Origin of the sequence: Mesorhizobium sp. CA12, from assembly GCF_020165255.1 — a bacterium.
Taxonomy (GTDB): domain Bacteria; phylum Pseudomonadota; class Alphaproteobacteria; order Rhizobiales; family Rhizobiaceae; genus Mesorhizobium.
The window spans coordinates 1-56130 of record NZ_JAIUHT010000007.1 but is presented as its reverse complement, the minus strand read 5'-3'; the positions used below and the strand labels follow the sequence as shown (position 1 = coordinate 56130).

General features: G+C 63.4%; 57 protein-coding genes (1 of these 57 only partly in view). 32 read left to right on the top strand and 25 right to left on the bottom strand.

The genetic code is table 11. The features are described from left to right. On the top strand, positions 1-260 hold the 3' portion of the coding sequence (murJ, locus tag LB520_RS13655; protein WP_224637844.1) for a murein biosynthesis integral membrane protein MurJ. 1348 nt of this gene lie to the left of the window's left edge; the window shows 260 of its 1608 coding nt (coding positions 1349-1608); its start codon lies beyond the left edge, outside the window; its stop codon occupies positions 258-260. Here murJ and LB520_RS13650 read toward each other — a convergent pair. After that, positions 235-639: a type II toxin-antitoxin system VapC family toxin gene (locus LB520_RS13650; protein ID WP_095766110.1), complete on the bottom strand. Its 405-nt coding sequence runs from the start codon at positions 637-639 to the stop codon at positions 235-237. The two genes, murJ and LB520_RS13650, sit on opposite strands and share 26 nt — an antisense overlap. Further along, positions 639-884, bottom strand: coding sequence for a type II toxin-antitoxin system VapB family antitoxin (locus tag LB520_RS13645; RefSeq protein ID WP_095766111.1), 246 nt, complete (start codon positions 882-884; stop codon positions 639-641). Before LB520_RS13645 ends, LB520_RS13650 begins: the two co-directional genes overlap by 1 nt. A 233-nt stretch (positions 885-1117) precedes the next feature. Between LB520_RS13645 and trpS the strand changes: the two genes are divergently transcribed. The 3 genes from trpS to LB520_RS13630 all read left to right on the top strand — a co-directional run bounded on the left by trpS (position 1118) and on the right by LB520_RS13630 (position 3546). After that, a complete protein-coding gene (gene trpS / locus LB520_RS13640; RefSeq protein ID WP_224637843.1) occupies positions 1118-2185 on the top strand; it encodes a tryptophan--tRNA ligase in 1068 nt (355 codons plus the stop codon). Between the two features lie 98 nt (positions 2186-2283). Further along, positions 2284-2775 carry a universal stress protein gene (locus LB520_RS13635; RefSeq protein WP_095766113.1) on the top strand — a complete coding sequence of 164 codons (492 nt, stop codon included), beginning with the start codon at positions 2284-2286 and terminating at the stop codon, positions 2773-2775. 201 nt (positions 2776-2976) lie between these two features. After that, positions 2977-3546 carry a NifU family protein gene (locus tag LB520_RS13630; protein WP_095766114.1) on the top strand — a complete coding sequence of 190 codons (570 nt, stop codon included), beginning with the start codon at positions 2977-2979 and terminating at the stop codon, positions 3544-3546. Positions 3547-3704: 158 nt separating this feature from the next. Here LB520_RS13630 and LB520_RS13625 read toward each other — a convergent pair whose 3' ends face one another. Further along, positions 3705-4322 (bottom strand): L,D-transpeptidase, encoded by a 618-nt coding sequence (locus LB520_RS13625; RefSeq protein WP_140802045.1) that lies wholly within the window; start codon positions 4320-4322, stop codon positions 3705-3707. A 227-nt stretch (positions 4323-4549) separates the two neighbouring features. On the opposite strand from LB520_RS13625, the gene cueR reads away from it, so the two are divergent. Continuing rightward, positions 4550-4939 (top strand): Cu(I)-responsive transcriptional regulator, encoded by a 390-nt coding sequence (cueR, locus tag LB520_RS13620; RefSeq protein ID WP_224637842.1) that lies wholly within the window; start codon positions 4550-4552, stop codon positions 4937-4939. Positions 4940-4953: 14 nt separating this feature from the next. Here cueR and LB520_RS13615 read toward each other — a convergent pair whose 3' ends face one another. Beyond that, complete coding sequence (locus LB520_RS13615; RefSeq protein ID WP_224637841.1) at positions 4954-5424, bottom strand: nucleoside deaminase; 471 nt, start codon at positions 5422-5424, stop codon at positions 4954-4956. Between the two features lie 125 nt (positions 5425-5549). On the opposite strand from LB520_RS13615, the gene LB520_RS13610 reads away from it, so the two are divergent. Together LB520_RS13610 and LB520_RS13605 are read left to right on the top strand one after the other, a co-directional pair. Continuing rightward, positions 5550-5795 (top strand): hypothetical protein, encoded by a 246-nt coding sequence (locus tag LB520_RS13610; RefSeq protein WP_224527017.1) that lies wholly within the window; start codon positions 5550-5552, stop codon positions 5793-5795. Positions 5796-6659: 864 nt separating this feature from the next. Then, on the top strand, positions 6660-7601 hold the full coding sequence (locus LB520_RS13605) for an IS1595 family transposase (RefSeq protein ID WP_224637840.1): 942 nt from the start codon (positions 6660-6662) through the stop codon (positions 7599-7601). A gap of 224 nt (positions 7602-7825) precedes the next feature. Here the strand turns inward: LB520_RS13605 and LB520_RS13600 are convergent, their stop codons facing one another. Continuing rightward, entirely contained in the window at positions 7826-8533 is a 708-nt protein-coding gene (locus tag LB520_RS13600) for a DUF3800 domain-containing protein (RefSeq protein ID WP_224637839.1), read from the bottom strand. Here LB520_RS13600 and LB520_RS13595 point away from each other — a divergent pair. Next, positions 8532-8705, top strand: a complete 174-nt coding sequence (locus tag LB520_RS13595; RefSeq protein WP_224637838.1) for a hypothetical protein — start codon at positions 8532-8534, stop codon at positions 8703-8705. The two genes, LB520_RS13600 and LB520_RS13595, sit on opposite strands and share 2 nt — an antisense overlap. Here LB520_RS13595 and LB520_RS13590 read toward each other — a convergent pair. Beyond that, positions 8702-9493, bottom strand: a complete 792-nt coding sequence (locus LB520_RS13590; RefSeq protein WP_224637837.1) for a hypothetical protein — start codon at positions 9491-9493, stop codon at positions 8702-8704. The genes LB520_RS13595 and LB520_RS13590 overlap by 4 nt on opposite strands. A 112-nt stretch (positions 9494-9605) precedes the next feature. On the opposite strand from LB520_RS13590, the gene LB520_RS13585 reads away from it, so the two are divergent. From LB520_RS13585 to LB520_RS13575, 3 genes are all read left to right on the top strand, one after another. Then, complete coding sequence (locus LB520_RS13585) at positions 9606-10106, top strand: MmcB family DNA repair protein (RefSeq protein WP_224545114.1); 501 nt, start codon at positions 9606-9608, stop codon at positions 10104-10106. A 180-nt stretch (positions 10107-10286) separates the two neighbouring features. Further along, complete coding sequence (locus tag LB520_RS13580) at positions 10287-11033, top strand: SDR family NAD(P)-dependent oxidoreductase (RefSeq protein WP_224637836.1); 747 nt, start codon at positions 10287-10289, stop codon at positions 11031-11033. A gap of 41 nt (positions 11034-11074) precedes the next feature. Further along, positions 11075-12118, top strand: coding sequence for an RNA polymerase subunit sigma-70 (locus LB520_RS13575; RefSeq protein ID WP_224637835.1), 1044 nt, complete (start codon positions 11075-11077; stop codon positions 12116-12118). Here LB520_RS13575 and nhaA read toward each other — a convergent pair. The 5 genes from nhaA to LB520_RS13550 all read right to left on the bottom strand — a co-directional run bounded on the left by nhaA (position 12115) and on the right by LB520_RS13550 (position 19513). Next, positions 12115-13305, bottom strand: coding sequence for a Na+/H+ antiporter NhaA (gene nhaA, locus LB520_RS13570; RefSeq protein ID WP_224637834.1), 1191 nt, complete (start codon positions 13303-13305; stop codon positions 12115-12117). The genes LB520_RS13575 and nhaA overlap by 4 nt on opposite strands. Positions 13306-13632: 327 nt before the next feature. Beyond that, entirely contained in the window at positions 13633-14196 is a 564-nt protein-coding gene (locus LB520_RS13565; RefSeq protein WP_224637833.1) for an ActR/PrrA/RegA family redox response regulator transcription factor, read from the bottom strand. A gap of 230 nt (positions 14197-14426) precedes the next feature. Beyond that, complete coding sequence (locus LB520_RS13560; RefSeq protein ID WP_224637832.1) at positions 14427-15752, bottom strand: ActS/PrrB/RegB family redox-sensitive histidine kinase; 1326 nt, start codon at positions 15750-15752, stop codon at positions 14427-14429. A gap of 352 nt (positions 15753-16104) precedes the next feature. After that, complete coding sequence (gene hrpB / locus LB520_RS13555) at positions 16105-18567, bottom strand: ATP-dependent helicase HrpB (RefSeq protein WP_224637831.1); 2463 nt, start codon at positions 18565-18567, stop codon at positions 16105-16107. A gap of 55 nt (positions 18568-18622) precedes the next feature. Next, a complete protein-coding gene (locus tag LB520_RS13550) occupies positions 18623-19513 on the bottom strand; it encodes a DMT family transporter (RefSeq protein ID WP_224637830.1) in 891 nt (296 codons plus the stop codon). 23 nt (positions 19514-19536) lie between these two features. On the opposite strand from LB520_RS13550, the gene LB520_RS13545 reads away from it, so the two are divergent. From LB520_RS13545 to LB520_RS13470, 16 genes are all read left to right on the top strand, one after another. Then, positions 19537-20202 carry a PIG-L deacetylase family protein gene (locus LB520_RS13545; protein WP_224637829.1) on the top strand — a complete coding sequence of 222 codons (666 nt, stop codon included), beginning with the start codon at positions 19537-19539 and terminating at the stop codon, positions 20200-20202. 269 nt (positions 20203-20471) lie between these two features. After that, positions 20472-21803 (top strand): ABC transporter substrate-binding protein, encoded by a 1332-nt coding sequence (locus tag LB520_RS13540; RefSeq protein ID WP_224603848.1) that lies wholly within the window; start codon positions 20472-20474, stop codon positions 21801-21803. A 107-nt stretch (positions 21804-21910) separates the two neighbouring features. Next, positions 21911-22858, top strand: a complete 948-nt coding sequence (locus tag LB520_RS13535; protein WP_140846721.1) for a carbohydrate ABC transporter permease — start codon at positions 21911-21913, stop codon at positions 22856-22858. Continuing rightward, positions 22855-23805: a carbohydrate ABC transporter permease gene (locus LB520_RS13530; RefSeq protein ID WP_041001244.1), complete on the top strand. Its 951-nt coding sequence runs from the start codon at positions 22855-22857 to the stop codon at positions 23803-23805. The genes LB520_RS13535 and LB520_RS13530 overlap by 4 nt, the downstream gene beginning before the upstream one ends. A gap of 214 nt (positions 23806-24019) precedes the next feature. Beyond that, entirely contained in the window at positions 24020-24223 is a 204-nt protein-coding gene (locus LB520_RS13525; RefSeq protein ID WP_224637828.1) for a hypothetical protein, read from the top strand. Positions 24224-24225: 2 nt separating this feature from the next. After that, complete coding sequence (locus LB520_RS13520) at positions 24226-25332, top strand: ABC transporter ATP-binding protein (RefSeq protein ID WP_224603855.1); 1107 nt, start codon at positions 24226-24228, stop codon at positions 25330-25332. Continuing rightward, the gene (locus LB520_RS13515; RefSeq protein ID WP_224637827.1) at positions 25325-26338 is read left to right on the top strand and encodes an ABC transporter ATP-binding protein; all 1014 of its coding nucleotides are present in this window, start codon (positions 25325-25327) and stop codon (positions 26336-26338) included. The genes LB520_RS13520 and LB520_RS13515 overlap by 8 nt, the downstream gene beginning before the upstream one ends. A 60-nt stretch (positions 26339-26398) precedes the next feature. After that, complete coding sequence (locus tag LB520_RS13510; RefSeq protein ID WP_224637826.1) at positions 26399-28039, top strand: dihydroxyacetone kinase subunit DhaK; 1641 nt, start codon at positions 26399-26401, stop codon at positions 28037-28039. Positions 28040-28049: 10 nt separating this feature from the next. Beyond that, on the top strand, positions 28050-28649 hold the full coding sequence (gene dhaL / locus LB520_RS13505; protein WP_224637825.1) for a dihydroxyacetone kinase subunit DhaL: 600 nt from the start codon (positions 28050-28052) through the stop codon (positions 28647-28649). After that, on the top strand, positions 28649-29038 hold the full coding sequence (gene dhaM / locus LB520_RS13500) for a dihydroxyacetone kinase phosphoryl donor subunit DhaM (RefSeq protein WP_140650393.1): 390 nt from the start codon (positions 28649-28651) through the stop codon (positions 29036-29038). The genes dhaL and dhaM overlap by 1 nt, the downstream gene beginning before the upstream one ends. Before the next feature lie 19 nt (positions 29039-29057). Further along, positions 29058-29360, top strand: a complete 303-nt coding sequence (locus LB520_RS13495; protein WP_095766133.1) for an HPr family phosphocarrier protein — start codon at positions 29058-29060, stop codon at positions 29358-29360. 41 nt (positions 29361-29401) lie between these two features. Beyond that, positions 29402-30976: a phosphoenolpyruvate--protein phosphotransferase gene (ptsP, locus tag LB520_RS13490; protein WP_224637824.1), complete on the top strand. Its 1575-nt coding sequence runs from the start codon at positions 29402-29404 to the stop codon at positions 30974-30976. 7 nt (positions 30977-30983) lie between these two features. Then, positions 30984-31415, top strand: a complete 432-nt coding sequence (locus LB520_RS13485; RefSeq protein ID WP_224527053.1) for a hypothetical protein — start codon at positions 30984-30986, stop codon at positions 31413-31415. Positions 31416-31492: 77 nt separating this feature from the next. Next, a complete protein-coding gene (gene dhaK / locus LB520_RS13480; RefSeq protein ID WP_224637823.1) occupies positions 31493-32524 on the top strand; it encodes a dihydroxyacetone kinase subunit DhaK in 1032 nt (343 codons plus the stop codon). 220 nt (positions 32525-32744) lie between these two features. Further along, entirely contained in the window at positions 32745-33770 is a 1026-nt protein-coding gene (locus LB520_RS13475) for a nucleotidyltransferase family protein (RefSeq protein WP_224637822.1), read from the top strand. 7 nt (positions 33771-33777) lie between these two features. Continuing rightward, the gene (locus tag LB520_RS13470) at positions 33778-34761 is read left to right on the top strand and encodes a formyltransferase family protein (RefSeq protein WP_224637821.1); all 984 of its coding nucleotides are present in this window, start codon (positions 33778-33780) and stop codon (positions 34759-34761) included. Positions 34762-34768: 7 nt separating this feature from the next. Here the strand turns inward: LB520_RS13470 and LB520_RS13465 are convergent, their stop codons facing one another. Genes LB520_RS13465 through LB520_RS13455 form a run of 3 tightly spaced genes read right to left on the bottom strand, consistent with a single transcriptional unit; the run spans position 34769 to position 36464 of the window. Then, positions 34769-35749 (bottom strand): serine kinase, encoded by a 981-nt coding sequence (locus tag LB520_RS13465; RefSeq protein WP_224637820.1) that lies wholly within the window; start codon positions 35747-35749, stop codon positions 34769-34771. Further along, complete coding sequence (locus LB520_RS13460) at positions 35746-36177, bottom strand: lasso peptide biosynthesis B2 protein (RefSeq protein ID WP_095766140.1); 432 nt, start codon at positions 36175-36177, stop codon at positions 35746-35748. Before LB520_RS13460 ends, LB520_RS13465 begins: the two co-directional genes overlap by 4 nt. Next, entirely contained in the window at positions 36177-36464 is a 288-nt protein-coding gene (locus tag LB520_RS13455; protein WP_095766141.1) for a PqqD family protein, read from the bottom strand. Before LB520_RS13455 ends, LB520_RS13460 begins: the two co-directional genes overlap by 1 nt. Positions 36465-36694: 230 nt before the next feature. Here LB520_RS13455 and LB520_RS13450 point away from each other — a divergent pair, with 230 nt between their 5' ends. The 4 genes from LB520_RS13450 (at position 36695) to LB520_RS13435 (ending at position 41144) form a co-directional block, all read left to right on the top strand. Continuing rightward, positions 36695-37372 carry an outer membrane protein gene (locus tag LB520_RS13450; RefSeq protein WP_224637819.1) on the top strand — a complete coding sequence of 226 codons (678 nt, stop codon included), beginning with the start codon at positions 36695-36697 and terminating at the stop codon, positions 37370-37372. A gap of 513 nt (positions 37373-37885) precedes the next feature. After that, positions 37886-39793: a propionyl-CoA synthetase gene (locus LB520_RS13445; RefSeq protein WP_224628924.1), complete on the top strand. Its 1908-nt coding sequence runs from the start codon at positions 37886-37888 to the stop codon at positions 39791-39793. Positions 39794-39914: 121 nt separating this feature from the next. After that, positions 39915-40280: a hypothetical protein gene (locus LB520_RS13440; RefSeq protein WP_224628925.1), complete on the top strand. Its 366-nt coding sequence runs from the start codon at positions 39915-39917 to the stop codon at positions 40278-40280. A 150-nt stretch (positions 40281-40430) separates the two neighbouring features. Further along, the gene (locus LB520_RS13435; RefSeq protein WP_224628927.1) at positions 40431-41144 is read left to right on the top strand and encodes a metallophosphoesterase; all 714 of its coding nucleotides are present in this window, start codon (positions 40431-40433) and stop codon (positions 41142-41144) included. Positions 41145-41206: 62 nt separating this feature from the next. On the opposite strand, the gene LB520_RS13430 is transcribed toward LB520_RS13435, so the two are convergent. The 6 genes from LB520_RS13430 to LB520_RS13405 all read right to left on the bottom strand — a co-directional run bounded on the left by LB520_RS13430 (position 41207) and on the right by LB520_RS13405 (position 48783). Continuing rightward, entirely contained in the window at positions 41207-43588 is a 2382-nt protein-coding gene (locus tag LB520_RS13430) for a polysaccharide biosynthesis tyrosine autokinase (RefSeq protein ID WP_224637818.1), read from the bottom strand. Positions 43589-43755: 167 nt separating this feature from the next. Beyond that, positions 43756-44652, bottom strand: coding sequence for a UTP--glucose-1-phosphate uridylyltransferase GalU (gene galU, locus LB520_RS13425; RefSeq protein ID WP_095766145.1), 897 nt, complete (start codon positions 44650-44652; stop codon positions 43756-43758). A 28-nt stretch (positions 44653-44680) separates the two neighbouring features. Next, the gene (locus LB520_RS13420) at positions 44681-45667 is read right to left on the bottom strand and encodes a glycosyltransferase family 2 protein (protein WP_224637817.1); all 987 of its coding nucleotides are present in this window, start codon (positions 45665-45667) and stop codon (positions 44681-44683) included. Next, a complete protein-coding gene (locus LB520_RS13415) occupies positions 45657-46595 on the bottom strand; it encodes a glycosyltransferase (protein WP_224637816.1) in 939 nt (312 codons plus the stop codon). Before LB520_RS13415 ends, LB520_RS13420 begins: the two co-directional genes overlap by 11 nt. After that, positions 46595-47584: a glycosyltransferase family 2 protein gene (locus LB520_RS13410; RefSeq protein WP_224637815.1), complete on the bottom strand. Its 990-nt coding sequence runs from the start codon at positions 47582-47584 to the stop codon at positions 46595-46597. The genes LB520_RS13415 and LB520_RS13410 overlap by 1 nt, the downstream gene beginning before the upstream one ends. Before the next feature lie 26 nt (positions 47585-47610). Continuing rightward, positions 47611-48783, bottom strand: coding sequence for a glycosyl transferase family 1 (locus LB520_RS13405; RefSeq protein ID WP_224637814.1), 1173 nt, complete (start codon positions 48781-48783; stop codon positions 47611-47613). A 277-nt stretch (positions 48784-49060) separates the two neighbouring features. Here LB520_RS13405 and LB520_RS13400 point away from each other — a divergent pair, with 277 nt between their 5' ends. Then, entirely contained in the window at positions 49061-50431 is a 1371-nt protein-coding gene (locus LB520_RS13400) for a polysaccharide pyruvyl transferase family protein (RefSeq protein ID WP_224637813.1), read from the top strand. On the opposite strand, the gene LB520_RS13395 is transcribed toward LB520_RS13400, so the two are convergent. From LB520_RS13395 to LB520_RS13375, 5 genes are all read right to left on the bottom strand, one after another. Continuing rightward, complete coding sequence (locus LB520_RS13395; RefSeq protein WP_224637812.1) at positions 50333-51799, bottom strand: lipopolysaccharide biosynthesis protein; 1467 nt, start codon at positions 51797-51799, stop codon at positions 50333-50335. The genes LB520_RS13400 and LB520_RS13395 overlap by 99 nt on opposite strands. Further along, positions 51796-52914, bottom strand: a complete 1119-nt coding sequence (locus LB520_RS13390) for a glycosyltransferase (RefSeq protein ID WP_318012093.1) — start codon at positions 52912-52914, stop codon at positions 51796-51798. Before LB520_RS13390 ends, LB520_RS13395 begins: the two co-directional genes overlap by 4 nt. Positions 52915-53128: 214 nt before the next feature. Further along, complete coding sequence (locus LB520_RS13385; protein ID WP_224637811.1) at positions 53129-54208, bottom strand: glycosyltransferase; 1080 nt, start codon at positions 54206-54208, stop codon at positions 53129-53131. A gap of 49 nt (positions 54209-54257) precedes the next feature. Continuing rightward, the gene (locus LB520_RS13380) at positions 54258-55478 is read right to left on the bottom strand and encodes a glycosyltransferase family 2 protein (RefSeq protein ID WP_224637810.1); all 1221 of its coding nucleotides are present in this window, start codon (positions 55476-55478) and stop codon (positions 54258-54260) included. An 88-nt stretch (positions 55479-55566) separates the two neighbouring features. Next, positions 55567-56130 (bottom strand): UDP binding domain-containing protein (locus LB520_RS13375; RefSeq protein ID WP_318012092.1); only part of this gene is annotated, 564 nt, incomplete at its 5' end.

Here is a 56130-nt window from a genome sequence, read left to right as displayed (position 1 = left end):
CCCGGCTGGTGCTTTCCGCGGTAATCATGGCCGTGGCGCTTTACTTCGCGGAGCGCCACTTTGCGACACAGATTGGGCCTGGCTCGCCGCTCGTGGTAAAGGCGACGACGGTGCTTGGGCTGGTCGCCGGGGGCGCCGCGCTCTATTTCATCGCCGCCTTCGGCACCGGCGGCGCCGATTTCGGGATGCTCCGGCGGAACGTGAAGCGTCGTTCACCCAAGGCGCTACCGCCCGTCAGGGAACAGTCTCCAGATCCGTGAGTCGGAATTCGTTGGCCGTAGAAAGTATCGGAACGGCGTAGTATCGGGCGCAAGCGTAGTGGAAGCAGTCCGCCATATTTAGGCGGATAGCATTGTTGCGAAACCGCGCAGCGGCCTCGACGGATAGGGATGTTGCCTCGGATGCAGGCGGAAGCTCGTGCAAGGCAATTGCCCGCTCTTCCAGAAAGCGGTCTACAATCTCCGCGCTTCTGGCGACCGGAATCGCCAGCTTTTCTGGTCGCGCGAGCGCCATCGCTGCCTCCCAAACGGCTATCGCCGACGTGAACGGTGCCGATGCCTTCATGACGGCCTGCGCGCATCGCTCGGCTTCCGTCTCGTTGCTCAGGATCGCGACGATGGCTGCGGCGTCGACAAACATCAGTCGTCGCCGGAAAGTTCATCATAGACGGACTGCGGCAGCGGTTTGCGCGCTTGTTCGCTAAGCTTGATTCCAAACTCGGCTCGCAGTCGTGCCGCCGTTTCCAGCGGCGTCTCGCGATTGCGGCGCCGCTCCAAGGCTTCGCGCATGGCGATCACGATTGCCTCGGTAATGCCGACCCCTTCAGCTTTGGCGAAAGCGCGCGTCAACCTGTCGGCTTCCTTATTGTTGATGTTGATGGTCATGGCTACATTCCTTCATGTAGTTAGAAATATGTAGCCTATGCACGGCAATGTCAACGTACCGATGCCCCATGCCAGCTCGTCCGCGCCTCTTGATCCCGCAACGGGCTTCGTCCATAAGCGCGCCGTCGCAAGACTTTCGCCGCGCGCGGTTTCCAGCCGCATGATTGGCTCCAAAAAGTCTGCAACTTTTTGGAATCATGCTTAGACGGCCCTCCACAAGCCATGAGGAATTCATGTCCGCCTTCAAGCCACTCGTCTTTTCGGGCGTCCAGCCGACCGGCAACCTGCATCTCGGCAACTATCTCGGCGCCATCAAGAAATTCGTCGCCCTCCAGGATCAGTCCGACTGCATCTATTGCGTCGTCGACCTGCACTCGCTGACGGCGCAGCTCGTGTATCAGGACCTGGGCGACCAGACGCGCTCGATCACCGCGGCGTTCCTGGCCTCCGGCATCGACCCCAAGAAGCACATCGTCTTCAACCAGTCGCGGGTCATGCAGCACGCCGAGCTCGCCTGGATCCTCAACTGTGTGGCACGCATCGGGTGGATGTACCGGATGACGCAGTTCAAGGACAAAGCCGGCAAGGACCGCGAGAACGCCTCGCTCGGCCTGCTTGCCTATCCGAGCCTGATGGCCGCCGACATCCTGCTCTACCGCGCAACCCATGTGCCCGTGGGCGAGGACCAGAAGCAGCATCTGGAGCTGACCCGCGACATCGCCCAGAAATTCAACAACGACTTCTCCGAGAAGATCGCAGCCCTTGGCGTCGGCGTCCAAATGCAGGTCGGCGAAGAGACGGTGAACGGCTATTTCCCGATTACTGAACCGGTGATCGGCGGCCCGGCGGCGCGCATCATGAGCCTGCGCGACGGCTCGAAGAAGATGTCGAAGTCGGACCCGTCGGATCTGTCGCGCATCAACCTGACCGACGATGCCGACACGATCTCGAAGAAGATCCGCAAGGCCAAGACCGATCCGGAGGCCTTGCCGAGCGAGATCGACGGATTGGAAAGCCGGCCCGAGGCGGAAAACCTCGTCGGCATCTATGCCGGCCTCGCCGAGATCTCGAAGGAAGACGTGCTGAAGGAATATGGCGGCCAGCAGTTTTCCGTGTTCAAGCCGGCGCTTGCCGATCTGGCCGTGGAGAAGCTGGCGCCGATCGCTTCCGAGATGCGCCGGATCGAGGGCGACCGCGCCTATGTCGACGCCGTGCTCAAGGATGGCGGCGACCGGGCCCGCGCAATCGCCGAGGGCACGATGAAGACGGTGCGCGACATTATCGGCCTTCTGCAGGACTGATCCAGCGACCTCCTCGGACCATTGCCGCGCCGACCGGCGGCTTGCCGCCGGTTCGCGGCAGTGGCAGATTGCGACCGAACCATACCGAGCAGATAGACATGGTCTCCAAACGCCTCAGCCGCGAAGCCGGCCATCGCCGCAAGTTCCTGGCGATCATCGACGACACGCCCGAATGCGAGCGCGCCGTCGCCTATGCCTCGAAGCGGGCGCAAAGCACCAGCGGCGTGCTGGTGCTGCTCTACGTCATCGAGCCGGACGACTTCCAGCACTGGCTGGGCGTGGAAAAGATCATGCGCGAGGAAGCCACAGCGACAGCCCGCGCCGCGCTCGACGGCTACGCCAACAAGGTGCGCCAGCATGCGGGGATCGAGCCGGAGCTGGTGGTGCGCGAAGGCAAGCCGACGGAAGAAATCCACAAGCTGATCGAGGAAGACCAGGACATCGCCATCCTTGTGCTGGCCGCCGGCGCCGGCAAGGAAGGCCCAGGGCCGCTGGTCAGCGCGGTCGCCGGGCGCGGCGCGGCTTTTCCCATTCCGGTCACGGTGGTGCCGCAGAACCTGTCCGACGAGGAGATCGACAGCCTGGCTTGAGGTGCTTCGATATTCAGGTGAGGCCGGCCTGCAAATGGCCGCCTGACCTGAATCTCGATCCACCTCGACATTCGTGATAGAAGCCGAAAAACATTCCGCCAGCCAGCCGTTCCAGCGACGCGTTTCGCTTGAATGTCCAGCCGATAGAGCCTATTTAGAATTATTCCAAACTATCGGCCCGGGAAGGGCCTGGAGATACCCATGTTCATCCAGACCGAATCGACGCCGAACCCGGCGACGCTGAAATTCCTGCCGGGCAAGGAAGTGCTGCGCGAAGGCACAGCCGATTTCCGCAACGCCGAAGCCGCGGCGGAGGCCTCGCCGCTGGCCGGCCGCCTGTTCGAGATCCCGGGCGTCACCGGCGTCTTCTTCGGCTATGATTTCATCACCGTGACGAAGGACGGTCCGGACTGGCAGCACCTGAAGCCGGCGATCCTCGGCGCCATCATGGAGCATTTCATGTCCGGTGCGCCGGTCATGGCCGCGACCGCTCCGGCGAGCGAAGCCGGCGAGACCGGCGAATTCTACGACAAGGCCGACGAAGAGCTGGTGCTGACCATCAAGGAACTGCTCGACACGCGCGTGCGCCCGGCCGTCGCCCAGGACGGCGGCGACATCACCTTCCGCGGCTTCGAGAACGGCACCGTGTTCCTGCACATGAAGGGCGCCTGCGCCGGCTGCCCGTCATCGACGGCAACGCTGAAGCACGGCATCCAGAACCTGCTTCGCCACTTTGTTCCGGAAGTGCAGCAGGTCGAGCAGGTCGCCTGAGAACCCACTGGCCGGCCGCATTGTGCGGCGAAGCGAATTCCGATCCAAGATCGCAAAAACAAAAAACCGGGCCCCAACAGCCCGGTTTTCTGTTTTTGGACGTCTTGTTGTTGCCTAGACGGTCCGCTTGCGAAAGCTTTTGGCCTCGGCCTTCGTGATCACATCACGATGACCTTGGCGCCGACCGACGTGCGGTCGTAAAGATCGATAATGTCCTGGTTCATCAACCGGATGCAGCCCGACGACATTGCCTTGCCGATCGAGAACCATTCCGGGCTGCCATGCAGGCGGTAGCCCATGTCGCCGCCCTTGTTGAAGAGATACATGGCGCGCGCGCCGAGCGGGTTCTTCAGGCCCGGCTCCATGCCGCCGGCGAATTTGGCGAGCTCGGGCTGGCGCTTGATCATCTGCGAGGGCGGTGTCCAGGTCGGCCATTCGCGCTTCAGCGCGATATGGGCCGTGCCGTGCCATTCAAAACCCTCGCGGCCGACGCCGATGCCGTAGCGCATCGCCATGCCGTCGCCCTCGATGAAATAGAGGAACTTGTTCTGCGTATCGACGATGATGGTGCCCGGCTTCTCCGACGAGTCGTACCGCACTTCCTGGCGGTGGTACCTGGCGGGGACCTTCTCGATCGGGATGCGCGGCAGCTGATAGCCGGCATCGGTCATCGCGCCATAGTTGTTGGTGAACATTTGCCCACCGATGGTGCTGCACCCGCTGATCGCGGTCGACAGCGCAAGAGCGGCGAGGATTGCAAATGACTTCAAGCGCATGAAAAGGTCCGACGCCCCGCCTCGATACCCGCGGCACGAGTCGGCCGCTTTGTTGCCACCATTCATGCTGGCATTTCTTTTGCTTGCCAAGCGCGCACTGCCTATATGCAAGGCCTTACGCGCCGGTAAGTGCCCGACTGCGGCATTTTCGCAACAGGCCTTACAGGATTATGAAGCAAAATCAATGGGGCGACTTGGGAAGCCGCCTGCGATGCGAGGAGAGCGCCATGAATGTCGGTGATGCCGCGGAGCGTTCCGGCCTGCCGGCCAAGACCATTCGCTACTATGAGGAAATCGGACTGATCCGCCCGGCGCGAGCCGGGAACGGCTATCGCGATTACTCCGGCGACGATATCCACCGGCTCGCCTTCCTGCGCCGTGCGCGCAATCTCGGCTTCTCAATCGACGATTGCAGGCAGCTGATGGCGCTCTATCAGGACCGCGGCCGCGCCAGCCATGACGTGCGCGAGATCGCCGCCGCCCATGTCAGGGCGATCGAGGAGAAGGTACGCGAATTGCAGTCGATGCGCTTGACGCTGCAGACACTGATCCACGCCTGCCATGGCGACGACCGGCCGGACTGCCCAATCCTCGACGACATGGCGGGCGCGGCCTGAGGTCCCGAGGCCTGTCAGCGCTTCCAGAAATCGCGGTGCGGAGCGAGCATCTCGTCCGCGATTTCGGGAAAGGGGCCGAACACCTCGATCTTTTTCTGACCGGAGGCGAAGACGGTGCGCGAGGCGAGATTCATGGTCGGGTTCTCCGCGTGATCGCCGGTGAGCGCCAGGAGGCTGGTTTCCTCGACCCCATAGACCAGGCGCCCGATATTCGCCCAATACATCGTGCCGGCGCACATCGCGCAGGGTTCGAAGGTCGAGACCAGCGTGCATTGCCAGAGGAACTCCGGCTCATAGGCCGCCGCGGCGCGGCGGGCGAGCTCGGTCTCGGCATGGCGCACCGTATCGAGATTGCCCTGCCGCATCAAAATGCGATCGTCCGGCCCGACCAGCACGCAGCCGAACGGATGATGCCCATGCGCCGCCGCCTCGCGCGCGACGGCATCGGCGGACCGGAGGTGGGCGAGCATCTGGTCGCGGGTCATGGGAAAATTCCTTTCATGGCGAGATTGCTGCCATGAGGCATGACCAGCAAGGCTAATCTTCTCTGAACCACGGCTCAAGCATCTACTTGGCTTTGCGCTCCACCCATTCCTGGTTTGGTGCTATTTTGACGATCACCTACAATGAGATTGCCGGCATGGCCATCCACGAGGACATCGAACGGGTCGAGCAGCATATCCGCGAGATCGAACAGCGGATCGAGCGCCAGCGCGCCGTCATCACCCAGGCCGAAGAAAACGGCCTGCCGACCGACGGCCCGAGCAACTTCCTGTGGTTCCTGAAAGAGACCTTGAGCCTGAGCCGCGACCACCTGGCCAGGCTTCTGGCGGATGAATTTCGAGCGGGGGACTAGCAGTAGCGGGTCTCGCCGTAGACATCTGCTGTCTTTGCGGCGGTCCGCGTCCATTATGTCTGGTCCTGGCAGATCGCAATCGTCGTAGCGCTCACCATAGTTATGAGTGTTGTCTATCCCGCTATCAGAACCCTGATACGCAAGCGTTCTGCTTGACACGGCCCGCCGAAAAAAGGCAGGGGCCGAGCTAGCGAGAAATAAGGTAACATAACCTAAGCGATTCCTGATGCGGGGGGCTGCCATACCCGCTTTTCACAGACCAAAACGCGAGCGGGCCGCAGCAACGGCGGGCCATCCGCTGGTTTGGGGCTGGGCCACGATAGTGCCGCGCTTGTGATTGGTCTTATCTTATCATCTGGGCCCATGGTGGCCTCGGGTCAGTCGTGGCCTGCGGATCGTCTAGAGCCATGCCACAAGACCCCATCCGAATTGACCAGTTTTGGGATAAGAACCCGCTGGTGATGCCATGGATGGAGAAATACCTTCCGATAGATCGTATGTGGCAAGATGCGGTCGCCACCGTAATGGGTATTACTGCTATTACTTGTATAGGCTTGGCGATGCTTTTCCTATTTCTTCCAAATAACGTATTCACTGGGATAATATGCGTATTGCCCGGCGGCTATCTTTGAGGAAGTTTCAATGAGAGAATGTCACGCGCGCAGACGAAATTCTTCCACGCCAAGAGAGACGAGGGAAGAATTGGCAACGCCAATAATGCAACTGGCTCAAACGGCCCTGCGGACAGGTAGCCACCAACCGCAGAGCGTGGGTTTGTCAACCAGATGATCGCCGGCCTGACGGCGATTATATATTTGACAGACCCAAACGGATATGCGATAACGAATCCAAGGAGTTATCGATATGTCTGTTCTGTCCCGACCCTACTTCCATGACGAAGCCGCCGCCTTCGAACATGTCGAGGGCATGCTGTGGCCGCAGGGTCCGGTTTGCTTCCATTGCGGTTCGATGGAAAAGCACTACGCCTTGAAGGGCGGTCGCACGAAGCCCTCGAAGAAGAACCCGCACGGCCTAGAAATCCACGGCCTCTACAAGTGCTCGGATTGCCGCAAGAAGTTCACCGTTCGTATGGGCACGATCTTCGAGGAGTCCAAGCTCCCGCTGCATATCTGGCTTCAGGCGCTGCACGCCATGTGCGCCAGCAAGAAGGGCGTTTCGGCTCATCAACTGCACCGCGCTCTGGAAATCACCTACAAGTCCGCGTGGTTCCTTTGCCATCGCATTCGTGAAGCCATGCGCTCGGACGACATCACGCCCATGGGCGGCTCTGGCAAGACTGTTGAGGTAGACGAAACCTACATTGGCCGTCTCGCCGGTACACCCGTGAAGAAGGGCGGCAGCGCCCACAAGAACACAGTCGTTACGCTTGTCGAGCGCGGCGGCAAGGCCCGCTCCTTCCATGTCGATACCGCCCGCATGGGCAATGTCATGCCTATCGTTCGCGCCAACATCGCCAAGGAAAGCGCGTTGATGACCGACGAAAGCGGCATCTATCGCCGCGCTAGCCAGGATTTCGCCTCGCATGAATTCGTCACGCATTCCAAGGACGAATACGTTCGCGGCAACATCCACACCAACATGATTGAAGGCTATTTCTCGATCTTCAAGCGCGGCATGAAGGGTGTCTATCAGCATTGCGCCGAACATCATCTGCATCGCTATCTGGCGGAATTCGATTTCCGCTACAGCAACCGCGTTGCCATGGGCATTGACGACAACGTCCGTTCGCTCATTGCCTTGAAGGGCGCCAAGGGCAAGCGGCTCACGTATCGACAGCCTGCTTGACGCTAAGAAAAATCACTACCGGAAACCTGTCCAGTTATCGCTCCCGTTGTGGATATCCAAACGAAAGCGGCGCAAAAGGTGAATCTTTATAAAGGGTTAACGTGTTTCACTGTAACACATTGAATCTTATCGGGAATTCGCCTATATTTGTGGCGCTGAGCTAGGGGGAGTGAAACGGCTCCTACCGGCGCGGCCAATTGATAAAGCCCCGTTCGCGCGGGGCTTTATCTTATGATGCCGAGTGCATCCCTGCCGTTCGCAGCTTTCACCAAAATCCGATCCAGAATCTTGAATGATTGATCCAGTCCATACGCGGTTTTGGATGGAATAGGGTTCTCATGCCTGAGCAATGCGTAGGCGCAACTATCGGCGGCCTGAATCATCAGCGACCGCGCCGAATCCCGGTAGACGATGTCTTCCAATATTCGGTCGAGCGTGATGTTTTTGGAAAACCCTCCGGTCTCCCACACGCCCCGCCTGCTTGGGATGTAGTTGAACTTGCGTAGGCGGCGCAGCATCGAGTCGAAGCTCTTACCCTGATCGCAGAAGATTAGGGCTTGGCTTCCGGCCTTTGTCATATTGACGTTGATGCGATTGAGCATCCATTCAAACGCACGGTTTTCATCGGTCGGAGGCACCGCAGCGTTTATCAATTGTGCCCCCGGTATGAGAGCTATGCCGGCTAGGAAGAAGTTGAACAGATTCGCGCGGTGTGGCTTTGATATAAACGTCGGGGCTATCCGCCCCTTCCCGCCGTTCCAGTCTGTCGCGTGTAGCTCTTTTCTGGTATAAATGCCTGCGCTCGCTTTCATCATTGAGCGAACACCCAAGAGGTGATCAAGCGACTCTCGCCAGCGATCTGCCGGGATTAGCAGCGCGGAAAAACAGGCAAACCTATTATCTTTTGAATCGTCAATGTAGACAAAGTGCATGAGCGATAAAACAAAACCGCACACTTCCAAGAGTCAAGTAGAGAAGTTCCGCGAACTGGCGCGCGAAATCGAAACCGTCGATTCCGAAGAGCCGTTGAACGCGGCGATTAGGAAGATCGCCAAACCGCAGCCGCCGAAGGACGACAAGGCGAAGAAGGAAGCGGGCTCCTAGTCGGTTCGCTTCAATTGCTTTTGCAACTCGCCGATCTGCTGCTTTATCTCCTCCTTCAGGATCAGATCGTTGTCGTCCATCCTGCGGCGGCCGATCTTAAGATAGAGCAAGTACTCAGTATCTCGTTGTCCTCGGCCAGAGCCAGTGCCGGTAATCGCCACTCCTGCTGACCGAAGCGCGTCTCCCAAAATCTGCAATGGCTTGTCATCACTATCGCCCCCCGTAACGATTGGCGCCCGGGAATGTAGGGTGACGCCCTCGCCAATGTCGTCGGAAATCTCCACCGTCTTGATCTTCCAGCCACCCTTTGTCAGTGCCGTATGAAAATCAGAGCGGTAGCTGCTCGCTTCTTCGCAGCGGTGAGGCTGCACGAGGATCACTTCTTGAGGCGGATGAGCAGACAACAAATCAGCAATCTTCGTCTGCTGCTCTTGCGATAGGTGGCGCGGCATCACGTATCGGTCCATCGCCTTCCTCATGCCGGTCATTTCGTTGCGCAGTGGCCGAACCAGCAAAAGCGTAGCGGCAATTAGGCCAACCATAAACACGCTACCTTGGAGCGCAATCTGCCTAGTAAGATCAGCATTGGCGACCGCCAGCACGGCCTGCCATGGCGTTGCAAGCATTCCAACGTAAGGCCACGCAGAGCGGATCGCGGAAAGCCCCAACAGGCCAATCGACCCAAGGATCATAACGCGCGCCAGCCATCGTGGCAGGTTCCAGCCGCTCACGGGTTGCGCAATCGGAATGAAGGCCAATACCAGGCCGAGAAGAACCGTAAGATCCATAGCGCCGGATTCATATCAGAACCGGTCTTATGCGCCAGTGGGTCTGTGAAATATATAATCGCCGGCCTGACAGGGGTTCAAACCGTGAACAAAATCTGGCATGGTGCCTCCCATGCCACTCGTTTCCCCGATTCCCCTTAACCCGTTGATCGACGGCCGCCAGTCGGAGCGCGCCATGCTGGTGCGGCGCGGCGTGCAGCGGCTGCTCACCGAAATGGGCGCGCATGTGCTGCCGGAGCTGTCTTTGGCCACAGGGCGCCGCGCCGATCTCGTCGCGCTGACCAGGCAGGGCGACATCTGGATCATCGAGATCAAATCCTCGATCGAGGATTTCAGGGTCGACCGCAAATGGCCGGACTACCGGCTGCATTCCGACCGCTTCTTCTTCGCCACCCATCCCGGCGTTCCGGCTGACATCTTTCCCGAGGAATGCGGCTTCATCCTCTCCGACGGCTATGGCGCGGAGATCCTGCGCGATGCGCCCGAGCACCGCATGGCGGCAGCGACACGCAAGGCGCTGATGCTGCGGATTGCCCGCGCGGGCGCCGCGCGGCTCTTGGCGGCCGAGCTTGCCGGCGTCGCCGTGCCGGCGCTGGATGGCGAGAGCGAGTAGTCGTCGCGGTGTGTGGATGCTGGTGCGTAACCGCTGGCGTCCGACCGCAGGCCTGGCTCAGGCCAGCCCTGCGCCAGGCCAGCGAGAATTTTCTTCCCGCACCGATGATTTCCGCTGAACCCGATTGTCTTCACCTATAGGCGCGTCCGGATGGCCGGCGGCCTGGAAAAAGGTGATCAAATGAAACCGTTGCAAAATCAGAATGTCGTCGTCGTCGGAGGCAGCCGGGGTGTCGGCCGCTCGATCGTGGAAGCAGCGCTTGGCGCGGGAGCGACCGTGCTTGCCGTCGCCCGCGGCGCCGCCGACCTGAAGCAGCTTGCCTGGGAACGCCCGGGCTTGAGGACGCTTAGCACGGACGCAACGGCGGAAGGCGCGCCGCAAGCAGTTTTCGATGCGCTGGCACCCGACGTGCTGGTGGTCTGCGCGGGCGCGCTCGCCCCTTCGGCGCCGATCCAGGAGCAAAGCTGGGAGGCCTTCTCGGCAAACTGGGAGATGGACGTCAAGGCATCGTTCCTGTTTTGCCGGGAAGCGCTCAAGGGTCGGCTCAAGCCCGGAGCCCGTGTGCTGCTGATCGCCAGCGGAGCCGCCATCAGCGGCGGCCCGCCGAATTCCGGCGGCTATGCCGGCGCCAAGCGCATGCAGATATTCTTGGCCGGCCATTGCCAGAAGGAATCGGACCGGCTCGGCCTCGGGCTTCGTTTCATGGCGCTTTCGCCGGCCCGCATCATGCCGGGCACCGGGGTCGGCGATCGCGGCATTGAAGGCATCGCGGCCTATATGGGCATCCGTCCGGCCGACTTTCTGGCCAGCATGAGCGACATGCAGACGCCGGCCGATGTCGGACAGGCGGTGATCCAGCTCGCGACGGGCAAGCTGCAGGGCAGCTCCTTCACCGTAAGCGGCAGCGGCCTTGCGGCGGCGCCATGAGACGCGCAGGATGGCGGCCGAATTCAGCTCCCCGGGCTCCCATGACTGACGCTTCCGGCCCTATCGAGCCTTTGGGCCGGCCAGGCCAGCCGGCCCTCGACCGGCGGGCCTTCGAGCGCCTGACCGTCGCCCATCGCCGCGCGCTGAAGCTTCATTGCTATCGGATGATGGGCTCGCTCAACGAGGCGGACGATCTCGTCCAGGAGACGTTCCTAAAGGCGTGGCGCGCGCGGTCGCAATTCGACGGACGCGGCTCGGCGCGCGGCTGGCTCTACGCGATCGCCACCAACAGCTGCCTCAATGCGATCAAGACACGCTCGCTGGCGCGGCGCATTCTTGAGCAACCCGAGCGGCCGGCCTCTGAGGGCAGAGCGACCGGCGGCCCGGCCACGGAGCTCGCCTGGCTGGAGCCGTATCCGGACGCCGAGCTGCCCGACATCGCCGACGACAGGCCCGGCCCGGAAGCGCGCTATGAGGCCCGCGAGGCGGTGCGGCTCGCTTTCGTGGCGGCAATCCAGCTGTTGCCGCCGAGGCAGCGCGCGGCCTTGCTGCTTTGCGATGTGCTCGGATGGTCCGCCATCGAGACCGCGCAATTGTTGGGCGGGTCGACCGACTCGATCAACAGCGCCTTGCAGCGGGCCCGCACGACGCTGGGCGAACGCTACCCGCAGGGGCGCCCGCCGCAGCGGTCGCGGCCCAACGCGAACGAAGGCGTGCTGCTGGAACGCTACATGCAGGCTTGGCAGGCCGACAATCTCGACGGACTCGTCGAGCTGCTGCGCGAGGACGCCATCTACCACATGCCGCCATGGCGGGAATGGTATCATGGACGCCCGGCGATCGGCGCTTTCCTGGGCAGCGTCTGGTGCAATTTTGCCGGCTATCGCGCGGTGGCCATCGGCGCCAACGACCAGCCGGCCGTGGGCGTCTATGCGCTCGGCCGCCAGGATTCCGTGTGGCAGCCGCATTCGCTGCATGTCCTCGAAGCCGCCGGCGACAAGATCGCCTCGCTGACGATCTATGTCCCGCCGCTCGGCCCCGCTTTGTTTTCAGCCTTCGGCCTGCCGCCGGAACCTCGGGGCTAGTTCAGATCTTCTTCCGCTCCGCCGCCCGCCGGCGCCATGAGCAGGATGGCGGCGCCCAAGAGGGCGGCAATCAGCGAGCCGGCGAGGATGCCGACCTTCACCGCGTCCTGCAGCGCCGGGTCGCCGGCGAAGGCAAGCAGGCCGATAAACAGGCTCATGGTGAAGCCGATGCCGCAAAGCAGCGAAATGCCCAGCATGTGCAGCCAGCCGGCATTGGCCGGCAGGTCGGCGAGGCCAAACCGGATCGCGAGCGCCGAGGAGCCGAAGACGCCGATCAGCTTGCCGAGCACCAAGCCGGCGGCGACGCCAAGCGTCAGCGGCTCAACCAGTGCTGCAAGGCTCAGGCCGCCGAGCGAGACGCCGGCATTGGCGAAGCCGAAGATCGGGATGACGAGGAAGGGCACCAGCCTGTGCAAGCCGTGTTCCAGCCGGTGCAGCGGCGAATGCTCGAGATCGCGGCTGATGCCGGGAGACCGCTCCAACGGGATGGTGAGCGCCAGCGCCACGCCGGCGAGCGTCGCATGCACGCCCGACTTGAGCACCAGCACCCACAGCAATGCGCCAAGCAAGAGATACGGCCACAGCTTCATGGCATGCATGCGGTTGAGCACGACGAGCAGCGCGATGATGACAAAGGCGGCGGCCAGATAAGCGAGCGACAGGCCGCTGGTGTAGAACAGCGCGATGATGATGACGGCGCCGAGATCGTCGATGATGGCCAAAGCGGTGAGGAAGACCTTCAGCGAGGCGGGCACGCGGCTGCCGAGCAGCGAGAGCACGCCGAGCGCGAAGGCGATGTCGGTGGCGGTGGGGATTGCCCAGCCGGAGAGCGCTGCCGCATTGTCGCGGTTGATCAAGACATAGACCAGCGCCGGCACCGCCATGCCGCCGGCGGCGGCGATGCCGGGCAGCACGCGGCGCGGCCAGGTCGAAAGCTGTCCGTCCAGCATCTCACGCTTGATCTCGAGCCCAACCAGCAGGAAGAACACCGCCATCAGCCCGTCATTGATCCAGTGCGAGACGCTGAGCGGCCCGAGATAGGCGTGCAGGACGGCGAAATAAGTTTCGGCCAAAGGCGAGTTGGCGACGATCAGCGCAAGGGCTGCGGCCATCATCAGCATGATACCGCCGACGGCCTCGCCGTCGAGGAATTCACGCAGGATCGATTTCGGCCGTTCGTCTCGCATGGTCCCTCCGCCCGTCACCCCGACCTGACGGCCGGAACCTATAACGTATGATGCGCAGCCCAGCTGGCGAAGCAAGCGTTCGAGTTCACATTGACAGATCGCCTGCTTCGGCAGTTGGCCGAAACGCCCGTCGCTTCGTCATCCACGGGCGAAGCAAGGAGCGAAGCGACGCGGCGCAGACCCGAGGATCCATTCCGTTACATCGGAGCGGTGCCAACGGTGCAGAACTCCGCTCCGCTGTGTTCTGCGGCCGGGGTCACGGAATGGATCCTAGGGTCTTCGCGACGGAGCTTCGCTCCTGCTTCGCCCTAGGATGACGACACTCATTTAACGCGGCGCGCGCTTTGCCAGTATCCGCTGCAAGGTCCGGCGATGCATGTTCAACCGGCGCGCCGTCTCGGAGACGTTGCGGTCGCACATTTCGTAGACGCGCTGGATGTGCTCCCAGCGCACGCGGTCGGCCGACATCGGGTTTTCCGGGGGCGCGGCGCGCTCGCCGGAGATGCGGGTAAGCGCGGCGAAGACGTCGTCGGCGTCGGCCGGCTTGGACAGGTAGTCGATGGCGCCGAGCTTCACCGCCGTCACCGCCGTGGCGATGTTGCCGTAGCCGGTCAGGATGATGGCGCGGGCGTCGTTGCGCTTTTCGCGGATGACTGCCACGACATCGAGGCCGTTGCCGTCGCCGAGGCGCATGTCGACCACGGCATAGGCCGGCGGATGAGCGCGGGCCTTGGCGATCGCCTCTTCCACGCTCTCCGCCGTCTCGACCACAAAACCCCGGGTCTCCATGGCCCGGGCAAGCCGGGTGAGGAACGGCTTGTCGTCCTCGACGATGAGCAAGGAGGTGTCCTCCCCCTCGACCATTGCGCCCGTCGTTTCGTCTCCGTTCATCTTATCGGCATCCTACCGATCCAAAGCGCGCCGCGCCGAGACCCATTCTGGCGAAAGCCCTTCAAATCCTTGTTTCCGGGCATGTCGACTTCCTGAAATCGCCGCACAGTTTTGGGCGACATGCCTCACTTTTACGCAGATACAGTCCTGCAAGAGCAATGTCCAATTTTTAGAGCCGGCAACAGAGCTGCCATGCGGTAAATGCAAGGTTTAGGCTATCCAGCCAAGGTTCAGGCATTGTCGAACATTGTGGCCGAGGCCTGGTCCTGGTTGAGGAAGACGCCGCGCGGCCAGGCGATCTGCACCACTGCGCCCTCGCCCAGCCCGCTCGAATTGCGGAAATCGATGGTGGCGCCCGACCGTTCCAGCAAGGTCTTGGCGATAAACAGCCCCAGCCCCAGGCCGCCGCCGGCCTCGGTGCCCTGGCGCGTCGACACATAGGGCTCGCCGATGCGGTCGATGATCTCGGCCGGAAATCCCGGCCCGTCATCGGTGATCGAGAAGATGACCTTCTCATTATCCCAGCTCCAGGAGACAGTGACCGACTTGCGGGCGAAATCGACGGCATTCTCGACCAGATTGCCGAGCCCATAGATGACGCCGGGGCTGCGCTGGCCGACCGGCTCGGGGCCGATGCGCTCGCCGGGCCGCAGCCGGATCGAGATGCCGAAGTCGCGATGCGGCGCCGTCACCTCCTCGACCAGCGAGGTGAGCGGCATGCGCGACAGGTGCGCTTCGCCTTCCGAGGAAAGGCTGGTCAGCCGCTTCAGGATCTCGCGGCAGCGCTCGCTCTGCGAGCGCAGGAGCTTCACGTCCTCGCCGTATTTCGGGTCCTTGCCGAGCGCCTTTTCCATCTCCTTGGCGACCACGGTGATGGTGGCCAAAGGCGTGCCTAGCTCGTGCGCGGCCGCAGCCGCCAGCCCGTCCAGCGCCGACAGATGCTGCTCGCGCTGCAGCACGAGCTCGGTGGCGGCCAGCGCGTTGGCGAGCAGGCGCGCTTCCGCCGCTACGCGGAAGGCATAGATGGCGGTGAACGCGATCGAGGCGAAGACGGCCATCCACATGCCGGCGACATAGATGAACGGCATCGGCAGAGGCGCTTGCTCGTACCAGGGCAGCGGCAGGTGGAAGAACACCAGCAGCGTGGCGGCTATCATGATCAGCGCGCCCAGCACCGCGGTCATGCGCAGCGGCAGCGAAGCGGCCGAGATGACGACCGGCACGGAAAGCAGCACGCAAAATGGATTGGTGAGGCCGCCGGTCATGTAGAGCAGGCCGGTGAGCTGGACGCCGTCGAAGGTGAGGATCGCGAAGGCCGAAAGCGGGGTCAGCCGATGCGCCGCCGGATAGCGGAAGGTGAGCCACAGGTTCATCCAGGCCGAGCAGGCAATCAGCGCAAAGCACATCGACACCGGTAGCGGGAATTTCAGGCCATAGGCGACGACAAGCACCGTCAGGCTCTGGCCGACGATGGCCAGCCAGCGCAGACGGATCAGCGTGTTGAGCCGCAACCGCTGGCTTTGCTGGGTATCGGGCGCGCGCAGGATGTTGGTCATCGACTTACGATTATAGCCGCTGGAGGGTAAGCGCTAGTAGCCCTATAAGAGCGACTTGATCGGTTGGCAGCCGGTATTTCATCCTTTCTCGGCCCATTGGCTGAGGCTTCGCGACTTGATCATCCACGGCGGAGTGACGCGAAGCGCAGCGCAGACCCGAGGATCCGTTCCGTTACCTCGATCGTAGAGCGCAGCGGAGCGAAATTCTGAACCGTGGCAACGCGTCGACATCGCGGAATGGATCCTCGGGTCTGCGCGCGTCGCTTCGCTCCGTGCTTCGCCCGTGGATGACGACGTGATGGATGTTTGCGCCAAGCGCAAAGGTATGCGGTTCACTGCCGTGAGCCTGCCACTACGTCCCACGCGGCTTGGCGCGGCTGGTGGCGGCGGCCAGCAGCGGGTTTTCCGGCCAGACATGCTTTGGATAGCGGCCGCGCATGTCGGCGCGCACATCCGTCCAGGAGCCGCGCCAGAAGCCGGGGAGATCGCGCGTCGTCTGGATCGGCCGGTGCGCCGGCGACAGCAATTCGAGGGTCAACGGAACGGTTCCGTTTGCGATCGCCGGATGACGGTCGAGGCCGAACAGTTCCTGCACGCGGATCGAAAGCACCGGCCACTCGCCATCATAGCGGATCGGCACGTGGCTGCCGGACGGCGCGTCGAAATGGGTCGGCGCCAGCGCGTCGACCTTGCGCTGCAGGTCGTGCGGGACCAGCGCCATCAGCGCCGACGACAGCGCCGCCGGCTTGATGGCGGCGAAAGAGGCATCGCCGGAGAGAAACGGCAGGAGCCAATCATCGAGGCCCTCGACAAGCGCTTCATCGGAAACGTCGGGCCAGGGCGCTCCCAGGCCGCGATTGAGCCAGCCGAGCCGCTGGCGCAGCGCCTCCGGTTCCTTGCCCCAGTCGAGCAGAGCCAGGCCGTGCTCGCGCAAGGCGTCGATAATGGCGCGGTCGGCATCGGCGCCGGACGGCGCCGGCAGCATGCGCTCGGAAAGCGTGATGGCGCCGAGACGCGCGGTCTCGCGCATGCGCACGGCGCGGCGAACGCGGTCGAAACTCGTCTCACCCTTTGTCTCGATGCGGTCGGCCAGGGCGGCGCGGATATCGGCTTCGCCGACCGGCGCGGCGGCGGTGATGCGGGCGTTCTGCGCCTTGCCCTGCAGGTCGGCGACCACAAGCCAAGTTTCATTGGCGAGCGGATCGGCGGCATCGACCATGGCGCCCGAACCATTGGCGAGCACGAAGCGGCCGCGCTCGCCGCGCGCCCTTGCCACGCGATCCGGCCACGCGTGGATCAGAAGGGCGCCTCCAGAGGCCGCCTCGCCGCTCTGCTCGCCACCGGCCTGCCTGGCCAAACGCTCGGCGAGCTCCCTGGCGGCATTGGCGCGAGGGGATTTCTCACCACGAAACCGGAGCAGACGCCGCTCCAGGTCGGCGCTGTCGCCGCCCAGCCCACGCTCGGTCAAAAGCACGGCAAGCGTCGCCGCTTCGAGCGCGTGGCCGCTCTTCGCCGCTTCGGCCACCATATGCGCCAGCCGCACCGGCAGCGCCAGCTTGCGCATGGCGGCGCCCGCCTCGGTCAATCTGCCGGCATCGTCGATGGCGTGAAGGGCCTTGAGCAGCACCCTCGCCTCGCTGAGCGCCGGGGCCGGCGGCGGATCGAGGAAGGACAGGCTCGACGGATCGGCGACACCGAAGGCGGCGCAGTCCAGCAGCAGTCCAGACAGGTCGGCCTCGAGGATTTCGGGCGGCGTGAAGGCGGGAAGCGACGCGGTCTGCTCGGCCCGCCACAGGCGCACCGCCACGCCGGCTTGAGTGCGGCCGGCGCGGCCGGCGCGCTGGTCGGCCGAGGCCTTGCTGACGCGCACGGTTTCCAGGCGGGTCAGACCGCTTGCCGGCTCATAGCGCGGCAGCCGCGACAGGCCGGAATCGATGACGACGCGCACGCCGTCGATCGTGATCGAGGTCTCGGCGATCGAGGTCGCCAGCACCACCTTGCGGCGGCCGGCCGGCGCCGGCCTGATCGCCGCGTCCTGCGCCCTGTTGTCGAGCTGGCCATAGAGCGGAACGATGTCGGTGTCGGCGGCGACGTTGCCCGCGAGCCGCTCGGCGGTGCGCTCGATCTCGCGCTGTCCGGGCAGGAAGGCAAGCACGCTGCCCGGCTCGCCGGCCAAAGCCGCGCGCACGGCCCTGGCCATGGCGTCCTCAATCGCCGTGCCCGCCGGCCGCTCGTCGTAGCGGATCTCGACCGGATAGGCGCGGCCCTCGCTTTCGATCACCGGCGCCTCCGACAAAAGCTTCGCCACGCGCGCACCGTCGAGCGTCGCCGACATGACCAGCAGACGCAGGTCCGGCCGCAGCGCGCCCTGCACGTCGAGCGCCAGCGCCAGACCGAAATCACCGTCGAGCGAACGCTCGTGGAATTCGTCGAAGATCACCGCCGAGACGCCGGGCAGTTCCGGGTCGTCGAGGATCATGCGCGAGAGCACGCCTTCGGTGACGACCAGGATCCTTGTCCGCGCCGAGGTGCGGTTCTCCATGCGCATGGCGTAGCCCACCGTGCCGCCGGGCTCCTCGCCCAGCAATTCGGCCATGCGGCGGGCCGCGGCGCGGGCGGCGAGCCGCCGCGGCTCGAGCAGCACGATCCGGCCCTCACCGAGCCAAGGCGCGTCGAGCAGCGCCAGCGGCACCAGCGTCGTCTTGCCGGCGCCGGGCGGCGCCACCAGCACGGCGCTGCTGCGCCGCGCGAGCGCTTCGCCGAGCGCCGGCAGCACGGCTGTGACCGGAAGCTCCGGCAAGCGTTTCGTCGTCATTTTGCCCGCATATCAGCGGTCGCGGTCGCCGTGCAACGTGTCGGGCCCATGCGGGTCAAAGCCGGGCACGCGTAAACGGGTTCCAGCGCACTGTGCCAAGCCGCACTTCCTCGCGTACCATGGTGAGGAGGCCTGAGGCGCCGACGACTGCAAGGCCGACCAGCGTCATCGCGTCGGGATATTCCCTGAAGAACATCGCCCCGAGGATGACCGCCCAGACGATCTGCGAATAATGCGTCGGTGCGATGCGGTTTGCGGGCGCATATTTGGCCGCCAGGAGATGCAGCAATTGGCCGCCGGCGGTGAACAGGCCGCCCAGGACCAGGCAGCCCAATTGCCACAGATTGGGGAGCGTAAATGACGTCGCGACCGCGCCGACCCCGTTGAAGAGCAGCCCATAGCCGATCAGCGAGCCCAACATGGTCGTGCGCTTTTCCTGCTGGGCAAGCGAGCGCATCAGGATGACGATGGTCGCCGCGACGAAGGCATTGGCGAAGGCGGCGAGATGGCCAAGATGCAATTCGCGGAAGCCCGGCCGCACCACCAGCATGACACCGGCGAAGCCCGCGACCACGGCAAGCCACCGCCAGGGGCCGACCTCCTCCTTCAGGATGACGGTCGAAAGCACGGTGACGAGCAACGGGGCCAGGAAGAGCAGCGCGTAAACCTCCGCCAGCGGAATGGTGGTGAAGGCATAGACGCTGAGCACGCCCGACGCGATGCCGGCCCAAGCGCGCGCCTGTACGGCCCAGGGCCGCCCGGTGCGCCAGAAATCGCGCCAGCGCTCCTCCTTCGGCCGGGTGAAGAAGAGGAAACAGCCGGCAAACAAGGTCATGAAGAAGCCGATCTCGAAGACGGTGAACTGCCCGCCCAGACCCTTGATGACGGCGTCGCTGAACGAATAGTTTGCGTAAGCGAGAAGTGCGAGCAGGATTCCGTTCGGCACGATTCCATTTCCGGGAGAGAGACGTGAAGATACTGGCGCTGGGGGCACATCCCGACGATATCGAGATATTCATGTTCGGTACGCTGGCCGCCTATGCCGCGCAAGGCGCAGAACTGACTTTCGCCATAGCCACGGACGGCGCCAGGGGCGGCACGGGCGACCCCAAGGCGCTTGCCCGCTTGCGGCGCAAGGAAGCGACCACGGCGGCAGGCCTGCTCGGCGTCGAGCCGCGCTTCCTCGACTTTCCCGACGGGCAGCTCGTCGCCGATGCCGCGTTCATTGCGGCGCTGAAGGCACTGATCGGCGAGGTGAAGCCCGACCTCGCTATCACCCATGCGCCCTCCGATTATCACGGCGACCACCGCGCCTTGTCCGACGGCGTGCGGCTCGCCGCATCCTTCGCGGTGCCGGTGCTGCATGCCGATACGCTCGGCGGCACAGGCTTTTCGCCGACGCATTATGTCGAGATTTCGCATCATTGGGACATCAAGGCGAAAGCGATCCTCGCGCACCAGTCGCAGGGTCCGGACCACTATGTGCACAGGGCGCGCCTCCAGAACGAGTTTCGCGCCGGACAGTGCAACGGCGCACCCGGCGCGCTGGCCGAGGCTTTCCGCTTCGAGCCGACCTTCCCCTTCGCCGACATACGTGCGCTCCTGCCGCCGGCTCCGCCGATCCGGCCGGTGTGACGACAGGTCCGGTCCCCGCCAACGCGGCCAGCTGACGTCAGCAGGACCCAGATCCGGCGATCATTTCCCAATGATTTCAATGACGCATTTCGCCATGCTGCGGCGCAGCAACGAATTCGCTTGCGTTGTTTAGTAAAAAGCGCATCACTAAACAAATTACTAAACATCGGGCGGCGCATTCGCCCGCCGTGTTTGGGCCCTCGGAGGAGCGAGGGTTGAGGGCTCTTGAAACCGTCATCCGGACGCGTTTCGCAAATGGGAGGTAAGGCATGAAATCGACCTTGAAACTGGCGTTGGGACTGGCCTCGGCGATCTTCGCGTCGACAGCCGTCTCGAACGTCGCGCATGCGGAAGACCTGACGCTGTGCTGGGCGGCCTGGGATCCGGCCAACGCGCTCGTGGAACTGTCCAAGGACTTCACCAAGGAAACCGGCATCGGCATGAAATTCGAGTTCGTGCCATGGACCAATTACGCCGACCGCTTCCTCAACGAGCTCAACTCGCACGGCAAGCTCTGCGACCTGATCATCGGTGACAGCCAGTGGATCGGCGGCGCCGCCGAGAACGGCCACTACGTCAAGCTGAACGACTTCTTCGACAAGGAGAAGATCAGCATGGACGACTTCGTGCCGGCGACCGTGGTCGGCTATTCGGAATGGCCGAAGAACACGCCGAACTACTGGGCGCTGCCGGCCATGGGCGACGTCGTCGGCTGGACCTATCGCAAGGATTGGTTCTCGCGGCCCGAGCTGCAGAAGGAATTCAAGGAGAAGTATGGCTGGGACCTCGCCCCGCCGACCACCTTCGACCAGTTGAAGCAGATCGCCGAATTCTTCCAGAAGCGGCAGATCGACGGCAAGACCGTCTATGGCGCCTCGATCTACACCGAGCGCGGCTCCGAAGGCATCACCATGGGCGCCATGGACGTGCTCTACAGCTACGGCTTCCAATATGAGAACCCGAAGAAGCCCTACGAGATGGAGGGCTTCGTCAACTCCGAGAAATCGGTGAAGGGGCTGGAATTCTACAAGGCGCTCTATGACTGCTGCACGCCGCCCGGCGCTTCCAACAGCTACATGGGCGAGGGTGTGGACGCCTTCAAATCCGGACAGGTGGCGATGCATATGAACTTCGCCTTCACCTGGCCCGGTCTGCAGAAGGACGAGAATGTCGGCGGCGACAAGATCGGTTACTTCGTCAATCCGAAGGGTCCCGACGGCGACCAGTTCGCGCAGCTCGGCGGCCAGGGCATTTCGGTGGTCTCCTATTCCGACAAGCAGGAATCGGCGCTGAAATACATCAAGTGGTTCGCCAACAAGGACGTGCAGGGCAAATGGTGGTCGCTCGGCGGCTATTCCTGCTTGAACTCGGTGGTCAAGGACCCGAAATTCCCGTCCAGCCAGCCTTACGCGCAGGCCTTCCTCGACTCCATGGCGATCGTGAAGGACTTCTGGGCGGAACCTAGCTACGCGCCGCTGCTGCAGGCCTCGCAGAAGCGCTTCCACGACTATGTCGTGGCCGGCCAGGGCTCGGCCAAGGACGCGCTGGACGGCCTGGTCAAGGACTGGACGCAGGTCTTCCAGGACGACGGCAAGATGTAAGGCTCCTCCCGAGCCCAACCGCAGCGTCCCGTGCCGCCCTTGGCACGGGACGCAGTTCAGATAAATTCCACAGTCGAGACTTACCCGTGACCGAAGCAGGACTTACCATGCTCGATCGGACTGCGGACAACGTTGCCCGGGCCACACCGGAGCCGTTGGCCAAGAAGATCCGGGGCATCAGCGACAAGGGCCTCGCCTGGCTGTTCATCTCGCCGACGATCCTTTTGCTGTTGGCCATCAACATCTTCCCGCTGTTCTGGGCGATCTATCTCTCCTTCACCAATTTCCGCGCCAACCGGCCGAACGAGGTGGTGAAGAATCTGGGGCTCGCCAATTACCGGCGCATCCTCGGCGATCAGGACATCTGGATCGCCATGCAGACGACGGCGCATTTCGTGTTCTGGACGATCCTCTTGCAGACCGTCATCGGCTTCACGTTGGCCTGGCTGATCGACCGAAAATTCCGCGGCCACGCCTTCTGGACCACCATCATCCTGGTGCCGATGATGCTGTCGCCGGCGGTGGTCGGCAATTTCTGGCGCTTCCTCTACGAGCCGCAGATCGGGCTGTTTTCCTATGTCGTCTCATTCGTCACCGGCATTCCGCCGACGAATGTGCAGATGCTGTCCAATGTCGAGCTGGCGCCGTGGGCGATCATCATAGTCGACACCTGGATGTGGACGCCTTACGTGATGCTGATCTGCCTCGCCGGCCTGCGCTCCATCCCCGAATACATCTATGAGGCGGCCGAGGTCGACCGCGCCTCGAACTGGCGGCAGTTCTGGTCGATCACGCTGCCGATGGCGCTGCCCTTCATCATGCTGGCGGTGCTGTTCCGCGGCATCGAGAACTTCAAGATGTTCGACATGGTCAACCTGCTCACCGGCGGCGGACCCGGCTCGACCACGGAAGTCGCCTCGATCACGCTGAAGCGGCAGGCTTTCGAGAGCTGGCGCACCGGCTATTCCTCGGCCTTCGCCATCATTCTGTTCGTCGCGGTGTTCGGGCTGGCCAACATCTACGTCAAGGCGCTCAACAAGGTGAAGCAGAGATGAGCCTGACCACCGCCCATTCCGTCGTCGCGCCCTCGTCCAACGCGAAGCTGATCGCCGGCACGATCATCATAGCCTATGCGCTGATCTCGATCGTGCCGCTGCTGTGGATCTTCGCCACCAGCTTCAAGACGCCGCCGGATTCGATCGCCTATCCGCCCAAGATCGTCTTCCAGCCGAGCATCGAGGGCTATTGCAATCTGTTCACCACCCGGACCCGGCAAACGCCGGAATATATCAATTCGCTCGGACCGGCGACCGGCTTCTGCGACGAGACGGTGCGCAAGCGCAACATGGTGATCGCCGGGCCGTCGAACTTCCTGCCGCGCTTCGTCAACTCGCTGATCATCGCCTTCGGCTCGACCTTCTGCGCGGTGTTCCTAGGCACGCTCTCGGCCTATGGTTTCTCGCGCTTCAAGGTGCCTCTGGCCGACGACCTTCTGTTCTTCATCCTGTCGACGCGCTTCATGCCGCCGATCGCGGTGGCGATCCCGATCTATCTGATGTACCGCGAGCTCGGCCTCTCCGACACCGCGCTCGGCATGATCCTGCTCTACACCGCGGTCAATGTCTCGCTGGCTGTGTGGCTCTTGAAGGGCTTCATCGACGAGATCCCGCGCGAATATGAAGAGGCCGCGATGATCGACGGCTACACTAGGCTGCAGGCCTTCTGGCGCACCGTGCTGCCGCAGGCGACGACCGGCATTGCCGCGACCGCCATCTTCTGCCTGATCTTTGCCTGGAACGAATATGCGTTCGCAGCGCTGCTCACTTCCGGCACGGCGCAGACCGCGCCGCCCTTCATCCCGACCATCATCGGCGAGGGCGGCCAGGACTGGCCGGCGGTTGCCGCCGGCACGACCATCTTCCTGGTGCCGATCCTCGTCTTCACCATCCTGCTCCGCAAGCAACTCTTGCGCGGCATCACCTTCGGCGCGGTGCGCAAATGACTAGTGTGGGAATAAGTCGACCCCCACTCCGTCGAGCTTCGCTCGACACCTCTCCCCCGATCGACGGGGTAGAGGAAGGGCGCGAACTTCATTCAGCCAGGCTCCCTTCCTCTCCCTCCGGAGGGGGGAGAGGTGGCGCTGCGAAGCAGCGACGGAGTGGGGGAACCACCTGGCAACCATCTCTCCCCTTGAACGAGAAGGAAGGGAGGAACGCATGAACCGCTCTGTTGCCTCCAAGCACTCCTCTTGGGCGCGATGGGCAAGGCGCGGCCTGATGGAAAACATCGCGACCACGATCATCGCGATCGGCTTCCTGATGCTGTTCCAGCCTTTCGCGCTGTCGCTCTACACCTATTCCTTCATCACCATGCTCACTGGCACGGTGATGTTCATCATCGTCTCGAAATTCCCGGAATAAAGATGGCCGAGATCCGCGTTCAGAACCTGAGGAAGGCCTTCGGCGCATTCGTCGCCGTGCAGGATTCCAATTTCGTTGTCGAGGACGGCGAGTTCTTCGTCATGCTCGGGCCATCCGGCTGCGGCAAGACGACGACGCTTCGCATGATCGCCGGCCTTGAATTGCCGACCGGCGGCAAGATCCTGCTCGGCGGCGAGGACGTCACCATGCGCCGGGCGCGCGAGCGCGACATCGCCTTCGTCTTCCAGCTCTTCGCGCTCTACCCGCACATGAATGTGCGCAAAAATATCGGCTTCCCGCTGCTGGCGCAGGGCATGCCCTCGGCCGAAATCCGAAGCCGCGTCGAGGAGACAGCAAAGCTACTGCGCATCGACCATCTGCTCGACAAGTCCGTTTCCGGCCTTGCCGGCGGCGACCGGCAGCGCGTCGCGCTCGGCCGCGCCATCGTGCGGCGGCCGAAATGTTTTCTCATGGACGAGCCACTCGGCACCCTCGATACCGAGTTCCGCGACCTGATGGTGCATGAGCTGCGCGAGCTGCACAACCGCATCCATGCCACGACGGTCTATGTCACGCACGACCAGATGGAAGCGATGTCGATGGCCGACAAGATAGCGGTGATGAACCATGGCGTCATCGAGCAGTTCGGCACGCCGCGCGAGATTTACGACCGGCCGGCGACCATGTTCGTCGCCGATTTCATCGGCTCGCCGCCGATGAATTTCCTGAAATTCGGCGGCGGGCTCGCCAGGGGCGCGAAGGAGATCGTCGTGCAGGGCGCCAGGGTGGCGGTGCCGGAGGTGCGCGAGGATATAGCGCCTGCCGACATGGCGCTCGGCATCCGGCCTGAGCACATCCGCTTCGACGACGGCTCGAAGCTGCGCGGCGCGATCTACGGCACCGAATATCTCGGCACCACGCAGATCGTCGCTGTCGAGACGGCCGACGGCATCATCAAGGCGCGCGTGCCGGCGGGCATCCATCTCAGCCCCGGCGAACAGGTCGGGCTGACGCTGAGCAGCGCGCGGCTGTCGCTATTCGAGAAAGGCTCCGGACGAGCGGTCCGGACCGCCATGCATGATCAGGCAGCGGAGGCGCGCCATGGCTGACGTTCACATCCAGGGCGTGACCAAGAGTTTTGGCGACACCGTCGCGATCAACGATCTCGACCTCGTGATCAAGGACGGCGAATTCGTCGTGCTGCTCGGGCCGACCGGCGCCGGCAAGACGACGACGCTGAGGCTGATCGCCGGGCTGGAACGGCCGGACAGCGGCACGATCCACATCGGCGGACATGACGCGACGGCGCTGTCGCCAGCCGAACGCGACACCGCCTTCGTCTTCCAGCAATATTCGCTCTATCCGCATCTTTCGGTGTTCGACAATCTCGCCTTCCCGCTGCGCTCGCCGGCGCGGCGGTTTCCGGAAGAGGCTGTGCGGCGACGCGTCGAGGACGTGGCGCGCATGGTGCGCATCGACCACAAGCTCGACAACCGCTCGACGAAACTGTCCGGCGGCGAGATGCAGCGAGTCGCCATCGGCCGTGCCCTGGTGCGCAAGCCCGCGATCTACCTGATGGACGAGCCGCTGTCCTCGCTCGACGCCAAGCTGCGCGCCGATCTCAGGCTCGAGCTGAAGCGCATCCAGTCCGAGCTCGGCGCCACCATGCTCTATGTCACGCATGACCAGATCGAGGCGATGACCATGGCCGACCGCATCGGCATCCTCGCCGACGGCATGCTGGTGCAGATCGGCACGCCGCGCGCGATCTATTCTGAGCCGGCAAATCTTCATGTCGCGGCGCGCCTCGGACAGCCGGCTATCAACCTTCTGCCGGCCGGACTGCTGCCTGACGGCGGCGCCCCGACCGGAACGACGACGATCGGCGCGCGCACCGAGCATCTCGCGATCGAGAAGGCGATGAACGGCCGTGCCGACGGGGTCGTCGACTGGGTCGAGCATTTGGGCGACCAGAACCACCTGCATGTGACGGTTGGGCCGAAGAAGCTGGTGACGCTCACCGATCCGGACACGCCTTTAGCCAAAGGGGATAAGGTGACGATCCGCTACCTGGCGCCGCTCTATTTTGGCTCGGACGGGCAAAGATTGATGTAGCCGGCCACGCGCTTATCGCACACCGATTGACGACCGCAGATTACGGACGGGACGAAATCCATGAAGCACTTTTTCAACCGCAAGGACACAATCGTCACCGAGGCGCTGGACGGCTTCCTCGCCACAGCGGGATCGGGCGCGCTGGCCCGCCTCGACGGCTATCCCGAGATCAAGGTCGTGCTGCGCGCCGAGTGGGACAAGACGAAGGTGGCGGTGGTTTCGGGCGGCGGCGCGGGGCATGAACCCTCGCATGCCGGCTTCGTCGGCGCCGGCATGCTGACGGCGGCCGTCTCCGGCGAGATCTTCGCTTCGCCGAGCGTCGAGGCGGTGCTGGCGGCGATCCGCGCGACGACGGGACCGGCCGGCTGCCTGCTGATCGTCAAGAACTACACCGGCGACCGGCTCAATTTCGGACTGGCCGCGGAAAAGGCGCGCGCCGAGGGCCTTGCGATCGAGATGGTGATCGTCGCCGACGACATCGCGCTTCCGGACATCGCGCAGCCGCGCGGCGTTGCCGGCACGCTGTTCGTGCACAAGATCGCCGGTCATCTGTCCGAAGCCGGTCACGACCTGGCGTCGGTTGCTGCGGCGGCGCGGGCGGCGGCCAAGGACATCTTTTCGCTCGGCATCTCGCTTTCCTCCTGCTCAATCCCCGGACAGGCGCATGAGGAGCGCTTCGGCGCGAATGACGGCGAGCTCGGCCTCGGCATCCATGGCGAGCCGGGCGTCGAGCGCATCGCGCTGCAGAGCGCCAGCGCGTTCGTCGCTGTCATGGCCGAGCGCCTCGCCGCGCAGCTCGAACCCGGCAGCCGCTATGCCTTGCTGATCAACAATCTCGGCTCGGTGCCGCCGCTCGAAATGTCTTTGATCGCCAACGCCGTCTTGTCCTCGCCGCTGGCGAAGGCCGTGGCGCTGACGATCGGCCCCGGGCATCTGATGACGGCGCTCAACATGAACGGCTTCTCGCTGTCGTTGCTCAAGCTGGACGCGGAACGCGAGGCGGCACTGCTGGCGCCCGTCGGCCCGCATGCCTGGCTGCCGGCAAAACCGGTTCGTCAGCCGGTCGTTATCGCGATGGCCAAGCCCGCCACCGGCGCAGCCACGAAGCCCGCCAGCCGCGATGCGGCCGCCGAGCGGCTGATCAAAGCCGTCTGCCAAAAGCTGATCGCGCTCGAAGAGCCGCTCAACGCGCTCGACGCCAAGGCGGGCGACGGCGACACCGGCTCGACCGTGGCGATGGGCGCGCGCAGCATTCTCGAGCGCATTGACACGCTGCCGCTCGCCGACAAGGCCGCGACATTTGCCGCAATCGGCGATGCGCTGGGTGCGTCGATGGGCGGCTCCAGCGGCGTGCTGTTGTCGATCTTCTTCACCGCCGCCGCACAGACTTTGCGTTTCGGCGCAACTTTACCCAAGGCGCTGCTCGCCGGGCTAGACCGCATGACTTTCTACGGCGGCGCCAGGATCGGCGACCGCACCATGGTCGATGCGCTGGAGCCGGCACTGCGGGCGCTTGATGCAAGCGGGCTGGAAGCGGCGGCAGAAGCGGCGCGGCAAGGCGCCGAGGCAACCGAGGCGATGCAGAAGGCGAAAGCCGGCCGCTCCGCCTATATCGGCAGGCAGCTTGACACAGCGGATCCCGGCGCCTTCGCGGTCGCCGAGGTTTTCGCCGCCGTGGCGGCGCTGTTCGCCCCGGCATGAAGGACAGGAAATGGCCGCAGCCGATTTCTCCCGATTGATCGCGGCGGCCGCCGACACGATCGCGGCACATGCCGAGGAATTGACCGCGCTCGACCAGGCGATCGGCGACGGCGATCACGGGCTGAACATGAAGCGCGGCTTCGAGGCGGTGCGCACCGAGGCCGACGCCTTCGCGGCGAAACCGCTGCCCGAGGCGCTGAAGGCTGTCGGCACCAAGCTGGTAATGACCGTGGGCGGCGCCTCCGGGCCCTTGTTCGGCACGCTGTTCATGGCGCTCGGCAAGGAATTGCCGGCAGCACCCGATCGAAGCGGCTTGGCCGCGGCACTCGGCAAGGCGATCGAGGCGGTTGCCGCGCGGGGTAAATCTCAAGTTGGCCAAAAAACCATGCTCGATGTGCTGCAGCCGGTGTATGAGGCACTGACTCAAGGCAAGACGGCAAGCGAAATCGCCGACGCCGCCGACAAGGCCGCAGAGGCCACGGTGCCGATGAAGGCCTTGCGCGGGCGCGCCTCCTTCCTGGGAGAACGCTCGATCGGGCATATGGACGCCGGAGCGCGCTCGACCGCGCTTCTGGTGCGCGCAGTCGCCGAAACTGTCGAGGACATTTGATGAGCAATGTCGGTATCGTCATCGTGTCGCATTCGCCTTTGGTCGCCGAGGGCACGGCCGATATGGTGCGCCAGATGGTGGGCGACGAAGTGCCGCTTGCATGGTGCGGCGGAAACGGCCATGGCGGCCTCGGCACCAGCGTCGAGGCGATCATGGACGCGATCGACAAGGCCTGGTCGGAAGCGGGTGTCGCCATACTGGTCGATCTCGGCGGCGCCGAGACCAACTCGGAGATGGCGGTCGAGATGATCGGAGAGCCGCGCTCCCACAGAATAGTCGTCTGCAACGCGCCGATCGTCGAGGGCGCGGTGATGGCGGCAACCGAATCCTCCGGCGGCGCCTCGCTCAAGGAAGTGGTGGCGACGGCGCATGAATTGTCGCCGTCGTGAACGAACGGGAACCGACTGAATGTCCGCATCCGCCGAAGCAACGGTCCTGATAACCCACGCGGTGGGACTGCATGCGCGCCCTTCGGTGAAGTTCACCAAGCTTGCCAAGTCGTTCGCGGCCGAGGTGGAAGTGGCGGTGGCGGCAAACGGTCCGTGGTTCGACGCCAAGAGCATCGTCAAGGTGATGGCGGCCAAGGCGCCGAAAGGGACCATGCTGCATATCCGCGCCAAGGGCGATGGCGCGACCCAGGCGGTGAAAGCACTGGTCGATCTGGTGCAGCGTGACTTCGACGAGGACGCGGATCATGCCCGGTCCGCTTGAGACCGATCTGAATGTCGCCAGGCCCGCAAGGAATGCGAGCCATGCGGGTTGAGGGTATCCCCGCCTCACCCGGCTACGCCGAAGGCCCGCTGTTCGACCTCGACCAGCCTCCGGTCAGCTACAGGGCCAAGGGGAGCGCCGAGGAAGAACAAGCCGCATTGGTGAGCGCAATCGGCAAGGCCGTCGGCCGGCTGGCGGCGCTGGTCGAAACCGCCGATGGCGACGCCGCCGGCATCCTTGAATTCCACATCGCCATGCTGGAGGACGACGCGCTGAGCGGTCCGGCCTTGTCGGCGATCGGCTCAGGACAGCCGGCGGACGCCGCCTGGCGCGCGGCGCTGGACAGCGAGATCGCCGGCTATGAAACGTCGGATCAGGACTATTTCCGCGCCCGCGCCGCGGATTTGCGTGACATCCGCGACCAGGTGCTGCGGGCGTTGAGCGAGGACAGCGAGGCCGCGACACCGCCGGGCGCGATCCTTTATGGCGACGACATCGCGCCGACGCGCTTCCTCGAAACCGACTGGAGCAAGGGCGGCGGCATCGCGCTCAAGCGCGGCAGCACCGCCAGCCATGTCGCTATGCTGGCGCGCTCGCGCGGCGTGCCGATGGTTGTCGGCATCGGCGACGAGGCTGAAACGCGTACCGGTGTCGCGCTGCTCGATGCCGAACGCGGCGCGATCATTTTCTCGCCGTCGCCGGCCGAAATCGAAGCCTTCCGGCAATCCGCCTCCTCCTTCTCTGACCGGCTGGGCGCGGCGAAGACATTCCTGACTGAGCCGGCGGTGACCAAGGCCGGCACCGCCGTGCGCGTACAGGTGAACATCGCCTATCCTTCGGATGTCGACGGCATCGATATCGCCACCTGTGACGGTGTCGGCCTGATGCGGACCGAATTCCTGTTCGGCAAAACGCTGCCGGACGAGGAGACGCAATACCGTGCCTACCGCATGGTGCTGGAATGGGCCGGCGACAAGCCGGTGACCATTCGCACCGTCGATGCCGGCGGCGACAAGCCGGTGCCGGGTTTCACCATCGAGGAAACCAACCCGTTTCTCGGTCTGCGCGGCATAAGACTTTCGCTGGCGCGGCGCGATATCTTCCGCGTGCAGATCCGGGCATTGCTGCGCGCTGCCATCCACGGCAATCTGAAGGTGATGTTCCCGATGATCGCCACGCCTGAGGAGTACAGCCAAGCCGCAGCGCTGTTCGCGGAAGAGCGGACCGCGCTTGCCGCGCGGGGCGTGGCGCACCAGCTTCCGCCGCTCGGCATCATGGTCGAGGTGCCGTCCGTCGCGCTGGCGCCGGAGGATTTCGCCGATGTCGCCTTCTTCTCGATCGGCTCCAACGACCTGACGCAATATGTGATGGCGGCGGCGCGGGACAATGCGGCGGTCGCGCATCTCAGCTCCATTCGCAACCCGGCGGTGCTGCGGCTGATTGCTGCGGTCACCGCCTTCGGACGTGAGAAAGGTATTCCGGTCAGCCTATGCGGCGACGCGGGCGGCGATCCGGCAGCCATTCCGGCCCTGCTGGAGGCGGGTTTGCGCGACCTGTCGGTCGCCCCTGCGCAACTCGCCATGGCCAAGGCGGCCATCGCGGAAGTTCGGGTGTAGATGCTGCATGGCCAGGACCGAGAAGATATCGGAAACAGGCTCGGAAGAGGCGATCCGTGCCTATAAGACGATCCTGTCGCAGGTGATCGACCAGCGCCCGTCGGGGATGCGCCAGCGTCTTGCCGATGCGCTCGGCAAGCACCGCAGCTTCGTCACGCAGATATCAAGCCCGGCCTATTCGATCCCGATCCCATCAAAGCATCTGCCTTCCATCTTTTCCGTCTGCCACTTCAGCCAGGCCGAGCGCGACCAGTTCATGGCTGCCTATCACCAGGCGCATCCCGGCAAGGCGCCCGCGGCCTCAGGGCCGCGCAAGACACGCCATGTCTCGCTCATCGTGCCGGATTTCGGCGACGACAGGCAGAACGCCGCGCTCGACCGGGCGATCAACGAATTCATCCAGAAAATAACCAGCATCGCCGGCAAGGGCAGCGGCTGAGCAAGAGCAATTCCAGGAAAAGTGTCCAGCGGTTTTCCGTTCGGAATTGCGTAAACTAAGACGTCGGGAGGACTGCCATGAAGAAATTCATCAATTCGGTGGACACGGTCCTGACCGAGAGCCTCGATGGCTTCGCCGCCGCCCATGCCGATATTCTTGTGCTTGGCGACGAGCACAAATTCATCCGCCGCAGGGCGTTGAAGCCGGGCAAGGTGGCGCTGATCTCGGGCGGCGGCTCCGGCCACGAGCCGCTGCATGGGGGTTTTGTCGGCCACGGCATGCTGGACGCCGCCTGCCCCGGCCAGGTCTTCACTTCGCCCACGCCGGACCAGATGCTGGCCGCCGTCGAGGCTGTCGATACCGGCGCCGGCTGCCTGTTCATCGTCAAGAACTACGAAGGCGATGTGATGAATTTCGACATGGCTGCCGAGATGGCGGACGGCGTGCTGCAGGTGGTGACCAATGACGACGTCGCGGTCGAGAACTCGTCCTACACGACCGGACGGCGCGGCGTCGCCGGCACGCTGGTGGTGGAAAAGATCGTCGGCGCCGCCGCCGAGCAGGGCATAGCCCTGCCCGACCTCAAGGCGCTGGGCGACCGCGTCAACGCCGCGACACGCTCGATGGGCGTGGCTCTGACCAGCGGCACGGTGCCCGCCGCCGGCAAGCCAACCTTCGCGATAGGCGACGCCGAGATGGAATTCGGCGTCGGCATCCATGGCGAGCCCGGCCGGAGGCGCGACACGCTGAAGAGCGCCGACGCCATCGCCGAGGAGGTTTGCGCCGCGATTGCCGGCGACTTCGGCGATCGCGCCAAAGGGCCGGCACTGCTGTTCGTCAACGGCTTCGGCGGCACGCCGTCGATGGAGCTCTATCTCATGTACAACAGCGCCCGCAGAATGTTCGAGAGGCAGGGCGTGACGGTGGTCCGCTCGCTCGTTGGGTCCTATGTGACCTCGCTCGACATGGCGGGATGCTCGATCACGCTGACCATGCTGGACGACGAAACGTCGGCATTGTGGGACGCGCCGGTACACACAGCAGCGCTGCGCTGGGGATGTAGCCGGCTTCAGCCAAGACCGAAGCCCGAAGCCTCAAAGCGTCTTTGACGCCACGGCCACCACGCTGGAGAGTTTTCCAGCCTTGCGCAGCAACGGCGCCTCATATTTCTTTTTCGTCATTTCCAACACCCTCCGGATCAATCCACAGAATGGACGATCCGCGCGGAAAGTCAAACTCACAAGCCGGCTTTGCCGCCGCGCATTGGTTTCCAGTGTGCTTTTCTGTAAGCATGGGCTTGTTGCTATCATTCGAACGCCGTCCGGGTTGATGCTGCCTTCTCTTGCGCCTGCCGATGAAAAACTGCTGCTGACCTTCGCCGACCCAGAGGCATCGGCCGCCATTGGCGATGGCCTTGCGGCAGCAACCCTGCTGGCGCTGCTCGCCAATGCGGAGTTCCACGGCGTGCTGCCGATCATGCAGCGCAAACTCAGGGAGATCGGTGACGCCCGACTGCCGCAGGACGCAACCCTGCAGCGGAGACTGTCGGAGTTGCGCGACGAGGCCACGATGGCGACCGGCCAATCGATGCTGTTGCAGTACCATGGCGACCGCATCATGAAGGCGCTGGCGGCAAAAGGCGTGCCGGCCCGGATCGTCAAGGGACCGGTGTTCGCGCGCAAGCTGTACAGCCAGGTTGCGGACCGTCCCTTCACCGACATCGACATTCTCGTCGACCCCGTCAGCATCGAGGAGGCCAACAAGACCATCCGCGAATGCGGCTTCGAGCTCGGCAGCGACGAGGCCGCGTCGCATGAACTGCAGGAATTCAAATGGCTGGAGAAAGAGAACTCCAGCCTGCTGATCGAATTGCATGGCAATCTGGTGCACGATACCGGCATGCGCAGACGCCTGTCGCTTGGCTTTCGCGAGTTGCAAGCGATCGACGGCGGCGAAACCGACACGCCGGCCGCGCTGCTCACCATCGCCATCGTCCATGCCGCCGGCGGCCACAAGTTCCACCGCCTGCAGCTCTGCGTCGACGTGCTGCAAGGCGTGCGGGCGCTGAAATCGCCTCAAGAGGAAGCGCGGCTGCTCGATGCCGCCTGCATGACCGGCATCGAGCTCGAGCTGGCCACAGTCCTCAACGTCACCGGACGCCTGTTCGACGCGCCGCGCGCGATCGAGCTTGCCGACCGCATCAAGCCGGACCTCTCGATACGGTTGGCCAAATGGCTGATCACCGGCAACATGCTGCTTCGGGTCAATTCCCGCGAAAAGCTGCGCTCGCGCCTCAGCCGCGATGCCTTCCGCTGGGTGCAGAGGCTGGCGCGGCCGCGACCGTATCCAGTCTGAGCTCGGCATGGAGAACCCGCTCTCGGCCGTATTCATCACCGAGATTTCGTCCGTCACTGCGCCCATGCTTGCGCGCTGGGCAGATAACGGCCATCGCGTTGCTGCCGTGGTCGTGCCGGGCCCACCTGCCGGCAAGCGCTTCAGCTTCAGTGCCCTGCGCCGCCGCCTGCGGCGACGGTTTGCGTTGAGGTCTCATCTCGGCCACGCCATGCCCCCATTGATCGAATTCAGCTCGCCCCATGACTGGGATGCGCTTGGGCCGCGGCTCAGCGCGGCCCGCGCCGATCTTTTGATCTGTTTCGGATACAGCAAACTGATCCCGCAAACCGTGCTGGAGCTGTTTCCGAAGGGCGGCCTCAACCTGCATCCGGCGCTTCTGCCGCACTATCGTGGCCCGCATCCAATGCACCGGCTAATTATCGACCAGATGCATGAAGCCCATGGCGGCGTGACCTTGCACAAGATGACATCCGGCTTCGATGCGGGCGATATCCTGGCGCAGGTTAGCTTTGCAGCAGAGGATTGGCGTTCGGCCGCAACGGTGAACCAGGCCCTGGCCAACGCAATGGCTGTGCTCGCGACGGATGTTGCGCCTGAATTTTGCAGGGGCAGGCTTGCCGGAATGCCCCAGCCGGATGGGGCCTATGTCTGGGCGCGCATCGATCGCGGCCCGTTTATCGTCGGCAAACAATTTTCAAGCGAGCATGTCGCGCGGCTATGCCGGATCGTCGGGTCGAGTGTTCCGGTCAGTGTCCTGATCAATGGCAGACCGGTCCGGCTCGCTCAGCCGATCCGCCGCCTGGGACCACCCAGCGGGGAAGCCGCGAAATGCCGACGGGGACTTGTGGAATTCGACTGCGCCGACGCGCGCGTCGTGCATCTGGTCTACAACAAGCTGTCCCGGCTGTTCTTGCGTTGGCAGTCAAAACCCCGCCACCGCGGTCGAGAGCAGCCATCCTTCGACATCCGGCGTTTCGGCGCGAAGGACTGAGCACGCGTCAACTTGGCAGCGCAGCCTGGATCAACTCCGCCGCCTCGGCCGGACTTGCCCCGACTTCCAGCGTGAAGGTCGGCACCGCCTTCACCAGCGCCGCGATCGTCGCCATACGCCTTTTTTGCAGCGACAGCAGGCCGGTCATGCCGGTCCTTACATTGTCGGTTGCCAAAGCCACCATGGCGTCTGTCCTGGCCATCGGCAGCAGCCGGGTCTCGGCGTCTGCCGAGCGTGCAAGGTGCAGGAGCGCTGTGACGGGCCTGGCGCGCACATCCTCGACACGGATGATGTCGCCGAGGCGGTCCAGCGAAACGGATTGCTCGCCCTCGGCGTCCCACTTCTCGCCCAGGCAGGGTGCGACGAAGGGCAGCATCGCCGCCGTGTTGCGGTGGACCTTCACCTTGCGCGGCATGCCCCAGGCCGTGATGCCCTGCGGGCTTGCGTTGAGGATCATCACGTCGTCCGAGCAGAGGCCGAAGCCCCGCGAGGCAAGCGCGAGCGATGTGGTGGACTTGCCCGTGCCGCTTGGCGCGTGGATGAGGACCAGGCCGTCCTTTCCAGGCAAGGTGAGACCCGCAGTGTGCAGCATATGCTGGCCGTCCGCATCGAGTGCTGCATCCAGCACCATCATCAGCAAAGTCCACTTGATCTTGCTGTCGGGATGAAGACGGATTTCGGCCCGGCCCCCGCCGTCGTGGATCGATAGCGTCTGCTGGCCCGGAAAGACGAGATGGAAGACGCTTCCGGCGTCGATCATGCGGCAATGGCCGTCCAGCGGCACGTCGCCGTCGAAAGCCAGCTTTCCTTCGGGGTTCTCGTGCAACTCAAGCGTTTCGACGATGTCGACGCGAAAACCGGGCTGGACAGGCTCGTTCATACGCAGGGCGCCGAGCATCAGGTCGAAGCTCGGCCACAGATCGGCACGCGCGGCGGTGATGCCTATGACCTGGCCGTTGAGATCATAGCGGAAAGTCTGCTCGCTCAAGCGGCTGGCGCCTTCATGCTGGCCGGGTGGCGGTAGATCTCCACCATGCCGGGCTGGCTGTCGCTGACCACCGGCTTGCCGTCGAGGCAGACCCAGCAATGCGCCGACAGGCGAGGCTCGTGCATCGACCTGGCGTCGACGCCGAAACGCAGCTCTGGATTAAGACCGGCCATGCGCAGAAAGCGGAAGCCGAGCAGACCTTCGCGAAGGCATCTGCGGTCGCGCATCAGCCAGGGGCGTCGCACCGTCCGCTTGACGCGATGGACGATGTAGGTCCAGGGCAAGTCCCGATAGGGTGCGGGCGACTGCAGCGGCGCCAGTTTCAACACGCTTTCGAAATCGCGCCGGCCGACCAGCACCGGCATCAGCCGGGCGCTGAGCCACAAATGGACGCGGAACAGGGCGCGCAGGACCGGTCCGTCGGCCATCACGCGTCCGGGTCAGCGAGGATGCCTTCAGCCACCAGCTCGGCGGCCAATTCGGCCATATCCTGATCGAGCGTTGCCTTGTCGACCTCGAATTCCTCCGACAGCAGATCGACGATCTGGTCGAGCTTGCGCGCGCCGTTCACCTTGTCGAGAAAAGCCTCGGTCGTGTCGTTGCAGGTGTAAAGCTGGCCGCTGCGCGCCAAAAGCACGACCGCGCCATCGCCGACATGCTGCACGGACGCATCGTCCGCCATGCGCAGCACCGTTTCAGAGCCGATTTCAGCCATGCGCCCTCCAGTCCAGCAAGAATGCCGCAGAGCAAGTAGCGCGACAAGGCAGTGCTGTCCATTGCCGCATGGTGCCGTCAGGAGTTGGCAGCCTGTGCGGATGCATCGGACAGCTTGTGGCAATCCGGCAACAATCCTGACCAAATGGCGACAAAAAGGTGTTCTTTCGATGACCAAAAAGCGATGGCTATGGTATTCGACGTTGGCATTCTTCGGATTTGGGGGCATCTATGAAAAGGCTCCTCCTTTCTTCAACTTTCCTGGTGGGGTTTGCTCACACTTCGTTTGCTGCCGACGTCTTCGCGCCGCAAGACACTGCCGTCTATAATTGGTCGGGTATTTATGTCGGCGCTGATGCCGGTTATGGCTGGGGCAATTCCACCCAAGATTTCGACGGCATCGACTACAACGTACCGCTCGATCCGAAGGGCTGGCTCGGCGGCTTATATGCCGGCTACAACTATCAGCTTTCGAACGGCGTCGTTCTGGGCGTCGAAGGCGACTTCAATTTTTCGGATATCGACTCGAAGGGCGTTCGCGGTATCAGTGCTGGTGTGGACGATCCAACCTTCAGTTATGGATCCGACCTCAAGTGGACTGGCTCGCTACGCGGGCGGCTTGGCTATGCAGCAGGCCAATTCCTGCCTTTTGTGACAGGCGGGCTGGCCGTCGGCCGCTACGAGAACTTCCAAACAGCCGCAGGAGTTCCCTACTCTCATACCAATACCTTCACCGGCTGGACCTTAGGCGCCGGTGTGGACTATGCGATGACCGAGCATATAGTGTTGCGGGTCGAGTATCGTTACACAGACTTCGGCGATAAGCACATCGTCGACCCAGTCTGGACGGACTGGAATGTTGATCTATCCACTAACGACGTTCGGATCGGCATCGCCTACAAGTTCTGAGGGTCCACAACATGTGACGCCACTTATTGCTGCGTATTTCGCAATCAAAAAAGGGAAGCCTGCTGGGCTCAGCCAAGCTGGCTTTTGTCTTTTGACGGAATCGACGGAGTGCGACTTCAGCGTCTCTATGGCCGCAAAACGACAATCATCGAATGTTGTCTAGCTGACCAAAAGCGGGGATTGCATTTCTTTCCTAAATAAGCTGTGAAGTCGCCGGGGTTTTTTGGGGAGATAGTGCCATGCGTTACAATTGGGATCGGGCTCCGACGGCTTTCGAGCGTCATCGCAAGGCATTGGCGGCCGCCATTCTGATCGCCGGCGGCGTCGGGCTGATGCTGGCGGCACTGCCGCTCTAAGCCGGCTTTCAATCCGCGACCGGCAGAACGGCGCTCCAAGCGAAACGCCGCTGGGGAACTTTGACGAGCAACGTCGATCAAAATGCAGGGAGACATGGCCGCGAGAAGCGGCTTAGGCTATGGCCAGACGACGGAATGTTCCTGGGGAGGAAAGTCGATGGCCTCACGCTACCGCGAAGTCTATGAGAGCTGGAAACGCGACCCCATAGGGTTCTGGGCCGAGGCGGCGAAGGCGATCGACTGGTATAGGCCGGCCGAAAAGGTCTTCGATCCGGAAGCCGGCGTTTATGGACGCTGGTTCACCGGCGCCACCTGCAACACCTGCTTCAACGCCATCGACCGCCATGTCGCCGGTGGCCGCGCCGACCAGTTGGCGCTGATCCATGACAGCGCGATCACCGGCACGGTGCGGAAATTCACCTATGCGGAGCTAAAGCGCGAGGTGGTCGCGTTGGCGTCGGTGCTGAGGCATCGCGGCATCGGCAAGGGCGACCGCGTCATCATCTATATGCCGATGGTGGCGGAAGCCGCTATCGCCATGCTTGCCTGCGCGAGACTCGGCGCCGTGCATTCGGTGGTATTCGGCGGCTTCGCCTCGCATGAGCTCGCCACCCGCATCGACGACGCCAAGCCGAAGCTGATCATCACCGCCTCCTGCGGCCTGGAGCCAGGCCGCGTCGTCGCCTACAAGCCGCTGCTCGACAAGGCCATCGAGATGTCGAAGCACAAGCCGGACGCCTGCCTCATCCTGCAGCGCGAGCAGCTGCGCTGCGAGATGCACGACAATTACGACTTCGACTATGCCGATGCGGTTGCGCGCGAACGCGCCGCCGGCGCCAATGTCGACTGCGTGCCGGTTTTAGCCACCGACCCGCTCTACATCATCTACACCTCCGGGACGACCGGGCAGCCGAAGGGCATCGTGCGCGACAATGGCGGCCACATGGTCGCGCTGAAATGGACCATGGACAACGAGTTCGGCGTCAAGCCGGGCGAGGTGTTCTGGGCGGCTTCCGATGTCGGCTGGGTGGTCGGCCATTCCTATATCGTCTACGGACCGCTTCTGCATGGCTGCACCAGCGTGCTGTTCGAAGGCAAGCCGATCGGCACGCCGGACGCCGGCACCTACTGGCGGGTGATCTCTGCGCATGGCGTGGTGGCGCTGTTCACCGCGCCGACCGCGTTCCGCGCCATCAAGGGGCAGGATCCCAGGGGCGAGTTCGTGCCGAAATACGACCTGTCGAAGTTCCGCACTTTGTTCCTTGCCGGCGAGCGCGCCGATCCCGAAACGATCAAATGGGCGGAGCAGAAGCTCGACCGTCCCGTCATCGACCATTGGTGGCAGACCGAGACCGGCTCGCCGATGACGATCAATCCGGCGGGGCTCGGGCTGTTACCGGTGAAATACGGCTCGCCCGGGGTGCCGATGCCTGGCTACGACATTCGCATCCTCGACGATGCCGGCCACGAGGTGGCGCGCGGCACGCTCGGCAATGTCGTGGTCAAGCTGCCGCTGCCCGCCGGCTGCCTGCCGACGCTGTGGAACGCCGACGCCCGTTTCCGCCAGGCTTACCTCGAGGAGTTCCCCGGCTACTACAAGACGGCTGACGCCGGCATGATGGACGAGGACGGCTACCTCTATGTGATGGCCCGAACCGACGACATCATCAACGTCGCCGGCCACCGGCTCTCGACCGGCGCCATGGAAGAGGTGCTGGCGGCTCATCCCGATGTCGCCGAATGCGCGGTCATCGGCATTGCCGATGCCATGAAGGGCCAGGTGCCGCTCGGCTTCGTCGTGCTCAATGCCGGCGTGTCGCGCGATAGCGGCGCGATCGAAAGTGAGGTTGTCGGGCTGGTGCGCGAGCGGATCGGCCCGGTTGCGGCCTTCAAGACCGTGGTGACGATCAAGCGGCTGCCCAAGACCCGCTCCGGCAAGATCCTGCGCGGCACGATGCAGAAGATCGCCGACAAGGAGGAATGGACCATGCCGGCGACGATCGACGATCCGGCGATCCTGGACGAGATCACGGCGGCGCTGAAGGGACGCGGCATCGGGGTGTAGTCGCCGGCAGACGACCGCGTTAAGGATCAATTTACCAATTTGTACCGCACTGCAATCGCTTATTGTGCAGCGCAGCAATAATCTTTAAAGTTTGCGTGGGGGGCCATACCGGAGGCACGGCATGGCCCAGCACAAGACGACATTCGGCGGTGTCGACATACTGCGATTGCCGGCCGCCGTCATGGTGATGTTCTATCACTATCTGGCGGCTGTCGCGCTGATGGCATTGTCGCTGCGCCTCGACCTTTCCTGGCCCGGCTGGCGGCCGATCGGGCCGATGACCTATCCGCTCTATCTCATCCATGATCTCGTCGGCGCGGCGGTGCTCGGCGCCCTGATGCGCGCCGACGTGCCGTATCTTGCAGCGATCGCCGCCGTCGGCGCGGCCATGATCGCGGTAAGCTGGCTGATCGCGACCGAGGCCGAGCCGCGCATCCGGCTGCTCTTGGACCACACGCTGTTTCGCTATCGGTTGAACCCCGCCTGACGACGCGACTGCCGATCGCGCGCCGGTGTGGAATTGTTTGCATTCGGCATGATATCGAGGCGCAGATCAGTGCAAGTAGCCGAGCCTCAATCCGTGAATCTTTTCCAACGATCGAGACGCCCTCGACCCGCGCCACGCGAGCGCCTCGTCATGGACATGCGCGACATGGTCGTCTACGCAATCGGCGACGTGCATGGCTGCCACGACGAACTGCGCGCGCTGGAGCAAAAGATCCAGATCGATTCGCAGCGCTTCAGCGGTCGCAAGATCATCATCATGCTGGGCGACTATATCGACCGCGGGCCGCATTCGCGGCGCGTGATCGACCATCTGATGGCGCCGCCGCCGAAGGGCTTCCAGCGCATCTGCCTCGCGGGAAATCATGAAGTCGCACTGCTCCTCTATCTGGACGGTCATCTCTCGCGTGAAACCTGGCTCGGCTATGGCGGCCGCGAAACCCTGTTCTCCTACGGCGTTGACCCTGACCGGCTGATGAGCCTCTACGGTTCGAGCGAGCAGGCGGATGCGCGCATACGCGAGGCCATTCCAGCCAGCCATGTCGACTTCCTGCGCACGCTGCCGGCGATGGTCTGCTCCGAGCATTTCGTCTTCGTGCATGCCGGCATCCGTCCCGGCGTGGCGCTCGAGGCGCAGGACGAGGGCGATCTGCTCAACATCCGCGAGGAGTTCTTCCAGGCGGCGCACCGTCTCGACCGCTGGGTGGTGCACGGACACACGATCGTGGATGTTCCGTCACTCGACGGACGCCGGCTCGACATCGACACCGGCGCCTTTCAAACGGGACGACTGACGGCGCTCAGGATCGTCGGCAAATACGGCCGGCTGCTGTCTTCGAGGGATTAGGACGGTTCACGCTCCTAGGCTGAACCGCCCCCGATCTCAGTCTTTTCGAACGGAAACACGCCTCAGGCGGCCTGCTTGGGGCGCTGCTCCGATTTTTCCAGATAGTAGCTCGAATAGCGGTCGAAGAACCTTTCCGAGCCGCCGAGCGAGCCGTATTTCGCCAGCTTCTTCAGATCGACCTTGTTGAGCACTGCGCCGATCACCTTATTGGCGATATAAGGCTCGGATTCCAGCATCGAGCGCACCATGTTGCGGGGCGTGCGGCCCCATTCGGTGACCAGCACAAAGCCGTCAACCAGCGGTGCGAAGGCCTTGGCGTCGACGACGGGTCCGAGCGGCGGCAGATCGACGATGATGTATTCGAACGTCTCCTTGGCGTTTTCGATGAAGCGCCGCATGCCTGCCGAGCCCAGAAGCTCGCTGGTGTGCGAAAACTGGCCGCGCAGCACGGCGGGAATGATCGCCAGCTTGGTCTGGCGATCGACCTTGCCGACGGACTGCCAGCTCTGGCCGTTGACCACCGCTTCCATCAGACCCTGCTCGGCCTCCATGCCGAGGCTGCGGCTCAGGCCCGGATTGCGCAGGTCGCCGTCGATGAGCAAGGTCTTGGCACCGTTGGCCGCGAGCAGGCCGGCGAGGTTCGCGGCCACCGTCGACTTGCCTTCCCCAGGCAGCACCGAAATAACGCCGATGACCCGGCTGCTGCGGTCTTCCATCACCACGTCGAAGGCGATCTTGGCGTTGCGCAGCGTCTCGGCGAACATCGAGGCCGGGGCGTCGATGCTGACGCGCATGCGCGCCCGTCTCTCAGCCGCGGAGAGGCTGGCCACCTTGCCGTCGGCCGGCAGGTCGTCGGCTTTGGTATCCTTGGCTTTGCCGCCGCCGATCGTCGGCAGATAACCGAGGAATTTCAGGCCGACGCGGTCGCGAACGTCCTCGCCCGTCCTGAAGAAACGCTCGTTGGACTCGTTGAGGCCGCCGAAGCCGGCGCCAAGCATCAGGCCGAGCACCAGCGAGAGCGCCAGCACGCGCAAGGTGCGCGGGCTGGAGGCCGCGAGCGGCATCGTCGCGTCGGAAATGATGCGAACCTTGCCGACCGGGAAGGATTGCTGCTGCGAAGCTTCCTCATAGCGGCTGAGGAAGGTCTGATAGAGCGTGGTGAGCGCCTGTGCCTGCTGATCGAGCTCCTTGAGCTTCACCTGTGACTGGTTGTCGATCGAGCTCTTGCCGGCAGCGGTGGAAATCTTGTCGCGCAAAGCAGTTTCGCGCGCCTGCGCCACCTCGAAATCGTTGCGGTAGCTTTCGGTGAGCTGTTTCAACTGGTCGAAGATCTGCGCCGAGACATCGGCCTTTTCCTTGGCCAGCGCGACCGCTTGCGGGTGATCCTTGCCGAAATTAGTCTCGATGTCCTGCAGACGCTTGGCAATGGCCAGATAGCGGGTCTTGAGCGCGATGATGACCGAGCTGCTCGGCTGGTCGGCGCCGATGGCCGAATCGTTGAAGGCGCTTTCGGAACCGCTTTCGACGATCGCCTTGTATTGTTGATAGCGGGCGCTGGCTCTGGCGGTATCGGCCTGGGCGACGATGAGCTGTGCGTTGAGATCGGCGAGTTGCTTGTCGCTCAGGAGCTGGCCGTCACTGTTGGCAGACAATCCATGTTCGGCCCTGAACTTCTCGACGGCCAAGGCTGCCCGCTGAGAGCTCTCACGCAACTCCGTGAGCCGGCCCTGCAGCCACAAGGCCGCGCGCTCGGTGGCGTCGAAGCTGGCGTTGAGCTGGTCGGCCAGATAGGCGTCGGCGTAGGCCTTGGTGATGGCCGTGGCGAGTGCCGGATTTGTCGACTGATAACCGATGCTGATGACGTTGGCACGGCCGACGCGATCCGCCATCAACCCGGTCTGCAGCATGAGAACCGCGTAATCGTGGGTCGCGGTCTTGATCATGGCTTCGCGCGTCGCGGCGTCGACATTCTCGATGCCGGGGAGCTCGTTTGCCGAGCTGCCGCGGAAATAGCCGACAATACTGCGCAGGAACCCCACACCTTTGGCCAAAGCCGACTGCGGCGGGCTCATGAAGTCCGGGTTTTGATCGAGCTTCAGCTTGTCGACCACCACAGACGCCAGCCGTGCCGAGTTGAGGACCTCTATCTGGCTGAGAATCGTCGCGTCCGTTTGCACCGTGGCGCTCGCAGCCGAGATGTCGTCAACGACCTTGTTCAGCCCTTCATCAATCAAAACGCTGGCGACCGCCGTATACTGCTTGGGCGTAGTCTGCAGATAGATGACGCCCAGGCACAGACCGATAATGGCGCAGACCGCCACCACCTTGGCCTGTCGGGCGGCCATGCCAAGCAGACGCTCGATATCGATGAAGTCTTCACCCTTTTCCGGATCGGTGCTGGGCAACGGCATCCTCTTGTCGAGGGGGAAGGTGGCATAGTTCATTTTCGGTCCAATTCCAGGTTGCAGGCGCTATCGGCCTTGGTAGATCGGCGTCGTGACCAGAAAAGACCGCGCAACGTTGCTGCCAGGATGCGCCGGGCCGGAAGGCCCGGGCGCTGGTGTGGCTGTCGCGCCATCGCGAAACCGCATATGCACCCGAAAGATGGGCATTATGCGGCCACTTCCCGGCGCTCATGCGACCGGACAAATTGCTGCAGCATCTCGAAGACAGGGCCCTTCATGTCGTCGCGCGCCAGGGCGAAAGCGATGGTGGCCTCGATAAAGCCCTCCTTGGAGCCGCAGTCGAACATGCGGCCGTCGAAAGGCCGGGCGTAAAAAGACTGGCTTTGGGCCAGCCGCACCATGGCGTCGGTGAGCTGGATTTCATTGCCGGCGCCGCGCTGCTGATTGCCGAGCAGGGCAAAGATCTCCGGCTGCAGAACGTAGCGGCCGTTGATGTAGAAATTCGACGGCGCATTGGCCGGCGCGGGTTTTTCGACCATCGCCGTCACTTCGAAGCCGGATGCCACGTCGGCGCCGCGGCCGACAATGCCGTATTTGCTGGTTTCGGCCGGGTCGCAGCGCTCGACGGCGATCACATTGCCGCCGGTCCGCTGATAGAGATCGACCGTCTCGGCGAGGCAGCCGCGCGCGCCGAAGGACACCATGTCAGGAAGCAGCAGCGCGAAAGGCTCATTGCCGATCACCTCGCGCGCGCACCATACGGCGTGGCCGAGGCCCTGCGGCGACTGCTGACGGATGAAGGAGGTGGCGCCGGCCTCCGGCAGCAGGCTTTCCAGCGCTTCGAGCTGCGCTTTCTTGCCGGTCTGCTCCAGCGTGCCGATCAGTTCAGGATGCAGGTCGAAATAGTCCTCGATGACCGCCTTGTTGCGGCCGGTGACGAAGACGATGTGCTCGATGCCGGCCTCGAACGCCTCGTCGACGGCATATTGCACGACAGGCTTGTCGACGACGGGCAGCATCTCCTTCGGCATCGACTTGGTCGCCGGCAGGAACCGCGTTCCGAGCCCCGCCACCGGGATGACTGCCTTCCTGACTTTCTGCATCTGCTCTTCCTTCTGAGAGAAAAGATTTCTACCTGTCGCCGGCTATCAAATCGCCCGCATGCTTCATCTCCCCACCCCCACGGCGAACTTGCGCCGCAAGCCTTCTGAGCCGAACCGCGATCGGCATCGACATATGCCCGATGGCGGCCGGATCCCTGAGCGCCGCGCCGATCGCCTTGAGCGGGGCGCGTGCCTTGATGTGCTGAACCAGGGACAGGAACGACGCCGCCTTGCGCAGGCTGCGGCCACGCTTGGCGAAAGCCGCCTTTGCGCCGCTGTCCATGGGATATGCCGCCGCGAACCTGGCATCGGCGCGCGTCATCGCCTCGACGTGATGCAGTTCGAGCACGCGCGAGATCGAGCCGGCGCGGATGTGGTAGGCATAACCGACGGTCGGCTCGACCACGCAACGGCCGCCGCTGGCCAGCGCGCTTGCGAGCAGAATGTAGTCCTCGCCGATGCGCAGCTTCTCGTCGTAGCGCAGCTTGTTGTCGTCGAGGAACCGGCGCTGGAAGATCGGCTTGAGATAGCCGAAATTGAAGCGCGATTCGAAGACCAGATTGCCGGCGATGTAGTCGGCCAGCGATATTTCGCGCAAGCCTTCGAGATAGCCGGCCGGGAACATGGTGTCGTCGGGCGTGCCGTCCTCGCGCACGATCTGCACATTGTCGACCGCAATCTGGGCGCCCGCCGCTTCGGCGCGGGAGATCATCGTGGCTAGGCGGCCGGGAAGGACCGCATCGTCGGAATCGAGCACCGCCACCCAGCGGCCGCGCGCCAGGTCGAGGCCGGCATTGCGGGCGCCGCCCGGACCGCGATTGGCGGGCAGCGCCACCACCTTGACGACATCTTGCGGATAAGCACGCGCCACATCCAGCGTGCCGTCGCTCGACTGGTCGTCGACGACGATGACCTCGACGGTCACGCCGAGTTGCGCGATCGCGCCGGCGATGGCGCGGTCGAGAGTCGCCTCGGCGTTGTAGGCGGCGATGACGAAGCTGACGTCAGGCTGCACGCTTGTTCCCTTGTTCTGGCGACGTGAGGCCGTATTGGCGGATTTCACGGACGCCGACCAAACCGCTGACGACACCAACGTGCATAATGCCGCGCAGCACGCTGCGGTTCCGCTGCACCGGGCTGATGGCGGTCAAAATAGCCATACCGAAGCAGTAGGCAGCCTTGGCCGAAGCGAGCCCGACCTGACCGGCGCGACGCAACCTGCCGGCGCCGTGTCCTATCAGGTGGCCATGCGTCTGGCCGAAGCGGAAGCGGCGGCGGCGCAGCCAGTCGAACGCGGCCCTGGCACGCGGCACGACCTCGTCGACGAAGGCTTGCGGAGCAAAGGCGATGCGGCCGCCGGCCTTGACCATGGCATCGAAGAACTCGGTGTCCTCGCCGCCGGTCTGGCCGCGCGCCAGGCTGAAGCGCCGGCCGCGAAGGCTCGCGTCGGCCATTTTGAGCAACACGTTGCAGGTGTAGCCGGTGCGGATCTCGCCGCGCACCCAGACCGGCAAGGTGGAATGGAAGTCGCCCTTCTGCATCCAGTCCGGCGCGTCGGGGCGGTAATGCGCCCGCACCGGACCCAGCACCGCCGCAGCGCCCGTGGCATCGGCCGCCGCCATCAATTCGACCAGCCAGCGGGGCGACGCCGTCTCGTCGTCATCGATGAAGGCAACGAAGTCCGACACGCTGGCGTCGAGACAGGCGTTGCGGGCAATCGAGATGTTGCGCGCCGGCGCGTGACGATAGCGGACCGGCAGCTTCAATTCCTCGGCCAATGCTTTCACCAGCTTCTGCGCGCCGGGCTCATCGTCATTGTCGGCAACGACGATGCCAATCTCGGCTCCCGCCGGCTTCTCCAGCGCGGCGACGGAGCGCAACGTGTCGGCCAGCTCCGGCCGACGGAAAGTGCAGATGCAGATGTCGATCGAGCGCCCAGTCATCACGCCACCTTGCGCTGCAATCGAGACGCCAGAAGCTGCTGCCAGAAACCGGCCGACCAGCCGAAATGCATGACCATCGCCGAAACCCCAGCCAGCGCTATGCTGGCGTTGCGTTGGCGTGTCGCGGTGACCGCGCCGTAGCCGAGGCACACCGCCACCCATAAGAGGAACGGCACCGCCGCCAGCCAGTGGACGAAGGAGAACAGGGCGAGCAGCACCACGGGCGCAACCAGCAGCGGGATCATCTGCCGGACCTTCGGTACCATGCGGTGCTTCAGCACGTTCCTGGCGCGCCCGCGGCCATAGCCGAGATACTGGAAATAGAGGCTCTTCAGCGTCGAGCGCGGATAATAGACCATCTGCGTCCTGCCGCTCATCCAGATGCGGTAGCCGGCCTGACGCAGGCGGTAGTCGAGCTCGGCGTCCTCATTGTGACTGAAGCTCTCGTCGTAGCCGCCTACATGCCTGAAGGCGGCGACGCTCATCAGCGCGTGGTGGCCGTGGTCGACCCATTCGCCTTCGGACATGTGCCGGTGCTTCGAGCCGCCGGTGCCGAGCTTGGAATTCTGCGCCGCCGCGACAGCCTTCTGCACGGCCCCGGTGCCGGCGGTCAGCATCGAAACGACGACCGAATCGGCGCCGGTGGCAAGGGCCTCCGCGACCAGCCGGTCGCAGTAGTCGTCCGGATAGCCGCCATGCGCGTCGATGCGAATGAGATAGTCGGCGCCTTCCCCAAGGGCCGTCACCGCGAGATTGATGGCAGCGCCCTGGAGGCGCTTCGGATTGGCGAGCAGGATCACCCGGGGATCCTTCGCCACGATGTTTTCGACGATGGCTTGCGTGCCGTCGGTGCTGCCGCCGTCGGCGACGACGATGCGGCCGCCGAGCCGGGCCGCCGCGGGCTGCAATTGGTCGAGCAGGCCGCCGATATGGGCGGCCTCGTTGAGGCAGGGAATGACGATCAGGATCGATGAGGTAGACTGCGCCATCGGTTTTTGTTCGCCCTGTTGCGCCATCACGCGGCCGCCTGTGTCGCAAAAGCCGAAGGCACGGCGGCGAGGCCGCGCAGCTTGTCGACGAAGGCCGCGCAGTCGCTGCGGTCGTAGCTCCAGGTCTTCGGATTGCGCGCCGACACGCGCGACCTCAGGCCGCGATATTCATCTTGGTCCATCCGGCTCAGCATCGCCTCGAGGCTTTCGGGCGTCGCTTCGGGCAGGAGCACGCCGATATCCCGCTGCTTCAGGAACCTGCCGGTTTCGGTGTCCGCCATGGAGATCGGCACGGCGCCGAAGCGGCAGCCTTCATAGAGACGGTTGGGAAGCAGCCATTCCGAATTCTGACCGGCTTCGAAAAAATCGATCGCCCAGGAGAAATGCACCTCACCGTAGATGGCTGCCATGTCCTCCGGATTGCGATAGCGGCCGCCGAAGGAAAGCCACGGCTCGGCCTCGACGAAACCGTGAAAGTCCGGAAATTCGGACAGCGCCGGACGGCCCCTGAGCACGACTTCGAAACGGCCCGCCTGCCGGCGAGTGAAATCGGCCAGCAGCTCCAGCGAGCGGCGGCAGCGCAGCGCGCCGAACCAGCCGATACGCCAGGGCGGCGGCGACGGGCTGTCGTCCTCGACAGAATGCGCGGCGACGACGGATGCTGCCTCGAAATATTTGTTTTCTATCAGCTCGACAGGTGCGCCGATCTGCCCGAAAGGCTCGAAGTAATTGGCGATGAAAGCCGGCGAGCTCGTCACCAGAAGCTTCACGTCGCGCGCGAGATGGCGTTCGGCGCCACGCAGCGTCCTGCCGACGAAGTCGTCGCGCAACACCAGGCGATGGATATCGAGGCATTCATAGACGATCGGCACGCTCGCCCCGAGCGCGCCGTTGGCGCGGCGGGCCAGCGCCAGCATTTCGAGGTTGCGCGCGATGATGAGATCAGGCTTGGGCACGGCGCCCAGCTTCGCGCCGATCGATATGGCTGCCTTGGCGACAGCGCCGATGCGCTGCGCGAATCGGCCGTCGCGCGTCGCGCCAAGGTCGACAGGCTCGATGCCTTCAATCTCGGCGACCGGGCTGGTGGTGCGGCGGAAGCCCGCCAGGGTGACCCTGGCGCCGCCTGCCTTGAGCATCTGTATTCTCCGGCGCACCGCCGGGTCGGATACGTCATGCACAAGGTACAAGACATGCAGCATGTAACTCGACCGCTGTTGGGCCCACCCATCGGGGATGCTAGTACAGCTTTTGCTGCATCGCAACAATTTTGGTGCGGCGTAGCAAGCGCCCGCACATTTTTTGTTGCACTGCAAAAATCATAAGCTACTCTCAGCCTGCTTGGCGTCGATCCGGATTTCGCGTTGGCTATCAGCGCGGAGCAGCACGCCAGATCGCGACGCGGATCGCGTGTAAACACTCCGGCAAACATGCCGTTTTAACCGACGTGGCCCGCCACGGACGCGAAACGAGGTTCCCATGAAAGTCGTGATCGAAAACACAGTGTGTCTGAACACTGGCGATGCCGCGATCCTTTTGGCTATCCGCCATATTCTCAGATCGATCGTCGGCGGCGATGTGCAGTTCCTGGTTTTCGACAGTCAGCCCGAAGTCGCGGCCAGGCTTTACCCGAAGAAAGATTACCCGGATCTCGAATTCCACAAGCTGCTGTCGGAATCCCTGTTCAGGGATCAGCATGGCGGCGGGATAAAGGGCCGGCTCAAGTCGATCTACAATCGGGGAGTCTTGCGCGCCTTGCGCCGCTTTGCCCAAAACGGCGCCAGCAGCGTGTTCTTCAGCAGAAGCGACCGCCACGGCCTTGAGGCCTATGCGAGCGCCGACCTGGTGGTCACGACAGGCGGAACCTATCTCGTCGAGAACTACGATCTTGAAAAGCGGCTCAATCAATTCCGCATCGATGCGATCTTGGGCAAGGACCCGATCTTCTTCACGCAATCGCTCGGCCCGTTCAAGAAAAGTTACAATCGCCAAGAGCTAGGCCCGATCTTCGATCGGGCTCCGCTCATCCTGCTGCGTGACGAGCGATCCAGAAATCACATACTGGATCTGGTGAAAGACCCCGGCAAATGCCATGTGGTCGCCGATGCCGTCTTTGCCCTGGCTGATACCGACAGGATCAAGAAACATCTCGGCAGCGCATCGGCGCCGACGGGCCGAGTCGCTATTTCCGTCCGCCACTGGAGCTTCGTCAGCGACGGTGAGGATGGCATGCGCCGCTATCTCGATTCGATCCAGGAGATCGCCACAATTCTTGTCAGGGACCACGGCAAGCAGGTGACCTTCATCTCAACCTGCCAGGGTGTGCCGGAATATGCCCATGACGACGCCAGGACTGCGCGGGCGATCGTGGCCGAACTCGACCCGGAAATCGCCGAACACGTCAATGTCGACGCCGCATTTCATACGCCCGACCAATTGATGGCGCTGGTGAAGGATTGCGACTTCGTCGTCGCCACGCGCATGCATATGATGATCATGTCGCTTTGCGTCGGCACGCCGGTGCTGCCGATCGCCTATGAATTCAAAACCAAGGAAGTCGCCAAGCGCATCGGTGTCGACGACCTTCTGCTCGACATCGATACCGTAACGCCGTCGGAAGCAGCCGAAAAACTCGGCAGATTCATCGCCAGTCTTGACCACTATCGCCGGGCAAGCCTCGAGGCCGTGCTGGAAGAGCATGCGTCGGCAATGTCGGCAACCAGGCCGTTGTCCTCCTTGATAGGCAACCGCTCACCCAATGTTGCTGGCGACGTTGGCAAGAGTGGCGAACAACGCCTTGCGCGACTGCGGAACAGCAAGCATGAGGGCCAAGGCGAACCCGTAGTTTAGGACGACCGCCACCAGGATCGTGAGCAGGTCCGACTGATTGGTCAGCAACGCCGGCAGCGACAGATATGAGAGCCAGGCGAGCAGGGACGAGACGATGAAGAGCCCCTGTATGCCCAGAAAATCGCCGGCGGTCACCGGGCCGACACGATGGATCAGGGCGGCAAGCACCGGGATGCGCAGCACGTAACCGCTGATGGCATAGGCAGCCGCGACGCCGATGGCGCCCCAATGCAGGCCGACGATGAAGGAGGCGACGGTCGTCAAAGACGAATAGATGCCCCAATGAAACATCGTCTTCGTCTTGCCCTGGCAGATGAATATCCACCCCGTGGTGCTCGATACGGACTGCATCAGGCCGGCGATGCCCAGCCAGGCGAAAATCGGCGCCACGGCCATCCAACGCTCGCCGAAGAGAAGCCTGACCACCTGCTCCGAAGTCAGTGTCAAAGTCGCAATGCCGGGCATGGTGATGACGGCCAGCAGCCAGTTTGTCCGGACATAGATGTCTCGAAATCGTTGCTTGTCCTCATGGATGCGGCTGAGCAGCGGCACCATGATACGCGTCAGCGGCTGGTTGATGTTCTGCAGCGGAAACAGCAGAAGCTTGTAGGCGCGATCATAGTAGCCCAGCTCGACCGCGCCGGAATATTTTCCGATGAGGATGTTGTCGAGGTTGCGAGACAGAAAATTGACAAGGTTGAAGCCCGTAAGGTTCGCCCCGAACCTGAATATGTCGGCGTCGACCTTCAGATTCGGCCAAGACGGCGTCCAGCGCGTCACCAGCCAGCCGGCAACCAGCGCTACGACAGCTGACACAGCTGGACCCAAAACCAGAGACCAATAGCCAAGCCCTAAATACGCCGCGGTTGCGGTAGCGAGCAGCCCTACGGCCGCGGTGATTGCGTCGTTGAACGCAAGCTGGCCGAATTGCAGATGGCGGTTCATCAGGGCAAGCGGCACCGCGGCAAGACTGCCAAAAAGCAGCGGCACGGCGGAAGCAAGTGTTATCCCCCACATTCGCTGATCGCCGTAGAAAGCGGCAATGGCGGGGGCCAGGCAAGCCACGACCGCCCCGGCGCAGAGGCCGACAACCGCGCTCAGCCAGAAGACCTGGTTGAGTTGCCGTTGATTGATCTCCTTGCGCTGGATGACCGCCTGCTGGAGGCCCAGATCCTGAAGCAGGCCGACGAAGGCCACGATCGGTCCCACGGAAGCCACCAGGCCGAAATCCTCGGGGACGAGCAGCCGGGCAAGGATGACGACCGAGAGGAACTGGATCGCTATCTTGAAGCCTTGCGCGCCGGCCGTGACCAGCCCGCCGCGCAAGGCAACGCGACCAAATTGCGGGGGCGGCGGATTGGCATTCATGTGACGGATCCGGTCTCCCCTAGCCGCGCAACGATCTGCGCAAAGCGTTCATTCAAGGTATCGGCATTGAAATCGGCCTCGACCTTCCTTCGAGCGGCAAGCGCTATCGGCTCGCACAGGCCCGGGTTCTCGGCGATCCAGGTGAGTTTGCCGGCAAGCGCGGCGACGTCCCTTTCGGGCACGAGGAAGCCAGTCTTGCGATCCTCGATCAGCTCCGGAATTCCCGAATGGTAGGTGCTGACAGCGATCAAGCCGCCAGCCATCGCCTCCATGAGTGCAACCGGTATTCCTTCCAGATCGCCGTCTCGCCCGGCGACGCTTGGCAGAAGGAAGACATGGGCATCGCGCAGGCGCTGCTTCACCTCGCCGTGCGGACGCGGTCCGAGGAAGGTCACCCTGTCGGCAATACCGAGGTCGACGGCGGTAAGCTTCAATTCCTCCAACAATTCCCCGCCGCCGATCACCGAATAGGTCCAATCGCGGTGCGGCAGGCAAGCGAGGGCGCGAAGCGCATATTCGGTCCCCTTTTTCTCGGTCAGCCGGCAGACCGAGATGAAAGACAGCGTATGTCCCTGCCAGGAGCGCCAGCGATATTCGATCTCGCTTGGGCGAATGCCCATGTGGTGAACCGCGACTTGTGCCGGCGCGGCACCGGCATCGATCAGGGCCTGACGGAAGAATGCGTTCACAGGGAGCTGGAGAGCCCCTTGTTCGAAAACGGGCCTGTACTGGTCCAGGGTGCCGTCATGCAACGGCCTGCCGACATCGGTGCCATGGAATATGGTCACCAAAGGCGCGGAAATCCTGCGCCGCTTCATGACGCGGGCGACGCGCAGGCCGTTATGGCCAAAATGCGCCACGATCACATCGACGTTTTGCAGCTTTTGTGCGTTGGCCAGGTCGATAAAGGTCGAAAGCTTGTCCCAAAATCTGCCGGACCATTTCCGGAGCAGTGAGCGGTAGCGATTCAGGCCACCCCACCAGGAAACGACAGGGCCGGGCAATGTCTGCCAACGTGCATCGTCCACATTGCTATCCTTGCCAAAAGCCATCTCGTTGCAGACGACGCTGACTTCCATTCCTCTTTCAAGGCATCCGGCAATCTGATCGAGCACGAATGTCTCGGACAGAGTGGGAAATTTATCGACTACGAAGCAAATCCTCATCGGCAGGATGTTCTCGCCCAAATCAGGCTGGAAACGTCGCCGGCAGGGCCTGACGCATGCGGCATGAACTTTGACTCCTGTCGGCCCAACCTATTGCAGGTTTTGCCGCATCGCAACATTTTTGGTGCAGTGCAGCAAACGGTTCCCTCTCCTTGCTTGCAAGCTACGCAGCGTGGCGGACGCCCTGCCGAGCCGCTCTTTCGAGCAGATCGAGAAACACCACCAATTGCCGCGCGGGGTCGAGTTCCGGGCGTTTGGAGAAGGCGAGAGCTGCGGCCGAAAGCCGCTCGTATTCCTGGCGGTCGTTCCACAGGCGCCTCACCGCCGCGGCCCAGTCGGCGAGCGGGGCGTCGTAGTCGAGCACTACGCCGCCGGGACCGATGGCCTCGGGCAGGCCGCCGCGCCTCGAGCCCACGACAGGGATGCCGCTGCAATGCGCCTCGGACGCGACGCGGCCCCAGGCTTCCTCCCATTTGCTCGGAGCAAGCAGGACCCTGGTGCGGCCATAGACCGTCTTCATGTCGTCGGTGCGGTTTTCCAGCGTAACGTTCGAGAGCGGCGCGATGGTCTTTTCGATGCGGGCACGATGCTCGTCCTCCAGTTTCCAGCTCTCCACGAACAGGAAGGGAATCTCCGGGCAGGCGGCCGCAATCCTCACCGCCAGATCGAACCCCTTCTCCTCATAGGGATTGATCATGGTGACGAATTCGCCGGTCGTATGCGTGCAGTAGAGCGCGTCGTTGATGGTCGGCGGAAGCACGATGGACTCGATGCCGAACTTTTCCTTGTAGGTGCGCGCCGTGAATTCCGAATTGGCGATGTACAAAGCCGAATTGAGTTCGCGCGGATCGCCGGCGAGCTCGTGAAATTCGACATTGTGCAGATAAACGACCAGCGGCACGCCTTCGGCAAGAAGCGCCTTTCCGAGCAGGACGGATTTGTGGCACTGCACGACCGCGACGTCCGGTGTGGTCTTCTCGACGGCGAAGCCGGCCGCCTCCCAGGGGAACCAGGCGCGCATCACCGGGTAGCCGGGGAAATTGTCGACAACCGCGGGCTGCCGCAACAGCTTCATCTTGGCGCGCGCCTTGAGGCCGAACATGCCGTCGCCGAACAGCGAGGCGAGGACCGACGCCTGATGGCCGTGCTCGATCAGCTGTTCGACCAGGTGATGCGTGTTGGATTGCACGCCGCCGGTGAACTCGGGAATGTACCCGTTGCCGCTTGCAAAAAGCACTTTCATCGTTCTGCTCCTAATTCGGCCCGGGCGAGTATCCGCAAGCCACGGCTCATCAGCTTGCGCCGCGCGCCAAGGGAAGCTTCGACGTCATCGCCCGACACAGCCGGCCGAGCGAAGCGGAAAGCGACAGCGCCGAATACTCCCGCAACAATTTCGAAGCCGGGATTACCTTTCCCGCCTTCAGGTCCCGCGCCAGATAATGCGGGAAGGAATGCATGTATTCCCTGACGAGGTCGGCCTTCAGCGGTCCCGACCTCCAGGCCTTCACCGCCGAGACGAATTCGTCGGCCGGGGCGGATGCCAAACCTGTATCGTAGGCTTCGAAGGTACGCCGCACGATGGCGCGTTCCTTGTCGCTGAGCGACGTCTTTCCGGCTCGTTCGGCAAGCAGGGCGTAGCGGCGGATGTCCTCGGCCGCGTGATGCCACAGACCCTTCCTGGCCATGATGCTCGACCGCTGCAGCAGCGCCTGCATCTCGAGATCGGCCGTCCTCGGCAGGGCCTGCTCCGAGCGATCCAGATACTCATGCAGATCGACCGACTTGTAGACCTCTTCCATGATCGCCCGGTCGTACGCGCCCCAGGCCTTGATCCGGTCGGTGTAGGAAATGACCACCTTGGTGCTGCCGCGGACCATGTCGTGCTGGCGCTGGAAGAACATCAAGCCATCAACCCTGATGCCCTTGAACCGGCGTGCAAGCCTCAACATCATCTCGTAGTCCTGCGACCGGACCAGGGTCTCGTTGAAGCCACCCACCTCGTCGTAGCATTTGCGGCGCACCAGGAGGCCCGGCTGGTGGACGTGGCAATATTCGAGATGCGACGGGAAGAAATTGTCCTGGCTGACATGTCCGAAGGCGACGATCTCGTAATCCTGCTCCTCGATCTGGGCCGAACGCTGGAAACGCGCATATTCGCCGAATGCGAAATCAGCGGCCGGCTCGCGCTCGAAGGCGGCGAGAAACCGCTCAAGCGCCGTCGGGTGCGCGACGTCGTCGTCATCGAATATCCAGACGAAATCTCCTGTGCAGCGCTTCAGGGCAAAATTCAGCGCCGTCGATTTCCCGCCATTTTCCTTGCGGTAGTATTCCACCGGCGCCGGGAAAGAGGCCGCCACCGCGCCGGTATCGTCCGTCGAGCCGTCGTCCACGATCAGGATCTGATCCGGCATCACGGTCTGCCGCAGCAGGCTGCCGATGGATTCGGGCAGGAATTTTTGCCGGTTGAAGGTGGGGACGATGACGGTGACCGTCGGTTTGCGCTGCGCAGCCATTGATGACCTCATACTGTTGCCGATGCTCCGTTCGCCGGCATGAATCCACAACCATGGCGATGGCCATTGTCCTTGAGGCAATCAGCCCTCATGCCGCCATCCTGCCGATCGAGAAGTATTCGATGCCGTAGCGCGCGATCACCTTGGGATCGTAGAGATTGCGGCCGTCGAAGATGACCGGCGTCGTCAGCGCATCCTTGAGCGCGTCGAAGGACGGCGCGCGGAAGCTCTTCCATTCGGTGCAGATCAAAAGCGCGTCGGCGCCGCGCAGCGCCGCTTCTTTGGTGCCGCACAAAAGCAGATCCTCGCGCAGGCCGTAGATCGCCTGGCACTCCTGCATCGCCTCGGGATCGTAGGCCTGCACCTTGGCGCCGGCCGCCCACAACGCTTCCATCAGCGTGCGCGCCGGCGCCTCGCGCATGTCGTCGGTGTTGGGCTTGAAGGCCAGCCCCCAGACGGCAAAGGTCTTGCCCCTGAGCGCGCCCTTGAAATAGTGGTTGACCTTGTCGAACAGGACCGACTTCTGCGCATTGTTGCGCTCCTCGACGGCGCGCAGCAGCTTGGCGTCGAACTTCACGCCCTCGGCGGTCTTGATCAGCGCGCGCACATCCTTCGGGAAGCACGAGCCGCCATAGCCGAGGCCGGGATAGAT

Coding starts and splice junctions, on each gene's coding strand:
- LB520_RS13650 (WP_095766110.1), bottom strand. CDS start 639: ATGTTTGTCGACGCCGCAGCCATCGTCGCGATCCTGAGCAACGAGACG.
- LB520_RS13645 (WP_095766111.1), bottom strand. CDS start 884: ATGACCATCAACATCAACAATAAGGAAGCCGACAGGTTGACGCGCGCT.
- trpS (WP_224637843.1), top strand. CDS start 1,118: ATGTCCGCCTTCAAGCCACTCGTCTTTTCGGGCGTCCAGCCGACCGGC.
- LB520_RS13635 (WP_095766113.1), top strand. CDS start 2,284: ATGGTCTCCAAACGCCTCAGCCGCGAAGCCGGCCATCGCCGCAAGTTC.
- LB520_RS13630 (WP_095766114.1), top strand. CDS start 2,977: ATGTTCATCCAGACCGAATCGACGCCGAACCCGGCGACGCTGAAATTC.
- LB520_RS13625 (WP_140802045.1), bottom strand. CDS start 4,322: ATGCGCTTGAAGTCATTTGCAATCCTCGCCGCTCTTGCGCTGTCGACC.
- cueR (WP_224637842.1), top strand. CDS start 4,550: ATGAATGTCGGTGATGCCGCGGAGCGTTCCGGCCTGCCGGCCAAGACC.
- LB520_RS13615 (WP_224637841.1), bottom strand. CDS start 5,424: ATGACCCGCGACCAGATGCTCGCCCACCTCCGGTCCGCCGATGCCGTC.
- LB520_RS13605 (WP_224637840.1), top strand. CDS start 6,660: ATGTCTGTTCTGTCCCGACCCTACTTCCATGACGAAGCCGCCGCCTTC.
- LB520_RS13595 (WP_224637838.1), top strand. CDS start 8,532: ATGAGCGATAAAACAAAACCGCACACTTCCAAGAGTCAAGTAGAGAAG.
- LB520_RS13600 (WP_224637839.1), bottom strand. CDS start 8,533: ATGCACTTTGTCTACATTGACGATTCAAAAGATAATAGGTTTGCCTGT.
- LB520_RS13590 (WP_224637837.1), bottom strand. CDS start 9,493: ATGGATCTTACGGTTCTTCTCGGCCTGGTATTGGCCTTCATTCCGATT.
- LB520_RS13585 (WP_224545114.1), top strand. CDS start 9,606: ATGCCACTCGTTTCCCCGATTCCCCTTAACCCGTTGATCGACGGCCGC.
- LB520_RS13580 (WP_224637836.1), top strand. CDS start 10,287: ATGAAACCGTTGCAAAATCAGAATGTCGTCGTCGTCGGAGGCAGCCGG.
- LB520_RS13575 (WP_224637835.1), top strand. CDS start 11,075: ATGACTGACGCTTCCGGCCCTATCGAGCCTTTGGGCCGGCCAGGCCAG.
- nhaA (WP_224637834.1), bottom strand. CDS start 13,305: ATGCGAGACGAACGGCCGAAATCGATCCTGCGTGAATTCCTCGACGGC.
- LB520_RS13565 (WP_224637833.1), bottom strand. CDS start 14,196: ATGAACGGAGACGAAACGACGGGCGCAATGGTCGAGGGGGAGGACACC.
- LB520_RS13560 (WP_224637832.1), bottom strand. CDS start 15,752: ATGACCAACATCCTGCGCGCGCCCGATACCCAGCAAAGCCAGCGGTTG.
- hrpB (WP_224637831.1), bottom strand. CDS start 18,567: ATGACGACGAAACGCTTGCCGGAGCTTCCGGTCACAGCCGTGCTGCCG.
- LB520_RS13540 (WP_224603848.1), top strand. CDS start 20,472: ATGAAATCGACCTTGAAACTGGCGTTGGGACTGGCCTCGGCGATCTTC.
- LB520_RS13535 (WP_140846721.1), top strand. CDS start 21,911: ATGCTCGATCGGACTGCGGACAACGTTGCCCGGGCCACACCGGAGCCG.
- LB520_RS13530 (WP_041001244.1), top strand. CDS start 22,855: ATGAGCCTGACCACCGCCCATTCCGTCGTCGCGCCCTCGTCCAACGCG.
- LB520_RS13525 (WP_224637828.1), top strand. CDS start 24,020: ATGAACCGCTCTGTTGCCTCCAAGCACTCCTCTTGGGCGCGATGGGCA.
- LB520_RS13520 (WP_224603855.1), top strand. CDS start 24,226: ATGGCCGAGATCCGCGTTCAGAACCTGAGGAAGGCCTTCGGCGCATTC.
- LB520_RS13515 (WP_224637827.1), top strand. CDS start 25,325: ATGGCTGACGTTCACATCCAGGGCGTGACCAAGAGTTTTGGCGACACC.
- LB520_RS13510 (WP_224637826.1), top strand. CDS start 26,399: ATGAAGCACTTTTTCAACCGCAAGGACACAATCGTCACCGAGGCGCTG.
- dhaL (WP_224637825.1), top strand. CDS start 28,050: ATGGCCGCAGCCGATTTCTCCCGATTGATCGCGGCGGCCGCCGACACG.
- dhaM (WP_140650393.1), top strand. CDS start 28,649: ATGAGCAATGTCGGTATCGTCATCGTGTCGCATTCGCCTTTGGTCGCC.
- LB520_RS13495 (WP_095766133.1), top strand. CDS start 29,058: ATGTCCGCATCCGCCGAAGCAACGGTCCTGATAACCCACGCGGTGGGA.
- ptsP (WP_224637824.1), top strand. CDS start 29,402: ATGCGGGTTGAGGGTATCCCCGCCTCACCCGGCTACGCCGAAGGCCCG.
- LB520_RS13485 (WP_224527053.1), top strand. CDS start 30,984: ATGGCCAGGACCGAGAAGATATCGGAAACAGGCTCGGAAGAGGCGATC.
- dhaK (WP_224637823.1), top strand. CDS start 31,493: ATGAAGAAATTCATCAATTCGGTGGACACGGTCCTGACCGAGAGCCTC.
- LB520_RS13475 (WP_224637822.1), top strand. CDS start 32,745: ATGCTGCCTTCTCTTGCGCCTGCCGATGAAAAACTGCTGCTGACCTTC.
- LB520_RS13470 (WP_224637821.1), top strand. CDS start 33,778: ATGGAGAACCCGCTCTCGGCCGTATTCATCACCGAGATTTCGTCCGTC.
- LB520_RS13460 (WP_095766140.1), bottom strand. CDS start 36,177: ATGGCCGACGGACCGGTCCTGCGCGCCCTGTTCCGCGTCCATTTGTGG.
- LB520_RS13455 (WP_095766141.1), bottom strand. CDS start 36,464: ATGGCTGAAATCGGCTCTGAAACGGTGCTGCGCATGGCGGACGATGCG.
- LB520_RS13450 (WP_224637819.1), top strand. CDS start 36,695: ATGAAAAGGCTCCTCCTTTCTTCAACTTTCCTGGTGGGGTTTGCTCAC.
- LB520_RS13445 (WP_224628924.1), top strand. CDS start 37,886: ATGGCCTCACGCTACCGCGAAGTCTATGAGAGCTGGAAACGCGACCCC.
- LB520_RS13440 (WP_224628925.1), top strand. CDS start 39,915: ATGGCCCAGCACAAGACGACATTCGGCGGTGTCGACATACTGCGATTG.
- LB520_RS13435 (WP_224628927.1), top strand. CDS start 40,431: ATGGACATGCGCGACATGGTCGTCTACGCAATCGGCGACGTGCATGGC.
- LB520_RS13430 (WP_224637818.1), bottom strand. CDS start 43,588: ATGAACTATGCCACCTTCCCCCTCGACAAGAGGATGCCGTTGCCCAGC.
- galU (WP_095766145.1), bottom strand. CDS start 44,652: ATGCAGAAAGTCAGGAAGGCAGTCATCCCGGTGGCGGGGCTCGGAACG.
- LB520_RS13415 (WP_224637816.1), bottom strand. CDS start 46,595: ATGACTGGGCGCTCGATCGACATCTGCATCTGCACTTTCCGTCGGCCG.
- LB520_RS13410 (WP_224637815.1), bottom strand. CDS start 47,584: ATGGCGCAGTCTACCTCATCGATCCTGATCGTCATTCCCTGCCTCAAC.
- LB520_RS13405 (WP_224637814.1), bottom strand. CDS start 48,783: ATGCTGCATGTCTTGTACCTTGTGCATGACGTATCCGACCCGGCGGTG.
- LB520_RS13400 (WP_224637813.1), top strand. CDS start 49,061: ATGAAAGTCGTGATCGAAAACACAGTGTGTCTGAACACTGGCGATGCC.
- LB520_RS13395 (WP_224637812.1), bottom strand. CDS start 51,799: ATGAATGCCAATCCGCCGCCCCCGCAATTTGGTCGCGTTGCCTTGCGC.
- LB520_RS13385 (WP_224637811.1), bottom strand. CDS start 54,208: ATGAAAGTGCTTTTTGCAAGCGGCAACGGGTACATTCCCGAGTTCACC.
- LB520_RS13380 (WP_224637810.1), bottom strand. CDS start 55,478: ATGGCTGCGCAGCGCAAACCGACGGTCACCGTCATCGTCCCCACCTTC.